The sequence below is a fragment of the Streptomyces sp. NPDC030840 genome (assembly GCF_055572015.1).
Genome location: NZ_JBVIEE010000015.1, coordinates 1 through 57,671, shown reverse-complemented (window position 1 = coordinate 57,671; position 57,671 = coordinate 1). Strand labels below are relative to the sequence as shown.

Annotated in this window: 50 protein-coding genes, 1 tRNA gene and 3 pseudogenes (1 of these 54 running past the window's edge); 29 read left to right on the top strand and 25 right to left on the bottom strand. The window is 70.3% G+C overall.

All coding sequences use genetic code 11. From position 1 onward, the window contains the following. Positions 1-491: the 5' portion of a TetR/AcrR family transcriptional regulator gene (locus ACZ49J_RS28645; RefSeq protein WP_467452841.1), read on the bottom strand. 130 nt of this gene lie to the left of the window's left edge; 491 of the gene's 621 nt are visible here — the first part of the coding sequence; it begins with the start codon at positions 489-491; the stop codon falls past the left edge of the window. 611 nt (positions 492-1,102) lie between these two features. Next, on the bottom strand, positions 1,103-2,293 hold the full coding sequence (locus ACZ49J_RS28640) for a Glu/Leu/Phe/Val dehydrogenase dimerization domain-containing protein (protein WP_467452838.1): 1,191 nt from the start codon (positions 2,291-2,293) through the stop codon (positions 1,103-1,105). Between the two features lie 141 nt (positions 2,294-2,434). On the opposite strand from ACZ49J_RS28640, the gene ACZ49J_RS28635 reads away from it, so the two are divergent. Continuing rightward, positions 2,435-3,619, top strand: a complete 1,185-nt coding sequence (locus ACZ49J_RS28635) for an MBL fold metallo-hydrolase (RefSeq protein WP_467452835.1) — start codon at positions 2,435-2,437, stop codon at positions 3,617-3,619. A 471-nt stretch (positions 3,620-4,090) separates the two neighbouring features. Continuing rightward, on the top strand, positions 4,091-5,395 hold the full coding sequence (locus tag ACZ49J_RS28630; protein WP_467452834.1) for an MFS transporter: 1,305 nt from the start codon (positions 4,091-4,093) through the stop codon (positions 5,393-5,395). On the opposite strand, the gene ACZ49J_RS28625 is transcribed toward ACZ49J_RS28630, so the two are convergent. Next, positions 5,309-6,415: a sulfotransferase family protein gene (locus tag ACZ49J_RS28625; RefSeq protein WP_467452833.1), complete on the bottom strand. Its 1,107-nt coding sequence runs from the start codon at positions 6,413-6,415 to the stop codon at positions 5,309-5,311. The genes ACZ49J_RS28630 and ACZ49J_RS28625 overlap by 87 nt on opposite strands. 580 nt (positions 6,416-6,995) lie before the next feature. Here ACZ49J_RS28625 and ACZ49J_RS28620 point away from each other — a divergent pair. The 5 genes from ACZ49J_RS28620 (at position 6,996) to ACZ49J_RS28600 (ending at position 11,171) form a co-directional block, all read left to right on the top strand. Beyond that, the gene (locus tag ACZ49J_RS28620; RefSeq protein WP_467452832.1) at positions 6,996-9,134 is read left to right on the top strand and encodes a sensor histidine kinase; all 2,139 of its coding nucleotides are present in this window, start codon (positions 6,996-6,998) and stop codon (positions 9,132-9,134) included. Between the two features lie 62 nt (positions 9,135-9,196). Next, positions 9,197-9,631 (top strand): roadblock/LC7 domain-containing protein, encoded by a 435-nt coding sequence (locus tag ACZ49J_RS28615; protein ID WP_467452831.1) that lies wholly within the window; start codon positions 9,197-9,199, stop codon positions 9,629-9,631. After that, a complete protein-coding gene (locus ACZ49J_RS28610; RefSeq protein ID WP_467452830.1) occupies positions 9,628-10,002 on the top strand; it encodes a DUF742 domain-containing protein in 375 nt (124 codons plus the stop codon). Before ACZ49J_RS28615 ends, ACZ49J_RS28610 begins: the two co-directional genes overlap by 4 nt. Then, positions 9,980-10,579 carry a GTP-binding protein gene (locus ACZ49J_RS28605; protein ID WP_467452829.1) on the top strand — a complete coding sequence of 200 codons (600 nt, stop codon included), beginning with the start codon at positions 9,980-9,982 and terminating at the stop codon, positions 10,577-10,579. The genes ACZ49J_RS28610 and ACZ49J_RS28605 overlap by 23 nt, the downstream gene beginning before the upstream one ends. Before the next feature lie 28 nt (positions 10,580-10,607). After that, a complete protein-coding gene (locus ACZ49J_RS28600; protein ID WP_467452827.1) occupies positions 10,608-11,171 on the top strand; it encodes a GAF domain-containing protein in 564 nt (187 codons plus the stop codon). A 59-nt stretch (positions 11,172-11,230) separates the two neighbouring features. Here ACZ49J_RS28600 and ACZ49J_RS28595 read toward each other — a convergent pair whose 3' ends face one another. Beyond that, positions 11,231-13,123: a DUF2264 domain-containing protein gene (locus tag ACZ49J_RS28595; protein ID WP_467452825.1), complete on the bottom strand. Its 1,893-nt coding sequence runs from the start codon at positions 13,121-13,123 to the stop codon at positions 11,231-11,233. A gap of 284 nt (positions 13,124-13,407) precedes the next feature. On the opposite strand from ACZ49J_RS28595, the gene tdh reads away from it, so the two are divergent. The 6 genes from tdh (at position 13,408) to ACZ49J_RS28565 (ending at position 18,178) form a co-directional block, all read left to right on the top strand. Continuing rightward, positions 13,408-14,436 (top strand): L-threonine 3-dehydrogenase, encoded by a 1,029-nt coding sequence (gene tdh, locus ACZ49J_RS28590; RefSeq protein WP_467452823.1) that lies wholly within the window; start codon positions 13,408-13,410, stop codon positions 14,434-14,436. 37 nt (positions 14,437-14,473) lie between these two features. Beyond that, the gene (locus ACZ49J_RS28585; RefSeq protein ID WP_467452821.1) at positions 14,474-15,676 is read left to right on the top strand and encodes a glycine C-acetyltransferase; all 1,203 of its coding nucleotides are present in this window, start codon (positions 14,474-14,476) and stop codon (positions 15,674-15,676) included. Then, complete coding sequence (locus tag ACZ49J_RS28580) at positions 15,673-16,581, top strand: LysR family transcriptional regulator (protein WP_467452819.1); 909 nt, start codon at positions 15,673-15,675, stop codon at positions 16,579-16,581. The genes ACZ49J_RS28585 and ACZ49J_RS28580 overlap by 4 nt, the downstream gene beginning before the upstream one ends. A 44-nt stretch (positions 16,582-16,625) precedes the next feature. After that, on the top strand, positions 16,626-17,204 hold the full coding sequence (locus ACZ49J_RS28575) for a helix-turn-helix domain-containing protein (RefSeq protein ID WP_467452817.1): 579 nt from the start codon (positions 16,626-16,628) through the stop codon (positions 17,202-17,204). Further along, a complete protein-coding gene (locus ACZ49J_RS28570; RefSeq protein ID WP_467452816.1) occupies positions 17,201-17,737 on the top strand; it encodes a GNAT family N-acetyltransferase in 537 nt (178 codons plus the stop codon). The genes ACZ49J_RS28575 and ACZ49J_RS28570 overlap by 4 nt, the downstream gene beginning before the upstream one ends. Before the next feature lie 81 nt (positions 17,738-17,818). Next, positions 17,819-18,178 carry an MmcQ/YjbR family DNA-binding protein gene (locus ACZ49J_RS28565; RefSeq protein WP_467452815.1) on the top strand — a complete coding sequence of 120 codons (360 nt, stop codon included), beginning with the start codon at positions 17,819-17,821 and terminating at the stop codon, positions 18,176-18,178. A 21-nt stretch (positions 18,179-18,199) separates the two neighbouring features. On the opposite strand, the gene ACZ49J_RS28560 is transcribed toward ACZ49J_RS28565, so the two are convergent. Both ACZ49J_RS28560 and ACZ49J_RS28555 read right to left on the bottom strand, forming a co-directional pair. Continuing rightward, entirely contained in the window at positions 18,200-19,123 is a 924-nt protein-coding gene (locus tag ACZ49J_RS28560; RefSeq protein WP_467452814.1) for a transketolase family protein, read from the bottom strand. 69 nt (positions 19,124-19,192) lie between these two features. Continuing rightward, positions 19,193-19,843, bottom strand: coding sequence for a transketolase (locus ACZ49J_RS28555; RefSeq protein WP_467453009.1), 651 nt, complete (start codon positions 19,841-19,843; stop codon positions 19,193-19,195). A 250-nt stretch (positions 19,844-20,093) separates the two neighbouring features. Here ACZ49J_RS28555 and ACZ49J_RS28550 point away from each other — a divergent pair. The 3 genes from ACZ49J_RS28550 to ACZ49J_RS28540 all read left to right on the top strand — a co-directional run bounded on the left by ACZ49J_RS28550 (position 20,094) and on the right by ACZ49J_RS28540 (position 21,169). Next, a tRNA-Pro gene (locus tag ACZ49J_RS28550) sits at positions 20,094-20,167 on the top strand. Positions 20,168-20,171: 4 nt separating this feature from the next. Next, the gene (locus ACZ49J_RS28545) at positions 20,172-20,747 is read left to right on the top strand and encodes a substrate-binding domain-containing protein (protein ID WP_467452813.1); all 576 of its coding nucleotides are present in this window, start codon (positions 20,172-20,174) and stop codon (positions 20,745-20,747) included. Further along, positions 20,744-21,169, top strand: a complete 426-nt coding sequence (locus ACZ49J_RS28540; protein ID WP_467452812.1) for a histidinol dehydrogenase — start codon at positions 20,744-20,746, stop codon at positions 21,167-21,169. Before ACZ49J_RS28545 ends, ACZ49J_RS28540 begins: the two co-directional genes overlap by 4 nt. Here the strand turns inward: ACZ49J_RS28540 and ACZ49J_RS28535 are convergent. The 4 genes from ACZ49J_RS28535 to ACZ49J_RS28520 all read right to left on the bottom strand — a co-directional run bounded on the left by ACZ49J_RS28535 (position 21,124) and on the right by ACZ49J_RS28520 (position 24,296). Further along, positions 21,124-21,768: a TetR/AcrR family transcriptional regulator gene (locus tag ACZ49J_RS28535; RefSeq protein WP_467452810.1), complete on the bottom strand. Its 645-nt coding sequence runs from the start codon at positions 21,766-21,768 to the stop codon at positions 21,124-21,126. The genes ACZ49J_RS28540 and ACZ49J_RS28535 overlap by 46 nt on opposite strands. A gap of 28 nt (positions 21,769-21,796) precedes the next feature. Then, positions 21,797-22,201 (bottom strand): PaaI family thioesterase, encoded by a 405-nt coding sequence (locus ACZ49J_RS28530; protein ID WP_467452809.1) that lies wholly within the window; start codon positions 22,199-22,201, stop codon positions 21,797-21,799. A gap of 191 nt (positions 22,202-22,392) precedes the next feature. Further along, the gene (locus ACZ49J_RS28525; RefSeq protein WP_467453008.1) at positions 22,393-23,742 is read right to left on the bottom strand and encodes an MFS transporter; all 1,350 of its coding nucleotides are present in this window, start codon (positions 23,740-23,742) and stop codon (positions 22,393-22,395) included. Positions 23,743-23,810: 68 nt separating this feature from the next. Next, positions 23,811-24,296, bottom strand: coding sequence for a MarR family winged helix-turn-helix transcriptional regulator (locus tag ACZ49J_RS28520; protein ID WP_467452808.1), 486 nt, complete (start codon positions 24,294-24,296; stop codon positions 23,811-23,813). 436 nt (positions 24,297-24,732) lie between these two features. On the opposite strand from ACZ49J_RS28520, the gene ACZ49J_RS28515 reads away from it, so the two are divergent. Continuing rightward, positions 24,733-25,413 (top strand): LuxR C-terminal-related transcriptional regulator, encoded by a 681-nt coding sequence (locus ACZ49J_RS28515; RefSeq protein WP_467452806.1) that lies wholly within the window; start codon positions 24,733-24,735, stop codon positions 25,411-25,413. A gap of 120 nt (positions 25,414-25,533) precedes the next feature. Here ACZ49J_RS28515 and ACZ49J_RS28510 read toward each other — a convergent pair whose 3' ends face one another. The 4 genes from ACZ49J_RS28510 to ACZ49J_RS28495 form a co-directional block, all read right to left on the bottom strand. Next, entirely contained in the window at positions 25,534-26,949 is a 1,416-nt protein-coding gene (locus ACZ49J_RS28510) for a sensor histidine kinase (protein WP_467452805.1), read from the bottom strand. Further along, positions 26,946-27,665 carry a response regulator transcription factor gene (locus ACZ49J_RS28505; RefSeq protein WP_467452804.1) on the bottom strand — a complete coding sequence of 240 codons (720 nt, stop codon included), beginning with the start codon at positions 27,663-27,665 and terminating at the stop codon, positions 26,946-26,948. Before ACZ49J_RS28505 ends, ACZ49J_RS28510 begins: the two co-directional genes overlap by 4 nt. Positions 27,666-27,768: 103 nt before the next feature. Beyond that, positions 27,769-29,967 carry an MMPL family transporter gene (locus tag ACZ49J_RS28500; protein WP_467452803.1) on the bottom strand — a complete coding sequence of 733 codons (2,199 nt, stop codon included), beginning with the start codon at positions 29,965-29,967 and terminating at the stop codon, positions 27,769-27,771. A 164-nt stretch (positions 29,968-30,131) separates the two neighbouring features. Then, entirely contained in the window at positions 30,132-31,085 is a 954-nt protein-coding gene (locus ACZ49J_RS28495) for a LysR family transcriptional regulator (RefSeq protein WP_467452802.1), read from the bottom strand. 199 nt (positions 31,086-31,284) lie between these two features. On the opposite strand from ACZ49J_RS28495, the gene ACZ49J_RS28490 reads away from it, so the two are divergent. The 7 genes from ACZ49J_RS28490 (at position 31,285) to ACZ49J_RS28460 (ending at position 39,660) form a co-directional block, all read left to right on the top strand. Next, positions 31,285-32,442: a tartrate dehydrogenase gene (locus ACZ49J_RS28490; RefSeq protein WP_467452801.1), complete on the top strand. Its 1,158-nt coding sequence runs from the start codon at positions 31,285-31,287 to the stop codon at positions 32,440-32,442. Then, positions 32,439-33,767, top strand: coding sequence for a hydantoinase B/oxoprolinase family protein (locus ACZ49J_RS28485; RefSeq protein WP_467452800.1), 1,329 nt, complete (start codon positions 32,439-32,441; stop codon positions 33,765-33,767). Before ACZ49J_RS28490 ends, ACZ49J_RS28485 begins: the two co-directional genes overlap by 4 nt. Positions 33,768-34,064: 297 nt before the next feature. Next, positions 34,065-35,339 (top strand): MFS transporter, encoded by a 1,275-nt coding sequence (locus tag ACZ49J_RS28480; protein ID WP_467452799.1) that lies wholly within the window; start codon positions 34,065-34,067, stop codon positions 35,337-35,339. A gap of 61 nt (positions 35,340-35,400) precedes the next feature. Further along, the gene (locus ACZ49J_RS28475; protein WP_467452798.1) at positions 35,401-36,387 is read left to right on the top strand and encodes a phosphoglycerate dehydrogenase; all 987 of its coding nucleotides are present in this window, start codon (positions 35,401-35,403) and stop codon (positions 36,385-36,387) included. 43 nt (positions 36,388-36,430) lie between these two features. Next, positions 36,431-37,816: an acyclic terpene utilization AtuA family protein gene (locus ACZ49J_RS28470; protein ID WP_467452797.1), complete on the top strand. Its 1,386-nt coding sequence runs from the start codon at positions 36,431-36,433 to the stop codon at positions 37,814-37,816. Further along, entirely contained in the window at positions 37,809-38,138 is a 330-nt protein-coding gene (locus ACZ49J_RS28465; RefSeq protein ID WP_467452796.1) for a DUF4387 domain-containing protein, read from the top strand. Before ACZ49J_RS28470 ends, ACZ49J_RS28465 begins: the two co-directional genes overlap by 8 nt. 67 nt (positions 38,139-38,205) lie before the next feature. Then, complete coding sequence (locus ACZ49J_RS28460) at positions 38,206-39,660, top strand: DUF6351 family protein (protein WP_467452795.1); 1,455 nt, start codon at positions 38,206-38,208, stop codon at positions 39,658-39,660. Positions 39,661-40,190: 530 nt separating this feature from the next. Here ACZ49J_RS28460 and ACZ49J_RS28455 read toward each other — a convergent pair. From ACZ49J_RS28455 to ACZ49J_RS28440, 4 genes are all read right to left on the bottom strand, one after another. Then, entirely contained in the window at positions 40,191-40,844 is a 654-nt protein-coding gene (locus ACZ49J_RS28455) for a SigE family RNA polymerase sigma factor (RefSeq protein ID WP_467452794.1), read from the bottom strand. A gap of 150 nt (positions 40,845-40,994) precedes the next feature. Continuing rightward, positions 40,995-41,414 carry a hypothetical protein gene (locus ACZ49J_RS28450; RefSeq protein ID WP_467452793.1) on the bottom strand — a complete coding sequence of 140 codons (420 nt, stop codon included), beginning with the start codon at positions 41,412-41,414 and terminating at the stop codon, positions 40,995-40,997. A gap of 382 nt (positions 41,415-41,796) precedes the next feature. Next, on the bottom strand, positions 41,797-42,990 hold the full coding sequence (locus ACZ49J_RS28445; RefSeq protein WP_467452792.1) for an ATP-binding protein: 1,194 nt from the start codon (positions 42,988-42,990) through the stop codon (positions 41,797-41,799). Continuing rightward, on the bottom strand, positions 42,981-43,643 hold the full coding sequence (locus ACZ49J_RS28440) for a response regulator transcription factor (protein ID WP_467452791.1): 663 nt from the start codon (positions 43,641-43,643) through the stop codon (positions 42,981-42,983). The genes ACZ49J_RS28445 and ACZ49J_RS28440 overlap by 10 nt, the downstream gene beginning before the upstream one ends. Positions 43,644-43,777: 134 nt before the next feature. On the opposite strand from ACZ49J_RS28440, the gene ACZ49J_RS28435 reads away from it, so the two are divergent. Genes ACZ49J_RS28435 through ACZ49J_RS28425 form a run of 3 tightly spaced genes read left to right on the top strand, consistent with a single transcriptional unit; the run spans position 43,778 to position 47,167 of the window. Further along, positions 43,778-45,049, top strand: coding sequence for an ABC transporter permease (locus ACZ49J_RS28435; RefSeq protein WP_467452790.1), 1,272 nt, complete (start codon positions 43,778-43,780; stop codon positions 45,047-45,049). A 33-nt stretch (positions 45,050-45,082) separates the two neighbouring features. After that, positions 45,083-46,453: an ABC transporter permease gene (locus ACZ49J_RS28430; protein ID WP_467452789.1), complete on the top strand. Its 1,371-nt coding sequence runs from the start codon at positions 45,083-45,085 to the stop codon at positions 46,451-46,453. Positions 46,454-46,459: 6 nt separating this feature from the next. Next, complete coding sequence (locus tag ACZ49J_RS28425; protein WP_467452787.1) at positions 46,460-47,167, top strand: ABC transporter ATP-binding protein; 708 nt, start codon at positions 46,460-46,462, stop codon at positions 47,165-47,167. Positions 47,168-47,355: 188 nt separating this feature from the next. Here the strand turns inward: ACZ49J_RS28425 and ACZ49J_RS28420 are convergent, their stop codons facing one another. The 5 genes and pseudogenes from ACZ49J_RS28420 to ACZ49J_RS28400 form a co-directional block, all read right to left on the bottom strand. Beyond that, positions 47,356-48,075, bottom strand: a complete 720-nt coding sequence (locus tag ACZ49J_RS28420; RefSeq protein ID WP_467452786.1) for a cation:proton antiporter — start codon at positions 48,073-48,075, stop codon at positions 47,356-47,358. A gap of 133 nt (positions 48,076-48,208) precedes the next feature. After that, positions 48,209-48,673 (bottom strand): annotated as a pseudogene (locus ACZ49J_RS28415) (aminotransferase class III-fold pyridoxal phosphate-dependent enzyme); the annotation flags it as partial. A 42-nt stretch (positions 48,674-48,715) separates the two neighbouring features. Next, positions 48,716-49,798: a monodechloroaminopyrrolnitrin synthase PrnB family protein gene (locus tag ACZ49J_RS28410; RefSeq protein ID WP_467452784.1), complete on the bottom strand. Its 1,083-nt coding sequence runs from the start codon at positions 49,796-49,798 to the stop codon at positions 48,716-48,718. A gap of 33 nt (positions 49,799-49,831) precedes the next feature. Then, on the bottom strand, positions 49,832-50,380 hold the full coding sequence (gene aroQ, locus ACZ49J_RS28405) for a gamma subclass chorismate mutase AroQ (RefSeq protein ID WP_467452783.1): 549 nt from the start codon (positions 50,378-50,380) through the stop codon (positions 49,832-49,834). 589 nt (positions 50,381-50,969) lie between these two features. Further along, positions 50,970-51,599: a TetR/AcrR family transcriptional regulator gene (locus ACZ49J_RS28400; RefSeq protein WP_467452782.1), complete on the bottom strand. Its 630-nt coding sequence runs from the start codon at positions 51,597-51,599 to the stop codon at positions 50,970-50,972. Positions 51,600-51,715: 116 nt separating this feature from the next. Between ACZ49J_RS28400 and ACZ49J_RS28395 the strand changes: the two genes are divergently transcribed. Continuing rightward, entirely contained in the window at positions 51,716-52,738 is a 1,023-nt protein-coding gene (locus ACZ49J_RS28395) for an aldo/keto reductase (protein WP_467452781.1), read from the top strand. Positions 52,739-52,877: 139 nt separating this feature from the next. Here ACZ49J_RS28395 and ACZ49J_RS28390 read toward each other — a convergent pair. Together ACZ49J_RS28390 and cseB are read right to left on the bottom strand one after the other, a co-directional pair. Then, positions 52,878-54,133, bottom strand: a pseudogene (locus tag ACZ49J_RS28390) (ATP-binding protein). 1 nt (position 54,134) lies between these two features. Then, a pseudogene (gene cseB, locus ACZ49J_RS28385) lies at positions 54,135-54,894 on the bottom strand (two-component system response regulator CseB). Between the two features lie 489 nt (positions 54,895-55,383). Between cseB and ACZ49J_RS28380 the strand changes: the two are divergent. Continuing rightward, complete coding sequence (locus tag ACZ49J_RS28380; protein ID WP_467452779.1) at positions 55,384-56,979, top strand: trypsin-like serine protease; 1,596 nt, start codon at positions 55,384-55,386, stop codon at positions 56,977-56,979. Positions 56,980-57,671: the final 692 nt, after the last annotated feature.

The window sequence follows — 57,671 nt, the reverse complement described above, 5'->3', positions numbered from 1 at the left end:
TCCAGCAGGGCGGTGAGGCGGAGGGCGGCGGCAGCGGGGTCGGGGCACTGGAACTCGCCGGCCGCCACGCCCTCCGCGATGACCTCGGTGATCGCGGCCTTCCACTGCCGGTCGAGGCCGCGCGTCACCTCCCGCAGCGCGGGCTCGCGCAGTGCCGCCGCCCAGCCCTCGATCCACAGCCGCCAGCCCTTGGCCTGCCCGGTCGGCGCGTACCAGCGGACGGCCGCCCGCAGGCGCCGCAGCGCGGTCGTCCGGCGGCCCAGCAGCACCCGCAGACGGGCGAGGTCGTCCTCGGCGGCGTACGTGAACGCCTCGGCCACCAGCTTCTCCTTGGTCGAGAAGTGGTAGAGCACCAGCGCGTTGCTCACCCCGAGCACCGAGGCCACGTCGGCGATGCGTACGGCCGCCACGCCCCGCGCCTCGATCTGCTCGACGGCGGCCCGCAGCAACTCCTCACGCCGCTCCGCCACGCTCAACCGCACTCTGGTCACGTCGCAACCCTAGTGCGTCGCCTCCCGAACGCACGGGCGTGCTCGTGGAGGCGGGCATGCGAGCGCGGCGACGGTCAGGAGCCCCGGCACCGCCGCGCCGCCCAGGGCACACCACAGCGGCGGCCATGGAGCGACCTGGGCGGCGAGGGCCGTACCGGCCAGGATCCGGGTGATCGCGGCCGCGGCGTGACGCCGGCCAGGTTCGTGCCGCGTCGGCCCGCCCGTTCCGCGAGGTCCGTCTGCCGTCCTTGCGCGGCCTGGAGCTCCGTCAGGTTCTTCGGCTCCTCGCGCAGGGCGGTGACCGCCGAGGGGCCGACACCGTCCTCGACGGCGGGCGGGCACCGCATGTACGCGGCGATGGCCTGCACCTGCCCGGCGACGAGGAGCCCTCAGGCCGCCTGTCGGCCGCCGGGGCCCGCCCGTGCCCATGCTCCGACACGGCTCCCCCATCTGCGCGGCATCCGTCCCCGGAACCGAGGTCCCATGCCGGACGGTGCGGGGCAGCCACGGCGAGCTGCCGGTCCGGTTCTCCTCCCTGTTCCTCTGCCGATCGGGGCAGGGCGAGGAACGACCGCGTGAGGGAGGGCGGGGAACGATCGCGCCGAGCAGGCTCAGCGGTACCAGCCGAAACGCTCCGCGATCACCGGTAGCCGGTCCGCCGCGAGAGCGTGGGCGGCCGCGCGCGGAGCCGTTCCGTCGGCCTCCGCGCGGGCCAGCACACGGTCGACGAGCCCGCGCATCGAGCGGCGGACGTGGGCGAACGCCTCCTCCGCGTCCGCCCCGATGTCCCCGAACAGCGTCCACCACCACCAGGCGTTCGTCGCGGAGTTGACCACGACGTCCGGCAGGACGGTGACTCCGCGCGCACGGAGCGGTTCCTCCGCCGAGGGCAGGACCGGCATGTTCGCGGCCTCGGCGATCCAGCGCGCCGTGATCTGCCCCTGGTTCCCGGCGTCGATCGCGTACGAGACCGCCGCGGGCACCAGCACCTCCGCGTCGGCCGACAGCCAGGCCTCACCCGCAAGCTCCCGGTCCGCGGGGCGCAGCACCGCGCGGTCGACCGTCCCGTACGGGTCGCGGGCGGCGAGCAGCGCCTCGACATCGAGCCCCTGAGGGTTGCTGATCGTGCCCTTGACGTCGGCGACGGCCACCACGCTCAGCCCCGCGCGCGTGAGGAAGCGCGCCGTGGCCCCGCCCATGGTGCCCAGTCCCTGCAACGCGACCCGTGTCCCCGAGTGCCGCACACCCGCCCGGTCGAGGGCGGTCAGCACCGACTCGGCCACCCCGCAGCCTCCGACCAGCTCGTCCAGCCCGATGCCGTCGACCTTCAGGGCGAAGGCGTCCGCGAGTCGCCGCCGGGCCTCCGCCTCGTCGTCGAGCAGCGGGTACACGGCCTGGACGGTCGAGACGAGCCCCGCCTCCGCGGCGGCCCGGTCCACCAGGCCCTGGCTGAGGCCGAGGTCCTCACCCGTGGTCCAGAAGCTCTCGACGTACGGGCGCATCGCGCGCAGGTAGCGCACCAGCAGGCCGTACGCCTCCGGATCGCGGGGGTCGCAGTCGATGCCGCCCTTCGCGCCCCCCAGGGGGATGTAGCGGCTCTCCGGGTGAGCCTCCGGGTCGTAGTGCAGCGCCTCCTTCAGGGTCATGCCCCGGGCCAGCCCCGCGACCTCCTCAAGCGTGCAGCCCGGCCGCATCCGCAGTCCGCCGCTGGCGACCGAGCGCACCAGCCGGTCCACCACGAGGAAGCCGCGGCGACCGGTGAGGTGATCGGTCCAGGTGAGCGACATGAGGGGGTCGTGCATCGGGTCTCCTCGGGGCTGCGAGCCGACGGCGGCTACTGAATTGTCGTTCAGCATGCCACTCCGCGGCCACCTGGTGGGCCCCCCGTTGTCGGAGGGGCGGACCATAATGGAATGCCTCAGTGACATCACCAGGAGGTGGCCGTGTCCGGTTTCCGTTCCACGAGCTCCGGGCTGCGCGGGCTGCGTCCCGTCGCCTTCGGCGCGGATCCGGGCGGTGCGCGCCTGGAGCGGATCCGCAGATCGCCGAATTTCGCGAACGGCGCGTTCGTGAACCCGGAGGGCACGCGCGTGCGTCCGGCGGGCGGCGCCGCGCTCGACATGGCGAAGCGCTACCTGCGCAAGGAGGAGCGCGTCCGCCGCGCGCCGACCGGCCCGGTGCCGACGCACTCCACCACCCTCGACGACCTGGCACGGCCGCCGGCGAGCGGACTGCGGATCACATGGATGGGGCACTCAAGCGTCCTCGCCGAGATCGACGGCCACCGCGTGCTCTTCGATCCCGTGTGGGGCGAGCGCTGCTCCCCGTTCGCCTTCGCCGGGCCCAAGCGGCTGCACCCCGTGCCGCTGCCGCTGGCCGCGCTCGGCCCGGTCGACGTCGTCGTCATCTCCCACGACCACTACGACCACCTCGACCTGCCCACGATCAAGTCCCTGGCCGGCACGGACACGCTGTTCGCGGTGCCCCTCGGCGTCGGCGCACACCTGGAGCGCTGGGGCGTCTCCGAGACGCGGATACGCGAGCTGGACTGGGCCGAGTCCACGGAGATCGGCGGCCTCACCCTCACGGCCACCCCGGCCCGCCACTTCTGCGGCCGCGGACTGCGCAACGCCCAGCACACGCTCTGGGCCTCCTGGGCCGTCGCGGGCGAGACGCACCGGATCTACCACAGCGGCGACACCGGGTACTTCGAGGGCTTCAAGGACATCGGCGCCGAGCACGGCCCCTTCGACGCCACGATGATCCAGATCGGCGCGTACAGCGAGTTCTGGCCGGACATCCACATGACCCCCGAGGAAGGCATGCGCGCCCACCTCGACCTTCAGGGCGGGAACCCGGCCGGGGTGATGCTGCCGATCCACTGGGCGACATTCAACCTGGCTCCCCACCCCTGGGCGGAGCCCGGCGAGTGGACGAAGGACGCCGCCGAGGGGGCCGGGCAGGCGGTGGCGTTGCCCCGGCCCGGCGAACCCTTCGAACCCGCGGGAGACCTACCGGCGCACCCCTGGTGGCGGGATGTGTCCCTGCCGCTGAACCGCACGTGGCCCGTTCCGGAGGTCACTCCGGAGGCGTCTCGTGACGACCTCGACCTCGTGGGCGAGGGCTGACTTCGCGCCACCTCGTGAGGCGCCGGCCCGGGGCGGGCGACGATGGCCGGGACACCTGGGCCGGCGTCCCTCTCACTCCGCACAGGTAACGGGGACGTCGTGCGGGTCCAGGCGCGCGTGCGGGATGCTCGTCGGCGGACGGCACCCCGCGCTGCGCACGGTCGCCCCGGCCCCCACGCTCGTGACCCGGCGCGAACAGCCGGGATCCTTCCGCCGTTTGCCCGGCGCGCAATCGCCTTTCGTGCCCTGCCCCGTGGGAGTTAGTGTTCCGCCCAGCGAGTGACTCACGAGGAGTGAAGACATGGTCGGTCGTCCGAGCACGCGTTGACATGTGAGCCCCAGCGGCCTGTCATCGCGTGCTGCCCTTGACGCGCGGCACAGCGAGCCTTCCTCTCCCGCTGCCTGAAACGGCCGGTGCGCCTGGCGTGCGCCGGTTGGCGGGTCTCGTCTTCGGTCATCCGAGGGGTCCCTGTGCCGTCCTCTTCCTCCGCCGTATCCGACTCCGGTCGGCCTGTTCCGTCAAGCCCGTGGCGGGACGGCGACTTCCGCAGGCTCTGGGTGGGCCAGACGGCCTCCCAACTGGGCGAACACGCGGGCCTTGTGGTGCTGCCGCTCTTCGCCGTCCTGACCCTCGACGCCGGTGCCGGTCAGTTGGGCGCACTGCGCGCGGTGGGGCAGGCACCGATCCTGCTGCTCTCGCTCTTCGCCGGGGCGTGGGTGGACAGGTGGCGTACCCGTACGGTGATGGTGCTGACGGACGCCGGCCGTGCCCTGGCACTGGGCGCCGCCGCCGTGGTCGGCCTCCTCGGTGGGCTCGGACTGCCCGCGCTGCTCGTGGTCGCCTTCGCCGTCGGGGCCCTGTCCGTGTTCTTCGACGTGGCGTACCAGGCGTCCCTGGTGCGGCTGGTGAAACGCGATCAGCTGGTGCGGGGCAACAGCGCGCTCGAGGGCAGTCGGTCCGCCGCGCAGATCGGCGGGCCGGCTCTCGGCGGTGCGTTGGTGTCCGCGCTGTCGGCGCCGATCGCCGCCGCCTCCAGCGCGGTGTTCTTCGCGCTGTCGTTCCTGTCGATCCGACGGATCGGCTGCCGGGAATCCGTCCCGGAACGCTCCGAACGTCCTCCTCGGGTCTGGCGGCGGATCCAGGAGGGCTTCCGCTTCGTCGCCGGTGACACCTCGTTGCGGACGGTGTGCCTCGCGTCAGCCGCCTTCCAGTTCTCCTTGGCGGCTGTGATGACCGTCTACCTGCTGTTCCTGCCGCGGGATCTGCACCTGTCGGGCACCGCCGTCGGCCTGGCACTCGCGGCGACCGGGCCGGGCGCGCTCCTGGGCTCGCTGCTGGCCGCCCGCCTGCCGGGCCGCTTCGGACACGGCGCCGTGCTCGTGTCAGCGGCAGCACTCGGCGACGGCGTGTTCCTGCTGGTGCCCGCACTGCACGGCTCCTCCACGGTGACGGTCACCGCGCTCCTTGCGGTCAACTTCGTCTTCGGGACCTTCAGCCAGCTGGTCAATGTCACGGTCATGGCCGTCCGGCAGACGGTCACTCCGGACGGGATGCAGGGACGCGTGGCCGCGACGATCAACTTCGTCGGCATGGGGCTGACCCCGCTCGGTTCGCTGCTCGGCGGCTTTCTCTCGGAAGCGTGGGGGACGCGCACCAGCCTCCTGGTGACAGCCGCGGGCATGCTGCTGTCACCGGCCCTGATGGCCCTGTCCCCACTCGCCCGCCTGGGACGGACGCTTCCCGCCCCGCCGGAGACTCCGGTCCCGCCCGCGTGAGGCACTCAGAACACGGGTGCCCGGGGCGCAGCTCTCCCTCAGCTCGACGAGTTCGGCCGCCGGCAGTCTCCGGGCGGAGCCGCGTCGGCCGGGGTCCAGTTGTGCGGACGCGGTGCGAAGCCACTCCGGGAGGGGGTCGACGCCGATGAACTCGGCCAGGCGGGTCAGCTCTTCGGCCGGATGGTCGAGGAGGTCCTCGTAGGCGAGTGTGGTGCGCTGGTCCGAGGGCAGGCGGCCGAGGAACCCGGCGCCGTCGGTGACGAGTTCGGACCACAGGGCGCCGAACGTCCGCAGAGGGATGTCCCTGTCGCGCACGAGGGCGGCGTCGAAGCGCTCGTCGAGCAGCGGTGCGAGATCCGCCGGCAGCGAGCGCACGTGCTCGTCGGTCAGGCCGGCGAAACTGTCGACGCCGGCCCGTGCCTTGATCTCGCGCAGCAGGGAGATCGCGCGGTAGCCGGGATGACGGCTCATGGACAGGGCGCAGTCCGGCCCGTCCCTGAACATGTGCACGAACCTCGCCTGCGGGAACGCGGCCCGCAACCCGGGCGCCCAGCCCGTCGAGTAACCGGAGCGCTCCACGACGGCGGTCCGTCCGAACCGCGCGCACAGCAGGCCGAACAGCGCTCGGTGGTGCTCGGCGGCGGTGCGCTCGGGCCATCGGACCACCGATGCGCGAAGCTCGTCGAGGAGCCCGTCCGGGTCGTCGGTGAGGTGAGGCAACACCATAAGGGAGAGCGCGGGTATCCCGGTGGTCTCCGCCGCGTATCTCCCGGGGCGGCGTGTGTACAGGAACTCCGGCAGCGGCAGCCCGCTGCGGATCATCCGCTCGAAGTGTGGGGCGGGCCGGAAGAGCAACTGCCAGAACTCCTCACCGGTCACCGTCCCCGCGGGGAAGGCGACATCGCCCACGGAGGCCATGAACTCGTTGAGGCTCAGTACGTCCGGGTGCGCGTTGAGGATGCGAGACAGCGCAGTCGAACCGCTGCGCCCCGTACCGATGACGAAGGTCAAGGAACGCACAGTCACCCTCCGCGGCTTCGCGACACTCGGGAACAACCCCAGCTACCGCAGTACTGCCCGGGACCGCACCATCTCCACACGGGCACGTGCGAACGGCCCTCCGGTGGCGGGCGCCCGCCGTCACCCCAATAGGTGGTTTGCCCGCCCCGGAAGGCCGACCGGTCACCACAACGGGTGACGCCCGCGACGGGATCGCAGAGGGCGCCGGGGAGCTGGAAACAGTTCCCGCCGGGTGAATTCCCCCCGTTTCCGAGGAGTGAGGGCTGCAGCGCCCTTCGGCCCTCTGTTTCCTTTCCTGACCGCTTCTGACCAGCCCTGATCGAATCATTTCCGCGTAGGGAACGGGCGTCCGAAGGTTTATCGGCCTGTCGTACGAAGGCTCATACCAGGGCGGGAAGCTTCGCGGGGGACTTTGCCAACTGCGCACCGGTCCTGACGCGTTGGCGACTACTGTGAGTTGCCGTCGGGCGACACAGGGCCGAATTCTTCGGTTCCTTCGACCGGCACGCGATGGCGCATGCCCGGGTCGCGCAGACGCGGGAGCCCCCCACGCCCCCGACGCACCAGTTCAAGGACACCGATGTCTCAGCTTCGCGCACCGACCGCCCGTGCGGACCGCCGTGAGGGCGGCCGGCACGGACGGCCGGTCGCCCGCACCACCCCCTCGCTGCCCGAGACGCCGATACGGCCACAGCTGCTGCGCCTGGCGGTCCTGCCGCCCACGGCGGTGGCGCTCAGCGCCTGCGCGGCCGTGCTCTTCACCGTCCGCTCCACCGGGGCACGCCCCAGCCCCGTCCTGTGGGCGGTGCTCGCCGGAGCCGTCGGCGTCGCTCTCGCGGGCATCGTGATCGCCGCGGTGGCCGCCGACCGAGCCGCCAGGTCCGTGGGCGAACGCCTCGGTGCCCTGCGCCGCACCAGCGCCCGCGGTGAGGCCGACCTGCGGGCCCTCGTCGAGGCGCTGCGCCGCGGCGAGGGCCCGCCCGCCCGCAAGCCGCGCGGCGAACCCGCCGCGGACGCAGACGAGTTCGAGCTGCTCGCCGAGGACCTCGCGCACGCCCAGGACGCGGCCGTCACCGCCGTCGTCCGGGCCTCCCAGCTCTCCAGCCAGGCCGGCAGCGAACAGAAGGTCGAGGTCTTCGTGAACCTCGCCCGGCGCCTGCAGTCCCTCGTGCACCGCGAGATCTCGATCCTCGACGAGCTGGAGAACGAGATCGAGGACCCCGACCTGCTCAAGGGCCTCTTCCACGTCGACCACCTCGCCACCCGCATCCGCCGTCACGCCGAGAACCTCGCCGTGCTCGGCGGCGCCGTCTCCCGCCGCCAGTGGAGCAACCCCGTCTCCATGACCGAGGTGCTGCGCTCGGCCATCGCGGAGGTCGAGCAGTACTCACGCGTCAAGCTGGTGCCGCCCATCGAGGGCACCCTGCGCGGTCACGCGGTCGCGGACGTCATCCACCTGCTGGCCGAACTCGTCGAGAACGCCACGGTGTTCTCCGCCCCTCACACCCAGGTCCTGCTGCGTGCGGAGATCGTCACCTCGGGTCTCGCCGTCGAGGTCGAGGACCGCGGTCTCGGCATGCCGGTGACCGAGCAGAGCAAGATGAACGCCCTGCTCGCCGACCCCGACCAGGTGAACGTCGCGAACCTGCTCCAGGACGGACGCATCGGCCTGTTCGTCGTCTCGCAGCTCGCCCGGCGGCACGGCATCCACGTCCGGCTCCAGAGCAACATCTACGGCGGCGTCCAGGCCGTCCTCGTCGTCCCCCAGGGGCTGCTCGGCACGGAGCCGGGCGCCTCCGGCGTCGTACCGCAGACGCAGACGCAGACGCAGACGCAGTCCCGGCCCCCATCGCAGTCCCACTACCAGCCCCAGCAACCGGTCGGCCTCGCCGGGGCCCGGCCGCCGGCCGCCGGCCCCCGGCATCCGCAGACCGCGAGCCGTTCCGCTCCGGCCCCCGGGCCCGCCCCCGCCGCCCAGGGCACCGAGCAGGCCGCACCGCGACAGCAGACGCCGACCACTCCCGGGGGCCTGGCCCGACTGCCCGTCCGCGACACCCGCCAGGAGCGGCCCACCCCGGCCGACGCACTGCCCGGAATCCGCCCCGACGACCGGCGGACTCTCCTGGACAACACGGCCGCGCCACCGGTCCCGCGCACCGGCACGGCACGCGGAACCATCGGGAAGCCGCAGCTGCCCCGGCGGCGCGCCCAGGAGCACATCGCCCCCCAGCTCCGCGGCGGCCCCGTACCCACGCCCCGCCAGGACCCGGACCACTACGTCGGCCACGACCCCGGCCTGATGGCCGCCTTCCGGCGGGGAATCGGACTCGCGGAGGCCCACCACACGGAGCCGGCCCACACGGAGTCGGCCCACACAGGCGCGGCCCCCATGGAGCCGGCCCATACGGACCCCGCCCCCATGGAGCAGACGCACACCGACACCGCGCCCCGTCCCGATGCGAGTCACATGGGCGGCGTCCACAGCGATGTGCGCCACGCGGAGCGCGCCCTGCGGGACGGCCCGCACGCGGTCACGGTGCCCTCCTTCGGCGTACGGCGCCCGGACACCGCCCCGACAGTGGTCCCGCCGTCCCTGGACCCGGCCCACCTGAGCGATGCGCGCACGGCGCACGCGCCCCCCGAGGGGCACGGGACGCGGGAGCCCGCGCCCGGACACGACCTCACCGCCCGGCACGACGGGAGCACACCCACCGGATGACGACCACCCTGCCCACCCCCTCCGCTCCCGCAGACCTTCGTACCCCAAGGAGTCGATCCACCATGGCGAGCGACGCGCCGACCGGTCACGTTTCCGATCTCGACTGGCTGATGAGCGGCCTCGTGCAGCGCGTACCGCACACCACGAGCGCGGTGCTCCTCTCCTGCGACGGGCTCGTGAAATCCGTCCACGGCCTCGATCCGGACAGCGCCGACCACATGGCCGCGCTGGCCTCCGGCCTCTACTCCCTCGGCCGCAGCGCGGGCGTCCGCTTCGGCGACGGCGGCGACGTGCGCCAGGTCGTCGTCGAACTCGACTCGACCCTGCTGTTCGTCTCCACCGCCGGCTCCGGAACCTGCCTCGCCGTCATGGCCGGACGCGAGGCCGACGCCGCCGTGCTCGGCTACGAGATGGCCATGCTCGTCAAGAGCGTCCGCCCGTACCTGATGACAGCGCCCAGGCAGCCGGCCGTCGAACCCTCGGCGATGCGGCCTTGAGCGCGACCGCGGCCGGCGACGGGCCCTGGCTCGACGACGCGGCCGGCCGGCTGGTGCGCCCCTACACGGTCAGCAACGGCCGGACCCGGCCGAGCACCGCGCTCGACCTCCTGACGCAGGTGATGGCCACCGGAACCACCCCCTTCGGCTACCTCGGCCCCGAGCACACCCAGGCACTCGACCTGTGCCGGGCACCGGTCTCGGTCGCCGAGGTGGCCGCGCACCTCAAGCTGCCGGCGGCGGTCACCAAGGTGCTCCTGTCCGACCTGGTCGACTGCGGGGCCCTCACCGAGAGGCCCCCGGCCTTCCACAACCCCACAGACCGGTCTCTTCTGGAGGCAGTGCTCGATGGACTACGACGACAGCTCTGATCCCTTCCCCACCGCGCTCAAAATCCTGGTGGCGGGCGGGTTCGGAGTCGGCAAGACGACCTTCGTCGGCGCGGTGAGCGAGATCGCGCCGCTCAGCACGGAGGAACTGCTCACCACGGCCAGCGCCGCGACCGACAGCCTCGACGGCGTCGAGAACAAGGTCGAGACGACCGTGGCCATGGACTTCGGCCGCATCACCCTCGACCAGGAACACGTGCTCTACCTCTTCGGCACCCCCGGCCAGCAGCGGTTCTGGTTCATGTGGGACGAACTCTCCGAGGGGGCGCTCGGCGCGGTCATCCTCGCCGACACCCGCCGTCTGGAGGACTGCTTCGCGGCCGTCGACTTCTTCGAGCAGCGCGGCCTCCCCTTCATCGTCGCGGTCAACGAGTTCGACGGCTCGTTCCGCTACGACCCGGAGGAGGTGCGCGCCGCCATCGACCTCGACCCCGAGATCCCGGTCGTGTGCTGCGACGCACGGATCTCCAGCTCCGGTGTGCAGACCCTGCTCACCCTGGTCCGCCACCTCCTCGCCCACACACCCGCGCACGCTCCGAGCCACGGAGCCCACACATGAGGGACGACATGAGTCGTGGAGCGCGGCCATGAGCTACGGCCCGCCCCGTCCCCACGGCCGACTGCTGCTGACTCCCGAGGACCGGGACGCCCCCGAGCGCGTACGGCGGCTGCGCCTGCTCGGCCTCGGCGCACACCCGGAGCCCGGTTTCGACCTCTTCGCGCAGCGGCTCGCGGAGATCGCCTCGACGCCGTACGCGATGGTCACCTTCATCGACGAGCACCGGCAGTTCTTCGCCGGACTGCACACGCCCGACGGCATCCTCGTCGAGGCGGAGGGTGCTGAGACCATGGTGTCCCGCCATATGCCCCGCGAGTTCGGTTTCTGTCCCCATGTGGTGGTTCGACGCAAGGCGCTGGTCCTGGACGACGTGCGCGATTATCCGCGGTTCGCCGGGAACTCGATCGTCGACGAGGTCGGCGTCCGCTCCTACCTCGGTGCCCCGCTCGTCGACCGCACGGGCATCGCCCTCGGCACGGTCTGCGTCGCCGACGTCACCCCGCGCCCGTGGGGACGGGCCGGCCTGGAGACCATCAAGGCGATGGCCGCCGAACTGGCCGAGCAGCTCGAACGCCGGGAGCCGTTCCCCTGACCCGGCTCCCGGGTAACCGGCCCCCGGGTAACCGGCTCCCGGGTAACCGGCCCCCATGGTCATCCCGCCGCGAACCGTACGGCGACGGTGTCCCCTTCGGGGAACGTGATCCGCGCCTCGTCCTCCTCCACCGCACACAGCACCGACTCCCGCAGTGCGTCCGGATGGACGGTGTCGCGGGTCAGCGCGAGCAGCGTGACGAAGATTCCGCTGCCGCTGGGCAGACCGGCGGCGCACCGCAGGTACGGGGTCGCGGAGTGCGGGCCGAACGCGTTGGCCTCCACCTCACGCGCGATGCCCGCGTCCGTGTCCCAGCCGTGGAGGGCCACCACCGCGCTGGTCAGCCCGTCCGCGGTCCGCACCAGCGCCCAGCCCGTTCCCCGTTCGGCCGACGGCCGGTTCCGGTCCGCCACCGCGTACCCGCCCTCCCGGACCGCCGCACCCGCCGGGGCGTGCACCCGGTGCACCCGGATCTCCCACGGCCCCCGCAGCACGCTCGTCGTCTCGACCGGGAACGCGCCCTCCACGCCCGGAAGTCGAGCCTCGTAGCGCGACGCAGCCGTCCGTCCGGCGCACCGCAGGGGCTGGATGCGGCGCCGGCGCGACGGAGTGCCGTCGGGCGCGAGGAGCGCCAGATGGCCGTCCACGTTGCGCTCCCGGGCGTGCGTCCCCGCCTCGGGCGCCGTCGCCGTCGAGTAGCCGAACCGGGTGGCGTGCGGATCGTCGTCGGCGGGATCCCGCGGCGAGCTGCCGTGGTTGACGAGCCGTACGATCCCGTCGTGCCGGGTGCCGTGGAGCAGCCAGCCCGGCGCCGGGAGCGCGGTGTACTGGTCGGACTCCTCGACGGGCAGCGGCTGTTCGCGCTCCCGCCACACCGCGTGGTCGGGCGGCAGCATCAGCCCGAGGAAGGCGGTGCCCGCCCAGTACGGCGATCCCGGTCCCGAGGACGCGGCGGTCGCGGGCAGGAACGTGCCGTACCAGCCGAGCGGCAGCAGCCCCCGCTCGTCGGGCACACCCCGTTCCACGAAGTGGCGTACGGCGCCCGAGGCGAGACGCCGGGTCACGCCGGGGGCCAGCGGCGTGCAGCCCGCCAGGGCACCCAGCCACACGGGGGCGGTCGCGGCGAAACGGTACGTCAGGGAGCGGCCGTGGTGCACGGGTGCGCCGTCCGCGCCGAAGAACCGCGGGTAGGAGGCGAGGAACTCGGCCAGGCGCCGGCGGTAGACCCGGCCGCGCCCGCCGTCGTCGCCGCCCGTCATCCGGGACCACAGCAGCGGATACAGGTGCAGGGACCAGGCGTTGTGGTAGTCGAACGTGCGGCCGTCGCCGTCGGCGTACCAGCCGTCGCCGACGTACCAGTCCTCCAGGCGGTCGAGGCCGGTGTCGATGTCCTCCTGCCGGAACGGTGCCCCGACGGAGGCCAGGAACTGTGAGGCGACCACCTGGAAGAGCCGTCCGTGGTCGGCCGTGGTCCGGCGGCCCACGAAGCCCCACAGCCAGTCCACGAGCTGTTCCCGGACCTCGGGGGCCAGCCGCTCCCAGATCCACGGACGGGTCTCGTGCAGCCCCACCGCGATCGCCGCGGCCTCGGCCATCTGCGGCGAGCAGTCGGTGAGTTCGGGCCATGCCTCACCGCTGTCCCGGTCCGAGCCCGATGTCAGTCCCCGCACGTAGCGTTCGGTGAGACGGGGATCGACGGCCCCGCCGGCTCCCGCGATCCGGAAGGAGGCCAGCAGGAACGAGCGGGCGAACCCTTCCAGTCCGTCGGCGACCACACCCGAGGTCGAGCCGCGGCCGGGCAGCCGGTACTGCGCGAAACCGGGTGTCGCGTACGGGAACAGCGCTTCGAGTTGCCGGTCGGCCAGCACCTCCCAGTGCTCACGGGTCCAGCCGGTGAACGGGGAAAGGACACGGTCGGTGGGCGGCAGGGCCATGTGCGGTGCTGGCAGCATGACGGGTTTTCGGCTCCTTGGCAGTGGGGGGCCTGGTCAGGGTGGCGCCTCTCAGGAGGAATACGGCGAGAAGCGGCGAGGGGATCAATACGGCGCGGACAAGATCGACAGCCGGCGACGTGTGCGGGCGGCGCGTGAAGGAAAGCTGCGGCCGCGCTTAAGAAAACCTCGATGGACCGGAGGCGGGACCGCACGGAGGATTTCCCACGAGATCCCACCCCTCTCCCCGGTCCGGGCCTCTTCGGCACGCCCTGCTCCGGGGCCTCACGCACGGGAGCCGCACAGTGAAGGCGCTGGTCAAGGAGAAGGCGGAGCCCGGTCTGTGGCTCGCGGACGTCCCGGAGCCGGAGGTCGGCCCGGCAGACGTACTGATCAAGGTCCTCAGGACCGGGATCTGCGGCACCGACCTGCACATCCGCGACTGGGACGGCTGGGCGCGGCAGACCATCAGCACCCCGCTCGTGGTCGGCCACGAGTTCGTCGGCGAGGTGGTCGGGACGGGACGCGACGTCACCGACATCAAAACCGGCGACCGGGTCAGCGGCGAGGGCCACCTCGTGTGCGGCAAGTGCCGCAACTGCCTCGCCGGGCGCCGTCATCTGTGCCGTGCCACGGTGGGGCTCGGAGTCGGGCGTGACGGAGCCTTCGCCGAGTACGTGGCGCTGCCCGCGTCCAACGTGTGGGTGCACCGGGTGCCGGTGGACCTCGACGTGGCGGCGATCTTCGACCCGTTCGGCAACGCCGTGCACACCGCGCTCTCCTTCCCCCTGGTCGGCGAGGACGTGCTGATCACCGGAGCCGGCCCGATCGGCCTGATGGCCGCCGCGGTGGCCCGGCACGCCGGGGCCCGCCACGTCGTCGTCACCGACGTGAGCGAGGAGCGGCTGGACCTCGCGCGCAAGATCGGCGCCGACCTCGCGCTGAACGTCTCGGGCTCCCGGATCGCCGACGGTCAGCGGGAGTTGGGACTGCGCGAGGGGTTCGACATCGGACTGGAGATGTCCGGCCGCCCGGAGGCGCTGCGCGACATGATCGCCAACATGACGCACGGCGGCCGGATCGCGATGCTGGGCCTGCCCGCCGAGGAGTTCCCGGTCGACTGGTCCCGGATCGTCACCTCCATGATCACGATCAAGGGCATCTACGGCCGGGAGATGTTCGAGACCTGGTACGCGATGTCGGTGCTGCTGGAGGGCGGGCTTGATCTCTCTCCCGTGATCACCGGCCGGTACGGCCACCGCGACTTCGAGGCGGCGTTCGCCGACGCGGCCGGCGGCCGCGGCGGCAAGGTCATCCTCGACTGGACCGCGTAACTCCCCCTCGCCGCACATATCTCAGGAGCCTGCCCTCATGTTCGACTCCGTACGCGACGACCTCCGCGCCACCCTCGACGAGATCCGCGCCGCGGGCCTGCACAAGCCCGAGCGCGTGATCGGCACCCCGCAGTCCGCCACCGTGAACGTCACCGCCGGCGGACGCCCCGGCGAGGTGCTCAACTTCTGCGCGAACAACTACCTGGGCCTCGCCGACCACCCCGAGGTCGTGGCCGCCGCCCACCGGGCGCTCGACCGCTGGGGCTACGGCATGGCCTCCGTGCGCTTCATCTGCGGCACGCAGGAGGTCCACAAGGAACTGGAGGCACGGCTCACGGCGTTCCTCGGCCAGGAGGACACGATCCTGTACTCCTCCTGCTTCGACGCCAACGGAGGCGTCTTCGAGACCCTGCTCGGCCCCGAGGACGCCGTCATCTCCGACGCGCTCAACCACGCCTCGATCATCGACGGCATCCGCCTGTCGAAGGCCCGCCGCCTCCGCTACGCCAACCGCGACCTGGCGGACCTGGAGGCGCGGCTGAAGGAGGCTTCCGACGCCCGGAGGCGGCTGATCGTGACCGACGGCGTGTTCTCCATGGACGGCTACGTGGCACCGCTGCGCGAGATCTGCGACCTCGCCGACCGCCATGACGCCATGGTCATGGTCGACGACTCGCACGCGGTCGGCTTCGTGGGCCCCGGCGGCCGGGGCACCCCCGAACTGCACGGGGTCATGGACAGGGTCGACATCGTCACGGGCACCCTCGGCAAGGCTCTCGGCGGCGCCTCCGGGGGGTACGTCGCCGCGCGCGCCGAGATCGTCGCCCTGCTGCGCCAGCGGTCCCGGCCGTACCTCTTCTCCAACACGCTCGCACCGGTCATCGCGGCGGCCTCGCTGAAGGTGCTCGACCTGCTGGAGTCGGCGGACGACCTGAGGGTCCGGCTCGCCGGCAACACCGCCCTGTTCCGCCGCAGGATGACCGAGGAGGGCTTCGACGTCCTCCCCGGCGACCACCCGATCGCGCCCGTCATGATCGGCGACGCGGCGGTGGCCGGACGCATGGCCGAGCTGCTCCTGGAACGCGGGGTGTACGTGATCGGCTTCTCGTACCCGGTCGTCCCCCACGGGCAGGCCCGCATCCGGGTGCAGCTGTCGGCCGCGCACTCGACCGAGGACGTGCACCGTGCGGTGGACGCGTTCGTGGCGGCGCGGGCGGAGCTGGGAGAATCGGTCGCGTGATCGAAGCGCGGCGGCTGCACATCCTCCGTGCGGTGGCCGACCACCGTACGGTGACGGCGGCTGCCGCCGCGCTGTACCTCACCCCGTCGGCCGTCTCCCAGCAGCTCACCGCCCTGGAGCAGGAGACCGGTCACCGTCTGGTCGAGCGCGGCGCGAAGGGCGTACGGCTGACGCCCGCCGGTGAGATCCTGCTCGCCCACACCAACGCCGTACTCGCCCAGCTGGAGCGTGCCGAGGCGGAGCTGGCGGCGTACGGGTCCGGTGCGGCCGGCACGGTCACCGTCGCCTCCTTCGCCACCGGCATCGTCCTCGTCGTCGCCCCGGCGCTGACCCGGCTGGCCGCCACGGCCCCGGGAATCCGCGTCCGCGTCCAGGACGCCGAGGGCGACGCCAGCCTGCCGATGGTGCTGGACCGGCAGACCGACATCGCGGTCGCCGTCGAGTACCGCGGCGCTCCGGACGCGGACGACCCGCGCCTGACCCACGTCCCGCTGTACGCGGAGCCCTTCGACGCCGTCGTACCGGTGACGCACCGCCTGGCCGACGCCGCCGAGGTCCCCCTCGCGGAGCTGGCCAAGGATCCGTGGATCGGCCCGTACCCCGGCAACCCCTGCCACGACGTGGTGGTCCTGGCCTGCGAGAGTGCCGGGTTCCAGCCCCGCCTCCAGCACTCCTCGGACGACTTCCGCGCGGTTGTCGCCCTGGCCCGCGCGGACGCCGGCGTCGCCCTCGTGCCGCGCTCGGCCCTGCACGGCATGGACCTCACCGGAGTCGTCGTACGCCCGGTCGACGGCACCGCGCCCACGCGCCGGGTCTTCGCCGCCGTGCGCCGGGGCGCGGAGGAGCATCCGCTGATCCGCCCGGTGCTGGACGCGCTGGGCGAGGCGGCGGCCCGGGCTCGGTGATGCCCTCTGGAGGGGCATCCCGAATTCGGGATAGTATCCCGACTATGGGAAATGATCGTGACGAGCCGCACGCCGTCGACATCCGGCTCGCCCGGCGGCTGGGCGAGCTGAGGACCCAGCACGGATGGTCCCTGGAGGAGCTGGCGGAACGCAGCGGAGTGAGCCGTTCGGCTCTGTCCAGGGCCGAACGCGGCGAGACCAGCCCCACGGCCGCGCAGCTGAACCGGCTCTGCGGCGTGTACGGGCGGACCATGTCCCAGCTCCTGAGCGAGGTCGAGTCCGAGCCCGTCACGGTCGTCCGGGCGGCCGAGCAGCCCGTTTGGGAGGACAGGACCTCGGGGTTCGTACGACGGTGCGTGTCGCCGCCGTATCCGGGGCTGCGGGGAGAACTGGTCGAGGGCCGGCTCGTGGCGGGCGCCGACATCGCGTACGACAGGCCCCCTGTGGCCGGACTCGAACAGCACATCTGGGTCCTGGACGGGACGCTGCGCTTCACCGCCCAGGACGTCGAGCACCACCTGGCGGCGGGGGACTGCCTGCGGCTGCGCGTGTGGGGGCCGACGCGGTTCCGGTGCCCCGGACCGGACGACGTGCGGTACGCGCTGGCGGTGGTGCTGCCGTGACGGCCGTCGTCCGGCTCGACGGAGCCGAAGTGGCGGCCTGCGCCGGGGGACTGGCCGACCTGCTGACCGATACCGTGGACGCGGGAGCCTCGATCGGCTTCCTCGCGCCCCTCACCCGCGCGGCGGCCCTCTACTGGTGGCAGGGGCGCGCGAAGGCGGTGGCCGCCGGCGCACTCGCCGTCTGGGTCGCACGGGACCAGGGCCGGGTGGTCGGGACCGTCAGCCTGGCCTTCCCCGACAAGCCCAACAGCCGCCACCGCGCCGAACTGGTCAAACTGATGGTGCACCGCGACGCCCGCGGCCGAGGTCTCGGCCGTACGCTGCTGCGCACCGCCGAACGCGCCGCCGCGGAGGCCGGCATCACGCTGCTGCACCTGGACACCGAGACCGACAGCCCGGCCGAGCGTCTGTACCGTGCGGCCGACTGGACCCCGCTCGGCGCGATCCCCGACTACGCGGCGGACCCCGCCGGCGTGCTGCGGCCGACGACGATCTACTACAAGCGGCTCGGGACGCCGGCGCACGCGGGATGATCGCCGCCGGTGACGGGCCGGTAGCTCGGACGCGGTGAGCGAGCGGGGCGATTGTCAGTGGCGCCCGCTACGGTGCGTCTCATGCCGGATGCCGAAGACGTACGACGTATCGCTCTCTCCCTGCCGGACACGGCGGAGAAGATCGCCTGGAGCATGCCCACGTTCCGGGTGGCGGGGAAGATGTTCGCCACGTTGCCCGAGGACGAGACGTCCATCGCCGTGCGGTGTCCCAAGGAGGAGAGGGACGAGCTGGTCCTGGCCGAGCCGGGCAAGTTCTGGATCGCCGACCACGAGTCGGGTTTCGCGTGGGTGCGGGTCCGCCTGGGCGCCCTGGAGGACGAGAAGGAGCTGCGCGACATCCTCGCCGACTCCTGGCGGCAGGCGGCGCCGCCACGGCTGCTCGAGGCGCATCCGGGACTGGGGCTGCCGGTGGCGGACTGAGGGCACGCGCCGGTCCGGACGTCAGACGTGGACGCGGGCCGCTCCCAGGAACCCCGTGATCCGCTCCCGCAGTGACCGGGCGTCGAGGCCGTGGGCGGACACGTGCTCCTCGACCGTCCCGTACCGCCGCAGCTCCCGGCGCCCGACCCCGAGACCCAGCACCCGGTGCGGGACGTCGGTGAGAGCGTCGTTCACGGCGCCCGCGGAGGTGCCCGCGAGGTAGGGCTCCACGAGGACGACATCCGTTCCGGCCGCCTCCGTGGCGCGACGCAGGGCGGCTGTGTCGAAGGGACGCACGGTGGTGGCGTACAGGACGGTGACGTCGAGCCCCTCCGTCGCGGCGAGGACGCCGTCGAGCAGGGGCCCGACGGCGACGACCACCCCACGGCGCCCTTCGCGGACGGTGAGGAACCGGGCTCCGTCGACGGCGAGTGCCCGCTCGTTCGACTGCACGGACAGTCGTACGTACACCTTGTCCGCCTTGTCCTCGCCCGCGCCCACAGCGTGCCGCAGCAGGGTCTCCGCCTCGTCGGGATGACCCGGGACGTGTACCGTCCAGCCGTCCAGCGTGTCCAGCAGGGCCACGTCGCCGGGCGCCATGTGGGTGAAGCCACCGGCGGGCCAGTCGAACGACGCGGCGGCGCTGACCAGCACCGCGCCCACGTCCTGGTGACCCAGATCCAGCTTGACCTGCTCGAAGGGCCGCTCCACCAGGAAGCTGGCGAAGGTGTGCACCACCGGGCGCATCCCGGTCAGCGCCAGTCCCGCACCGGCTCCGACCAGCAGCTGTTCGCGGATACCGACATTGATCACTCGGTCCGGATGCCGTCGCCGAGCCTCCTCGAACCCGTCCTTGCCGATCTCGGCGAGGACGACGGCGACCCGGGGGTCCTCGTCGAGGAGCCGGGAGACGACGGGGGCGAAGCGGTCACGCATGGTGTCCATGGGGTGCATTCCCTTCAGGTCTTCGAGGTGAGCGTGCAGGTGGTGAGCCGAGGAGAGCCGGGAGACGGCTCAGGCGAGCTTGGGCTCGACGCGGGCGACGACCACGCGGGGCCGGCCCGGATGCGGGGCCGTGAACGCGGCGTACAGTGCCTCGTGATCACGCCCGTCGACGGTCTCGGCGGACCAGCCGGCCGCCTCGAAACGCGCGGCGATGCCACCCGGCCGCGCGTGGCTGGCGGAGGCGTTGTCGACCACGACGGTGTGCAGGCGGTCGAGGCCGGCCGGTCCGGCGTAGGCGATCGCCTCGTGGTTGCTGCCCTCGTCCAGTTCGGCGTCCCCGATCAGCACCCACACGCTCGGCTCGTCGAGCCCCTGGGCCCGCAGCCCCAGCGCGGTACCGACCGCGAGAGGCAGCCCGTGCCCGAGCGACCCGCTGCCGATCTCGGCGCCCGGTACCAGGACCCGGTCCGGGTGGTGGCCGAGCGGCGAGTCGTACGAGCCGAACTCCGGCAGCCACTCGACGGGCAGGAACCCCTTGGCGGCGAGCACCGCGTAGTACGCCATGGGCCCGTGCCCCTTGGACAACAGGAACCGGTCCCGCCCCGGATCCTCCGTCCGCTCCGGTCCGGCCCGCAGCACCCGGTCGTAGAGCACCCACAGCACGTCCAGCGTGGACGTGGCCGCGGGACCGTGCTTCTCGTCGCCCGTCATCAGCCCCATCAGGCGGGGCAGGTCGGTGTACGCGTACCGCAGCCGCCCGTCCTTGTCGGCGTGCCCGGGCGTGCGTCCGTGTTCTTCTGCGCGTTCCGCTGTGATCGACATACGGTGATCGTGCAACCTCAACCAAGGTCGAGGTCAAGCCCCGCCCGGCCCCCACGGGCCACGAACAATGAGGGCGCGACCACCGGCCCGAGTGCGGTATTGTTTCTGTGCACGTCGGGCCCGGGGAAACCCCAGGTCAGGCAGGCAACGGGACGTGGCGCAGCTTGGTAGCGCACTTGACTGGGGGTCAAGGGGTCGCAGGTTCAAATCCTGTCGTCCCGACAGTGTGAAGGGTCTTCGCAGGCGGGAGCCTGCGAGGGCCTTTCTGCTTGAGCTGGGCCACCGGCGTGTGGGCATTGTCGTGGACAAGCTATTGGTCCACGGCGACGGCGGCCTTGAGTCCGGCCCAGGCGCACAGGGCGACCGAGCGCGACGCGAGGGAGCGACTGGCCGGTCTTTCAGGGCCTGGCGCGACGTCGGCTTGGACCTGCCCGAGCTGAGCATCGTGGACGCGGCGGGGATCGACGCAGCGGCTGGCGCCCGGGCGGCCCGGACCCTGTGGGAAGACGCCGAGGTGACGGCGGTCGTCGCGCTGTCCGATGTGGACGCGGCCGCCGCCGTGCGTGTGGCGCGCGACCGTGGAGTGGCGGTGCCGGACGATCTCTCGGTGATCGGTTACGACGACGCGCCCGTGGCCGCCCTGACCGACCGCTCCACGATCCACCAGCCGATCGTGGAGAAGGTCCGGCACGCCGCCGTCATGCTGGACCGCATCGCCGGGGGGCAGCCGCAGGCGGACGCTGCTGCGAACCAGGCTGGTGGAGCGGGGCTCCACGGCCGCACCACGCCTGTGAGGCCGTGACGCCCCGCCCTCCTGGCGCAGGCTCTGTGGCTCTTCAGCGCAGCTGCAGAGCCGAGTGCAGATCCTCTCTGCCGACCCGCGGGAGGCGCCGGCAGAGATGCCCAAGGGGAACCGGCCATGTGCTGTCGACCCTTGGCGCCGCCCGCTGCACCGACGGGCTGTGGGTGGGCGAGTTCCTGCAAACGGTCACCTACCAGGAGGTCCGCAACCCCGACAGCAGCGCGATGCTCGGTGAGGCACGCGGTCGCCCGTCCCGGCTGGAACGCTTCGAGGGTCATGCTCGCTCGGGTGATGTGCGCGCACCGAAGTACGGTGCGGCTCCGCTGAGTCGGGCGCCGCGGGCCGTGCAGAGGCGGAGTCCGTCTTCACACCTGGTTCAGCCCGACCGCATCACGGAGGACACCGAGGGCCGGAACGCTTGAGATGCGGTGAGAAGGGCGCCGTGCACAGCTGAGGACGCCGCCCGGGTGGCATAGCCGGCGGTGTCCGGAGGCCATGCGTCACGTTCCTGGTGGATCAGGAGACACACCGCGCCGTGCGCGCCGGCACACAGCAGCCTGGCGGTTTCGGTGGTGCTCTCCACCGGTACTCCGGCATCGACACAGGCCGCGACCTTGTCCCGGAAATAGCGGAAACACGCGTCCTCGTTCCGGCGACTGGCCTCGGTGGCCTCGCCCTCCATCACCAGTCGGTACTGGGAGGGATGGCGAAGCCCGAAGGCGATGTAGGCGACGCAGGTTTCGTAGAGCGCCGTCACCGGATCCGGGACCCCCCGGGACACTGCTTCCAACTCGACGAACAGTGAACTCCACACGCGCAGGCACGTGGCGTGGACGAGTTCCCTCTTCGAGGCGAAGTGGAGGTAGACGGCCGGCGGGGTGACTCCCGCGCGCGTCGCCACCGCGCGAATCGTAAGTGCGTCGACGCCACCGTCTTCGAGCAGCTGATCGGCGATGTCGAGAAGCTGGTCGTGGAGCAGGCCGCCCTTGCCCTTGGCGGCGCGAACGCGGGAGCCGGTCACAGAAGGGGGCCTTCGGAAGAGAGCGACATCAGGACGTCTTCGGTTTGACCGCGGTGACGACCTGGGTCACCCGGGCGCACAGTTCACCTTCGGCGTCGTGCACGTCGACCTCGATGACGGTGTTGCGACCCACGCGCAGAGGACGAGCTGTCGCGACGACGTCTGTGTGCGCCGGCCGAAGGAAGTGCGTGGTCGACTCCACGGTGGCCGGTGCGGCGCCGGCCGGACCATTGAGGGCGGCGCACACGGCGCCGCTCACATCGGCCAGTCCCATCAACGCGCCCCCATGGAGGCCACCGCCCACCGTGGAGAGCGAGAGATCGTGCGCCAGCGTGGCTCGAACGCCGGCTGCCGTCATCTCGTCGAACACGACTCCGAGCGTTTTGGCGTACGGCGCGAGCGCGTAGACGTCTTCGGCTGCGAGTGTGGGCACGGGCTGCTCCCATCTGAGTTAAGGGTGATAAGTTATCGACGTTAACTCAGTTGGTCAACCCGGGACTTGCGACCGGCCGGCCGCCTGACACGGCAAACCGGGCATCTCCCTTGCCCGGCGACCCGGCCCCGTCCTCCTCGCCTGCACGGCAGGTCCGCGTGCTCAGCACGCGCACCACTGACGTACGACGGCTACGGGGAAGTCCGCTTGCGATGCGGAAGGTCCGTGTCGCCAGGTGTGGTGCCGACGCGGCTCAGCGACCGGTCGGCTGTGCACAGGACCAGGAACACAGCGGCCACACCGATGAGCACCCAGGCCATGGAATGCAGTCCGGAACTGGTGGCGCCGTCGCGGAAGAACACTGCGCTCGCCGCCGCCGCGAACAGCGCGCCGAGGTACATGAACGTGCGCAGCAGCCCCGCGGACGAGCCCATGCGGACCGGATCGGCCTGTGCGTACAGGGCATTCTGGTTGGCCAGCCCGATCAACCCGTGAGGGATGCCGACGACCGCGCCGAGTACGACGAGCAGCCAGACCGGACTGTCGGCACGAAGGAGCAACAACGCCGCGCAGCCGAGGCATTGGAAGAGTGCTCCGGTGACGAGTTTGCCCCGCACCCGGCTATGGCGTCCCGTCAGTGCGGTGACACCGACAGCCGTCGCCGACAGCGGCAGCAGAAGCAGGCCGGCCTGCGACGCGCCGAGTCCGCGGCCCTCTTGGAGCCACTGACTGTAGCCGTAGAAGAAGGCGTACGACGTGGTGTAGGCGAGGCACTGTCGGGTGAAGGTGGCGAGCAGCGGTACGTTCCCGCCGAGGACCCGAAGATCTACGAACGGCTGGGCGATGCCGAGTTCGCGGCGGACGAACACCGCGCCCGCGGCCAGGCCGAGCACCGGCACATACCAGTGGGCGACCGCCGGATTCATCAGGAAGAGCATGAACGCGGTCAGCGATCCGGCGAACCACAGCATGCCCGGCATGTCGATGCGGGTCGCCCCGCCCGGGCGCGTCGCGCGTGGCAGCCACAGTGCGCCCAGGACAAGGCACATGAGCGACAGCGGCACGTTGATCCCGAAGATCAGGTGCCAGCCACCCGTGCCGATCAGCAGGCCGCCGAGGGCCGGGCCGACGACCGCGATGACCTGGTTGGAAATCGACAGCGCGGCGAGGACACCACTCGGGTGCTCCCGGCCGGTGCGCTCGGACTCGGAGCGCAGCAGCGACATGGACGCCGGGAAGGCCGCCGAGGTCCCGAATCCGAGGAGGACGCGGGAGGCGACCAGTACCCACAAGTTCGGAGCGAGAGTGCCGAGCAGTCCGGCGAGGCCGGCCAGCGCCGTGCCCAGCAGATAGAGCCGACGTGGACCGAACGCGTCCACAAGTCGGCCGATCACCGGCTGGCCGACGGCCGTCGCGAGGTAGAAGCCGGACACCAGCCATGCCGCCTGCGAGGGCGGCACGCCGAAGGCGCGGCCGATGGGGACCAGCGCGACCGCGAGCATCGAGGAGTTGACGGGGTTGAGGACCGAGCTCAGGATCATCGGTGCGATCAGGCGACGGTCGAAGCCGCCCTTGTCTGCCCGACGCCGTCTGCGCGCGGCGGTCCGAATCACGCCTGCGCCACCTTGTCGAGCAGCGCCATGGCGGCGATGACCGCGCGCACCTCATCCTCGGTGCCGTGCTCTTGCAGGGCCCGGGCGAGCCACGCCTGACGGGCGAGACGCTCGCCCCTGCGCCGTTCGTGCCCCCGGTCGGTGAGCGAGACGAGTTGCCGCCGCCCGTCATCCGGGTCCGGGCTGCGCGAGACGAACCCGGCCTGTTCAAGGGCGATGACGGTCTTGGCCATCGACTGAGGCCGTACGCCCTCGGCAGCGGCGAGATCACTGGCGGAGGCCGGACCGTTCCTGGCGAGGCGGCGCAGGACGGAACTCTGCGGCGGGGACGGTTCCCTGTCCCTGCCCCCGTCTCGGCCCATCTGCTCCTCGGCCGCCTCCAGGGCTCGCAGCTTGCGGCGGAGTCGGCCGAACACCACCCAGATGTCGCCGGCTGCCTGAACGGCGGCCTCACTCAAGGGCTCTTCGTCCGCTGGCGTCATGCCCTCAGAATAAATAGACAGCCCAGGCTGTCAATCTCGGTTGCGCAGGTGCCGACGCGCACATGCCAGCGGGTCGCGGCCTCGTCGACCATGCGGAGTGCTTCGGCGCGGCGTCGTGCTCCGTGGACGGTGACCACCAGTGGGGACGCAGAGGGCACCAGGGAGCAGGTCGGGCAGCAACAGCGGTTGCGGGTGGGTGAAGTCCGGCCGGACTCCGGCGGTCGGCGGCTGGAGGGGACGCGGCCGCACGCGTCGGCCCTGCCAGGACGTCCAGCCTGTTACCAGGCAACCGTCAAGGAACGCTCAGGTCAACTGCGGGCCGACCGTCAAGTGCCGTGTGAATGATGTGTCAGGTCATCCCGGAAACCAGCCAGGGCTGAGCTCTTGTGCCGGACGGGCGGTGACAGAAGGGCTGTCGAGCCGAGAAGAAGGACCCGTGAACAAGGTCATTGTCGCAGGCGGGCCGTCCCTGGTGCGGGCCGCGCTCACCAAGGTGATCGATGCCAGCGACACCATGAGGGTGGCTGGCACCGCCGCACACAGCAAGGATCTCAAAGATCTGCTCGATGTCGGCATCGACGCGGACGTCGTCGTGCTCGACCGCTCCATCCGCACCGGGCAACCGGACGACTTCCCTGCCCTGATCACCGAGATCTGTGCCGTGGCGCGGACCGTCGTCTTCGGCGCTCCCAGTGATCAGGAGGTCGATACCCAGGTGCGTGCCGGCGCCACGGGCGTTCTCGCCGCGGATGTCAGCGCGTCACAGCTCGTCGCCGCCCTGGAAACCGTGTGCCGGGGCGGGCTTGTCGTCGCCCTGGGGACGGCCCCGGCTGTCAACAAGGCGCAAGCACGGGTCACGCCCGCACTCACCAGGAATCTCTCCCCCCGGGAACGCGAGATCCTCACCATGCTGTCGAGCGGTCAGGACAGTGCCTCCATCGCCCGCGACCTCGGTCTCAGCCCCCTCACCGTGAAGACCCACATCACGCACATGCTCAGCAAGCTGGGAATCCGCCGGCGCGGGCATCTGATCGCCTTCGCCTATGAGAGCGGGCTCATCGTGCCGGGCATGACACCCACCAGTTTCATCGCCACCCGGCTGCAAGCAGCGTCGTAGTCCTGGACGGTCGGCAACTCGCAGTACGAGGAGTCGTGTCGCGCCCCCGTCCTACGCCTCCCGGGTGCCCCGCACATCTCGTCGATCAGCTCGACCTTGGCGGGCGCCGCGACGACCTCCTCACGGGCGATGGCCACGCGGGAGCCGGATGGTGACGGTGGTTCCGACTCCCACGTCCGAGTACACGTCCACCTGTCCGTGGTGCGCGTGGACGATGGCCTCCACTATGGCCAGGCCGAGACCTGAACCGCCGTAGGCGCGGCTGCGGCTGGCCTCGGCGCGCCAGAACCGCTCGAAGACACGGGGCAGGTCTTCAGGGGAGATTCCAGGGCCGTTGTCGATGACACTCAGCTGCACGGTCTCACGGCTGAGGACGACCTCGACGCGCACAGAGGTCTGAGCCGGAGTGTGCTGAACGGCGTTGCCGACGAGATTGCGCAGGACCTGTTGCAGACGGGCGGCATCGCCGATGACGGGTGCCGGCAGCGCGGGTGCCATGGCGATGTCGCGTTGGGGGTAGATGATCTGGGCGTCCTCGATGACGCCGGCGGCCAGGACTGTGAGGTCCACGTCGTCCTGCTCGACGGGTCGGCCGGCGTCCAGGCGGGCGAGCAGCGCGAGATCCTCCACGAGCAGGCGCATCCGCCCCACTTCGTTCTCGATGTGGTCGAGTGCGGTCTCCAGGCCCGAACCGGAAAGGCCGCCTTGGCGGTGCAGATCCAGCCATCCGGAGATGGTGGACAGGGGAGTGCGCAGTTCGTGGGAGGTGTCGGCGGCCAGCGAGCGAACTGTCGCCTCCGCGCGGGCCTGGGCGTCGAACGCCCGGTTGACCGCCTTGGCCAGCAGGTCGGCCTCACTGCCGTTGCGGTGGGTGGGCAGCCGTTCGGTCAGGGAGCCCGCGGCGATGGCGTCGGCGCTGCGGGCCATGCGGGCGAGCGGGCGCATGCCGAGGCGCAGAACGATGACGGACAGCCCCAGCAGGACCAGCAACGCGCCGCCGATCAAAGCCAGTTGCCGTCTGATGAGCGCGTCGGTGGTGGCGTCGTCGACGGAGGTGTCGATGGTGAGGATGACGGCAGCCGGTGCCACGGTGCCCTCGGCGGGCCCGCGGTCGATGATCAGGCCGGGACTGGGGATGCGTACGGCACTGAGGTCGCCGCCCTCCAGGGTGACCACACGTCCCGTCGGTGCCGTCGCGCTGAGCGCGGCCACCTGGTCGGCGGCCCGGGACGCCGAGCCGGTGCTCAGCAGGACGCTGTTGTCCTCGTCGACGGCCACCGTGCCCAGGGGCGAACCGAGAAGGGCGCCGAGCTGGTCGCCATTGGCGGTCTGCGGTCCCCGGCCGATGACCCGGGTCAAACGCTCGGCGTTGGCCTTGAGGGTGTCCTGGTTGCGCTTGTCCAGGAAGTCTTCCAGGAGAAGGGCGCTGATGACGGCGCTGGCGACCAGGCCCACGACCAGGAGAGCGGCCAGCCCGGCGAGCAGGCGCAGGCGGACGCTGGAGGAGGCCCAGGGAAGACGGCCGCGGAGTCTCACGTGTCGTCCTGTTCTCGGAGGGTGTAGCCGACGCCGCGGACGGTGCGCAGCAGCGGCGTACGGCCATGGTCGATCTTGCGTCGGAGGTTGGAGATGAAACGCTCGACGACTACGGAGTCACCGCCGAAGTCGTACTGCCACACGGCCTCGAGGATCTGGGCGCGGGAGAGAACCTGCCCCTGGTGGCTCAACATGTAGTGCAGCAGGCGGTATTCGGTGGGGGAGAGTTCGATGATCTCGCCGGCCCGGCGGACCTCGTGGCGTGGGTCGTCGAGCGTGAGGTCGCCACAACGCAGGCGTGTTTCCTCGGTGGTTGGGGTTCCGTTGCGGGCGCGGCGCAGCAGTGCCTGCAGGCGGGCGCCGACCTCGACGACGCTGAAGGGTTTGGTGACGTAGTCGTCGCCGCCCAGACGTAATCCCCGTACCCGGTCTTCGACGGCGTCGCGGGCGGTGAGGAAGAGGACGGGTACCTCGATGGCGCGGGAGCGCAGCAGTTGGAGGATTTCGAAGCCGTCGGCGCCGGGGAGCATCACGTCGAGGACGATGACGTCCGGGGGGCGGCGGGCGACGTGGTCGAGGGCTTCGCTCAGGTCGCCCGCCGTTTCGACTTCGAATCCGGCGAACTGCAGTGCCGAGATCAGCAGGCGCCTGATACCGGGATCATCGTCGATCACGAGGACGCGGTCGGCGGTGGCCGGCGTGTTGGTGGCGTTCATATGTGCTCCTGGTGGCGACAGCGGCCGCCCGGCGTGTGCCGTTGCCGCCGGTGCGGCGGACTGGGTGGGTGCCCCGGTAGCGGCTCTGCTGATCATGGTTGCGTCACAGGCTTACGGGGGTGGATTCCTTGGCAGGGGCGTGCGGGGCCGCCGGCTGGTGGGCGTGGAAGTTCTCGCCCTCGACGTCGAGATGGGGCAGCACGCGGTCGAGGCGTCGCGGCAGCCACCAGGCACGGTCCCCGAGGAGAGCCAGGGTCGCCGGCACGAGGGTCATACGGACCAGGAAGGCGTCGACCATGACTCCGAAGGCCAGGGCGAAGGCGATCGGCATGATATCGGCGTCGTGGGAGAACAGGAAACTGACGAACACCGCGATCATGATGAGCGCCGCAGAAGTTACCACACGGGCGGCGTTGCGGGCTCCGTTGAGGATGGCCGTGCGGGCGTCGCGGTGGCGGTTGTAGTCCTCGCGCATGGCGGAGACGAGGAACACCTCGTAGTCCATGGCAAGCCCGAAGAGCACGGACATCACGATGATGGGCACGAAGCTGGCCACCGGACCCTCGCTGGGCACGCCCAGCGGGCCGGCCAGCCATCCCCACTGGAAGACCGCGACGGTGGCTCCGAAGGCGGCACCCACGGACAGCAGGAACCCGATGGTCGCCTTGACCGGGATGGCGACCGACCGGAACGCGATCATCAGCAGGAGCAGCGAGAGGCCGACGACCACGATCACGAAGGGCACGAGTGCGCCGCTGAGCTTGTCGGAGACGTCGATGCTGACGGCGGTCATACCGGTGACGGCCACATAGGAGTCACTGGACTGTGCCAACGGCTGCATCTGGGTGCGCAGTCGGGCCACGAGGTCGCTGGTCTCCTCGGACCGCGGTCCGGTGTCGGGAACGATCTGGATCCGTGCCGCCGTCTCGTCCTCGGCCATGTCGACACCGCTGACGCCCGCGATGCCCCGGACTCCTCGCAGCTCGTCCTCGACGGCGGCGGCCGTGGAGCCGACGGTGGCCGGGTCGTCGTTCTCGACGAGCACGACGAGGGGGCCGTTGGCGCCGGGACCGAAGGCGTCACTGATCACGTCGTAGGCCTGGCGGCTGGAGTTGCTGGTGGCGCTGGAACCCTCGTCGGTGAGCGCCAGCTTCAGCTCCATGCCGGGAACGGCCAGGGCGATCAGCGCGACCGTGCCCAGGATCAGGTTGCGTACGGGGTGGCGCAGGACGCCCTGGGTCCAGCGCACACCCATCGTGGCCGTCCGGCCGCTGTGCGCCGTCTGCCGCATGGCGCGCTTGCGTCCCATGGGCAGGAACCCGCGGCGCCGGGCCGCGGACCGGGGTGCCTTGGGCGTGAGCCGGTGACCGGCCATCCCCATCAGCGCGGGCAGCAGGGTCACCGCCGTGATGACGGCTACCGCGACCGCTCCGGCGGACGCCAGACCCATGGACGTCAGCATCGGCACACCGGCCACCGCAAGACCGGACAGCGCGATGAGGACCGTGGCCCCGGCGAAGATCACTGCGCTGCCCGCGGTGGCGGTGGCCGTGGCGATGGACTCCCGCACCGGCATGCCGGTGCCGAGCTGGGCGCGGTGGCGGGAGACGATGAACAGGGCGTAGTCGATGCCGACGGCGAGCCCCAGCATGATCGCCAAGGTGGGCGCGTTGTCGGAGACGTCGAACGCCGTGGCCAGACCGATCATCGCGGCCATCGTGCCGACGATCCCGAGCACCGCGGTGACCAGCGGCAGACCCGCCGCCAGCAGCGACCCGAAGGTGATCACCAGGATGACCAGGGCCACACCCAGCCCGACCAGCTCACTGGGCCCCACGGGCGGATGCGAGGACTCATACGGCTCACCGCCGTAGATGGTCCTCAGCCCCGCCTGCTGGGCCTTGTCGCCCGCGGCCTTCACCGCGTCCAACGTGCCCTCCGGCACGTCGTCCTCCTCCTTGGTGGTGAAGGTGACCTCAGCCACCGCGGTGCGTCCGTCCTCGGACACGGTGCCGCTCTCGGACGGGTCACTGACCTCGCTCACCCCGGAGACCCGGCCGGTGGCCTCCAGCGTGGCCTCCAGGGACTCACGCAGATCCGCGTCGGTCACCTTGCGGCCGGCCGGCGCCTGGAACACGATCTGCGCCGACTGCACATCCGGCTCGGGGAAGTGCCGTTCCATCCTCGTCAGCGCCGTCTGGGCCGGTGAGCCCGGAATCGAGCTGCTGTCCGCGAAGGAGCCGGCGAAGGAGACCCCCAGACCGACCACCGCACCGAGGGCCAGGAGCCACCCGATCAACATCCTTGGCCACCGGTGAGCAGCCCACGCGCCCAGTCGGTACAAGAGCGTAGCCATCAATGATTCCCTCACTGTTCGGAAGACGACCCGCCACATCCTTCTCAGTGGACTTGACGACCGCCTCACGGCGAACTTGAGGGCTTCTTGACGGTTCGATTCCGGCACCGTCAGGTACGCCGGTCACCAGGCAGGGCGCCGCCGGCGCTCCGCGTGACCGCGGACTCGTCCTTGGCATGTTCCAGGCGCAGCGGGAGCCGCGCGGCGAGGTAGTCGATGAGTGCGCTGACACGTCGCGGGACATGGCCGTCCTCTTCCAGGAGGGCATAGATGTCGGCGGCCGGTGTCGACAGGTGCGGCAGGACCCGGACGAGCTCGCCGCGATCCAGATGCGGCCTGACGTGCCACTCCGAGCGCATGATCACGCCACGGCCCGCCAGTGCCCAGCCGGTCACCACGTCACCGTCATTGCTCGACAGGCTGCCGTGCACCCGCACGTGCCGGGGACGGTCCGCGTCCCCGAAGCGCCAGAGCGCGAAATCGCTCTCGTTCTCCCGCAGCACGATGCAGTTGTGGTGGGCCAGATCCTCGATGCCGGCCGGCGTGCCGTGCTCGGCGAGGTAGGACGGCGCCGCGCAGGGCACGCGCCGGTTCTTGGCGAGACGCCGCATGCGCAGCGAGGAGTCCGGCGGCATGCCCACGTGGACGGCCACGTCGAACTCACGCTGGTGGGGCCGTAGAGGCAGCGCGGACGTCTGCATCCGGACGTGCAGTTCCGGGTGGGCCGCGGCGAACTCGCCGAGCAGCGGCGCGATATGCGCGCGGCCGAGACCGAGCGTGGCTTCGACGACCAGGGACCCGCGCAACCCCCCGGCTGTGTCGGTGATCGTGTCCTCCAGCTCGCGTACCTGGTCGAGGATCGCCTCGACGCGCGCCGCGTACAGCTCGCCTTCCGAAGTCAGCACCAGTCGGCGGGCGCCGCGCTGAACGAGCCGGACATCCAGGCGGCGCTCCAGCGCGCTGAGGCGCTTGCTGACGACGGGCAGAGAGCAACCGAGTTCTCGCGACGCGGCCGTCAGCGTGTCGCTCGACGCGACCACGTGGAAGAACTGCAGGTCGTCCACGGCTGAACGGCTCTTGGACCAGGGGCGACCAGACCGCCGAGAGCTTTCCATGGGGGAAAACGTACCTTGCCGGTTACGGGCTTGTAACGGGTGTCACCGCTGGCCAAGGTAGGACCCAGTCGCGCCGTGACCGGGACGCCTCTGCACAGAGTGCGCGTCAACGGCCTTGCGCATCGATCCGTGGACTGGGAGTGAATTCGTGCCGCAGAGTTATCGCATCGCAGCGATTCCGGGCGACGGGATCGGCCGCGAGGTCGTCCCGGAGGGTCTGAGGTGCCTGCGGGCCGCCGCCGAGGTGCACGGGTTCGAACTCGACGTCACCGAGTTCGACTTCGCCAGCGCCGACTACTGGCTGAACCACGGCACGATGCTGCCCGGGAACTGGCGGGACGTACTCGGCGAGTTCGACGCGATCTTCTTCGGCGCGGTCGGATGGCCGGAGGTGGTTCCGGACCATGTCTCGCTGTGGGGCAGCCTGCTCCAGATGCGGCGAGGCTTCGACCAGTACGTCAATCTGCGCCCCGTCCGGCTGCTGCGCGGCGTACGCACTCCGTTACGCGACCACCAGCCGGGCGACATCGACTTCTACGTCGTGCGGGAGAACACCGAGGGCGAGTACTCCAGCATCGGAGGCCGGATCTTCGAGGGCACCGATCGCGAGACGGTGGTCCAGGAGACGGTCATGACACGGACCGGGGTCGACAGGGTCCTGCGCTACGCCTTCGAACTCGCCTCGTCCCGCCCGAGCAAGCACCTGACCTGGGCGACGAAGAGCAACGGGATCTCGATCTCCATGCCCTACTGGGACGAGCGCGCGACCGAGATGGCCGCCCGGTACCCCGACGTGACCGCCGACAAGGACCACATCGACATCCTGACCGCGAAGTTCGTCCTCCAGCCCGACCGGTACGACGTGGTCGTCGCCAGCAACCTGTTCGGCGACATCCTCTCGGACCTCGGCCCGGCCTGCACCGGAACCATCGGCATCGCCCCCAGCGCCAACATCAACCCCGACCGCTCCTTCCCCAGCCTCTTCGAGCCGGTGCACGGGTCGGCGCCGGACATCGCCGGTCTCGGTGTCGCCAACCCGGTCGGCCAGATCTGGAGCGGCGCCATGATGCTCACCCACCTCGGCGAACACGAGGCGGCCGCGCACGTCGTGGCCGCCATTGAGAGCGTTCTGGACGAGCAGCCCGATGTGGTCACCCCCGACCTCGGGGGCACGGGGACCACGGTGGGGCTGGGCAAGGCCATCGCGGCCCGGATCGCCGCGGGGCCGCTCATCGGCCACGGTGGGGGAGCGGCGGCTGGTGACTCGGCCGGTCGCGCGGTCGGAGAAGGGGGCGCGGCGTCATGATCGGATCTGTCTCCGACCCGGTCGGCCTCGAAGTGCGCTGGGACCGGCTTGCCGCCGCCACCGACGAGGCGGCCTCCACGATGCCGCGCACGGCCTTCTCCGCGCTCATCCGGGAGCCGAACGACTTGACTGTCGTCCTGATGGACCGCGCGGGCCGGACGATGGCCGAGTCGCGGGCGGGCATCCACCCCTTCGCCGCCCTGATGAGTTCGCTGACCGCGCTGGTCCTCGAACGGTTCCCGGCGGACGAGTGGCAGGACGGCGACAGCGTCATCACGAACGATCCGTGGATCGCCACGAGGCACCTGCCCGACATCGCCATGATCTCCCCGGTCTTCCACCGAGGACGGCTCGTCGCGTTCGCGGGCACCGTGGCGCACTCACCGGACATCGGTGGCACACCCCCGATGAGCGCGACCGAGCTGCTCTTCGAGGGCATCCTGATTCCTCCGCTGCGCCTGTTCCGGGCCGGACGGGTCGAGCAGGGGGTCAAGGACCTGCTGCCGGCCAACTTACGACTGGCGGACCAGGTGTGGGGTGACCTGGAGGTGCAGGCCGCGGCGCACGCCGTGTGCCGCCGACGCGCCCAGGAGTTCCTCACCGACTTCCGTGAGCCGGACTTGGATGCGTTCGCGGACCAGGTCCACGCGGTGAGCGACGTCGCCCAGTTCAAGCCCGGTTCGGGGCCGCCGTTGCGACTGACCGTCGTCGACATGATCGAGATCGGTTCGGGAGGCGGCTCGATCGCGGCGCCCGACGCACTCGGGCTGCTCAAGGTGGGGCCGCGCAGCGCCGGTTCGGTGCCCGGCCCCGTCGCCTACGGGTGCGGGGGCGAGCGGCCCACCGTGGCGGACGCCGACCTCCTGCTCGGCCAAACGCTCCAACCCGGAGACCCAGAGCTCGTGCGGGTCCGCCGCTCGGCCGACACGCGTTACCTCGGCCAGGGCTTCGAGATCGAGGTCAGCGTGCCCGAGCAGGACCTTGGCCCAGCCGGTGTCGGACGCATCCGGACCGCCTTCGAGTCCACGTACCGCGCCGTGTTCGGTCGTTCCCCCGACGGGGCCGTGGAGGTCGTGAACTGGCGGCTTTCGATGCGACTGCCGGTCATGAGTTGTCGACGGAGGGCAGCCGTGCGCGAGAAGGCGGGGCAAGCCGCGGTGTCCGGTCGGTGTACTTCCCAGGACACGGGCTGCTCGAAGCCACCGTATGGAACCGCTACGAGCTCACGCCGGGAACCGAGTTGGCAGGTCCGGCGATCTTCGAGGAACGCGAATCGTCCTGCTCCTTCGGGCCGGACTGCCGGATCCGGGGTACCGACGACCTGACCCTCATGGTCGAGGTCGACCGGGTCGCCCGGCCGACCCCGTAGAGGGCAGTGCCGAGCAGCCGCCGAATGCGGGGACGCTCGGCGGCCAGTCCGACGAGTGGCTGTCTCACCCGCGGCGAGAAACGGACTGACGCCGCTCACACAGAATGCACATGTTTCGCACGCCACGGGCCCGCTCGACAACGAGGAAGCGGTCCCGGGCGTGTTGGGGGAGAACTGTCTCTCCCCCCACGCCAACACCGATGGCCTATCCAGTAGCTGCCCAACATGGTGGCGGCGCGAAGGGACGACCCTCATGACGACCGTGTCAGCAGGGCAGCGCACACGTACCCGGCGCATCACGTTCCTGGTCGCTCTCGCGGTCTTCGCGCAGGAGTCGACCTGGAACTTCTACGAGTCGCAGGTTCCGCCGCTCCTGCGGGAGCATCTCACCAGCGCGGCCGTAGTGGGCCTGCTGATGGGCATGGACAACCTGCTGGGCATCTTCATCCAGCCGTGGATCGGCAACCGGTCCGACCGGACGAGGACCTCCTGGGGCCGGCGCATGCCCTACCTGGTGGTCGGGATGCCGATCGCCGCCGCGCTGTTCATCCTCATCCCGCACAGCGCGGCGTCCCTGCCGCTGTTGATCGTGGTGCTGTTCTCGTACGCGCTCGTCGCCAACACCTTCAAGCCGATCGCCGAGGCGCTGGTTCCGGACTTCATCGCACCCGAGCGCCGAAGCCGGGCCAACGCCGCAGTCAAGACCGCCTCAAGTATCACGGCCATCGTCGCCGCGCTCATCAGCATCTTCCTGGTCGACGACCATCTGAGCCTCGCGTTCGCGATCCCCGCGATCATCATGCTGATCTCGATCGGGGTGCTCGCGGCCACCGTGCGAGACAACCGGTCCCCGGCCTACCAGGCAGCGGTGGCTGAGAGCGCTCAGGAGCACAGTGCAGAGCGCACCGGGCCACGGGTCCGGGACACCTTCGTCGAGATCCTCAAGGACACCGATCGCAGCCGGCTCCTGCTGCTCCTCGCGATTCTCGTCTTCGGCAGCGCATGGGCCGCGTCCCGGTCGCTGATCACGCCGTACGGCATGGAAGCTCTGGACATGTCACGGGGAGCCGCCGGCGGTCTCACCCTGCCCAGCGGTATCGCCTTCATCCTGGCGGCCTACCCGGCAGCCGTGCTCGCCGAGCGCTACGGACGGGTCCGGGTCATGGCCGTGGGCATGTCGGTCTTCGCCGGCGCCATGGTGCTGGGGACGCTCATCCGGACTCCGATGGGCGCCACCGTGGCCCTGTGCATCGCGGCGGCCGGTGCGGCCTGCTTCTTGGTCAACGCGGTGGTCGTCCTGTGGAACCTCGCACCCTCGGCACGGGTCTACGGGACCTACGCCGGTATGTACACCGTCGGCTGGGCCGGTGGCGGTTTTCTGGGCCCGGCGGTGGTCGGCGGGATGGTCGACATCACCGGCTGGCCGCTGATGCTCATGGACATCGCCGTAGTCGCCTCGCTGTCGATCATCGTCGTGGCCAGGATCAGTGTGCTTCAGCGGCGCACCGGCCTGACCCTCGCCAAGTAACCAGCCCATCACCGCAGCGCGGCGCGCGCCCAGCGCCGGACGCAGCCAGAGACGAGGAACCGTGCCCCGCATTCTGATCACCACGGACTACCTACGGCCCGACGACGAGGTCGATCACTATCTCCGGGCGCACGGCCACACGACGGTACACGCCCCGCTGGTCGGCCGGCGCGGTCCCGAGCAACTCGTCGCCGCCCTCGACGGGATCGACGCGGCGCTCGTCGGCCATGACCCTCTGACCGCCCAGGTCCTCTCCGAAGCTCCCCGCCTGCGCGCCCTCGTGCGCACCGGCGTCGGCTACGACTCGATCGACGTCGTCGCCGCGGGCAGGCTCGGCATCACGGTGAGCAACCTGCCGGGAATCAACGCGAACGCCGTGGCCGAGTACACCCTCGGTCTGCTGCTGGCGGCCGCGCGGCGACTGGTGCAGAGCGCGCTGGGCGTCGCTGCCGGCGGGTGGCCGAGGGAGGACGGTCACGAGTTGCGTGGGTCGACGCTCGGCCTGATCGGATACGGGGCGGCGGCGCGAGCCGTGGTGCCGCTGGCGCGGGCCTTCGGCATGGAGGTGCTCTGCACGACCGGTGTGCCGGAGGACCAACGGCTGGACCCGGCGGTGCGGTTCGTCGCGCTCCCCGAGCTGCTGACGGCGTCCGACTACGTATCGGTGCACACCGCGCTGACGGACCGCACACGCGGTCTCCTGGACGCCGCCGCCTTCCGGCGGATGAAGTCGACGGCGGTACTGGTCAACACCGCGCGGGGAGCCGTCGTCGACGAACAGGCCCTCGCCGACGCCGTGCGCACCGGCGAGATCGCCGCGGCGGCCCTCGACGTGGTGAGCGAGGAGCCGCTCCCGGCCGACAGCCCCCTGCGGGACGTCGAGGGAATCGTCGTCTACTCCCACCTCGCTGGCCAGACCGCCGAAGCCCGTGCCGCCGCGGGCCTTGAGGGGGCGGCCGAGGTGGTGGCCGCCCTGGCGGGCCGCCCCCGGTTCGTGGTGAACGCCCACCTGCTGCCCCACACCCCCGCTGCCCGGACTGACGGGTGAGACCCACCCGCCACATGCCCGGTACCAACAAGGAAAGAGGAACATGGAAAACGAACGGGTCGACCAGGTCAAGGTCCTGGCACCGACCGGCATGCTGGGAGCCGGCTTCCCCGAGGCCACGATCGAGCGCGGTCTGGCACTGGGCGCCGACGTCATCTCCGTCGACGGGGGCAGCACCGACTCCGGTCCCTACTATCTCGGCGCGTCGCAGCCCAAGACCACCCGCGCGGCGGTCGCCCGTGACCTGCGCATGCTGCTCAAGGCCGCGGCAGGCGCCGGTATCCCGCTGATCGTGGGCTCGTGCGGCACCAGCGGAACCGACTCCGGTGTGGACTGGGTCGCCGGCATCGTCGCCGACATCCTGGCGGCCGAGGGACTCCGGCTGCGGGTGGCGCGCATCTACAGCGAGCAGGCGGCCGGCGCGCTCCTGAAGTGCCTGGACGAGGGCCGGATCCATGCCCTGCCTCCGCTGGGCGAACTGGAGCCGAAGACGTTGCGGAGCTGCACACACATCGTGGGCGCGATGGGGCACGAGCCGATCGTCGCCGCGCTCGAGGCCGGTGCGCAGGTCGTGCTCGCCGGCCGCGCCACGGATACCGCCATCGCCGCCGCCTATCCGCTGATGAAGGGGATGCCGGCCGGGCCGACCTGGCACGCTGCCAAGATCATCGAGTGCGGCGGGCAGTGCACCAGCAATCCGCGCGCGGGTGGGGTGCTGGCCACCATCGACGCCGACGGCTTCACCATCGAGCCGCTCGATCCGACGGTCGCCTGCACACCGGTCCTGGTCGCCGCCCACATGCTCTACGAGACGGTGGACCCGTTCCAGATGCGCGAGCCGGACGGCACCCTGGACGTCCGTGAGGCCGTCTACACCGCCCTGGACGACCGCACAGTGCGGGTCGAGGGTTCGCGGTTCCATGTCGCCGACCAGCACACCATCAAGCTCGAAGGCGCCCGGATCACCGGCTACGAGACGATGTCGTTCAGCGCGATCCGGGATCCGCACATCCTCGCGAACATCGAGGACTGGGCCGATCTCATGCGCACGATGATCAGGCAGCGGGTGGAGCAGACGACCGGCCTCGGCGACGACAAGTACACCTTCGACCTGCGCCTCTACGGGCACAACGCCATCCTCGGGGATCTGGATCCGGCAGCGGGTCCGCCTCGGGAGGTGGGAGTCATGCTCCTCGTCAACGCACCGGACCAGCAAACCGCCACCGCCGTCGCGAAGATCGCCAACCCCTTGATGCTTCACCTGCCGACGGCCGACATGGACTACCTGCCGAGCCTGGCGTTCGCCACCTCACCGGCCGAGGTCGAGCGCGGTCCGGCGTACGAGTTCGTGCTCAACCACGTCGTCGACACCATCACCCCGACCGACATGTTCCGCACCGAGTTCGAGGAGGCCTCCCACCATGGCTGAGACCGCCCCCACCACCCTGGGCGACCTGGCGTACGAGGTCCGGTCCAAGAACGCCGGGCCGTTCTGGGTCACCATGGAGCTGTTCATGCGTGACGCGGACGGCTATCGCATCGCCGCCGACGAGACGTTCCTCAACGAGGGCACGATCGCCCGGCTCTACGGACTCGACGAGGCCGACGTGCGGATGTTCCGCATCCCGTCGCTGAACGTCGTCAAGATCTCCTTCCCGCGTCCCGTCAGCCAGGCGTCGCTGCGTGACCGTGACGTCCACTCCGGTCAGCATCACGTGCCGCTGGCGGTTCTGCCCGTGCCCGCCATCTGAACCCCGAACGCGCCTGTCGGACGCGGTTCTTCACCAGCCCCCCACCAGCACCTGAAGGAGCAGTTCCTTGACCACACCTGCCGCGCCCGAACGCAGTCCCCGTTCCCGGTCCCGCGGACGCCGTTTCGCCACGCTGACGGCACTGCTCGCGGCCGCGGTCGTGGGCACGCTCGGCGCCGCACCCGCCGCCCCGGCCGACACCACGCGCCCCACCCCCGCCACCTGCCCGGGCCACCTGGAGGAGAAGGCCAACTGCTACACCGGCCGGGACACCAACGGCGCGTACTACACGATGGCCGTCCCCAAGCACTGGAACGGCTCCCTCGTCGTCCACGCCCACGGCGGTCCCGACTTCTCCTACGACGAGTCCACCACCACCGAGGACCTGGAACGCTGGGCGGTGATGGTCGACGAGGGCTATGCCTGGGCGGGCTCCTCGTACCGGCGCGGCGGCTACGGGGTCAGGATGGCCGCCGCCGACACGGAGAACGTACGCCGCCTGTTCGTCAGCCACTTCGGCCACCCCGACCGCACCTACCTGCATGGCCAGTCCTGGGGCGGCAATGTCGCCGCCAAGGTCACCGAGACCTACGGCGGGAAGCGCGGCGCTTACGACGGAGTCCTGCTGACCAACGGCTTCCTTGCAGGCGGCTCGCGTGGCTACGACACGCGCGTTGACCTGCGGACGGTCTACCAGTACTACTGCCGCAACCTGCCCCGTCCCACCGAACCGCAGTACCCGCTGTGGCAGGGACTGCCCGCGGACTCCCCGATGACACCCGACGAGGTCCACGGCCGGCTCCAGGAGTGCACCGGCATCGACTCCGACCCGGCCGACCGGACCGCGAAGCAGCAGCGCAACCTCGACGACATCCTGGCCGTCACCCGCATCCCGGAAAACTCCCTGGCCACGAACATGCAGTACGCGGCCTTCCTCGTCCGGGACATCGTGTCCAACCGGCTCGACGGCCGTAACCCGTTCAGCAACCGCGGGGTCCGCTACGACGGTTCGCACGACGACAAGGCGCTCAACGCGGGCGTGGCGCGCTTCTCGGCCGACCCCACCGCGCGCCGCGACCTCTCCTACGACAGCGACCTCACCGGACGGATCGCACTCCCGGTCCTCACGCTGCACGCCATCGACGACCCACAGGTCTTCGTCGAGCACGAGGCGGCCTATCGCGCCACGGTCCAGGCCGCCGGCCGAAGCGAGAACCTCGTCCAGACCTTCACGAGGGAGAGCGATCACAGCGCGCTCAGCAACTCCGAGTACGCCAACTCCCTGGCGGCTCTGGACACATGGGCACGCACCGGCCGGAAGCCCACCCCCACCTCGATCGCGCGCTCGTGCGGCGCGTTCGACACCACCTACGGTGGTGGCTGCTTCTACGACCCGGCATTCCGCCCCGCCCCGTTCGCCACCCAGGTCCGCCCCCGGCCCGGCGGCCTCCACTGGCCCGCCATGTCCGCCGCGCAGGAACGGGCGTGGAGCCGTATCGAGGGCGTGGGCATCGCACCCTGAAGCCGCTCGGCGGTCCCGGATTCCCCTCCCGCAGCCGAGCCCGGCCCGATGACGCCTTCACTCCGCGCAGAACCGCCCCAACGACCCTTCAATGTCCGGTCGTGATGGATGGGGAAGCCGGGTCAGGTGCTTCCCCTGTGGTGGCCCCCGTGGGATCTGGAACCGGTCTTGCGGGGGAAGCCGGGGCCGGGGACATGGGCGGGTTCACCGAATGCGGGGGAGTGCCGGCCGGGCGGGCCGGGCTGTCCGAGGAGCCGCTCGTGACAGCGAACAAGGCGCACGCGGCAGCCGCCGCCAGACCCAGCAACACGATGGCGGTCCGGCGCACAGGAAGGGACCACCGCCTGGGCCTGACGGGCAGGCGGGCAGGTCGCAGGTGTCCCAAGTCGACGGTGTCGGCCCGGGCGGCGAGAGCCTCGCGCAGCCGCTCCTCGATCGCCTCGTGGCCGATCTGGCTGCGGCTCATCGCCGGATCTCTGGAAGGTGCCGGCGGCGGGAAGGACGAGAGAGCGGCTGAGAGGGGTGGTCGGTCATCGAGGTATCTCCTCCAGTTGTCTGCCGAGGGCGTCCAGAGCCCGGCTGGCGGTCGACTTGACCGTCCCGCGGGAGACGCCGAGGGTGTCGGCGATCTGCGCTTCGGTGAGGTCCGACCAGTAGCGCAACACCAGCACCTCGCGTTGCCGACGGGTGAGACGCCGCAACGCGTCGATCACTTCCTGATGAGTCTCGGCGAGGAGCACGCTGTGGTCGGCGGACGGGAGCTGGCGTTCACGCTCAGGGATGTGGGCGCGTGCCGTACGGCGTCGACGCAGAACGGAGCGAGCCCCGTTGACCACACTGGTTCGCAGGTACGCCTCGGGGTCGTCCAGGTTCGCGAGCCGACGGCCGTGGCGGCGCAGGAGCGCGGTGAAGGCGTCCTGCACCACGTCCTCCGCCGTGGGAAGGTCGTCCACCAGAAGCAGTGCCAGTCGTACCAGCGCCAGCCGACGGTGGTGGTAGAGCTCGCTGAATCCGTGCTCATCCCCGGCTGTGGCCGTGCTGGGGGACAGCGAGTTGGACTGCCTCCTCCCACCGTCGTTCTGACGTGTCAGTGAACGAGGAGCGAGTCCACGCTGTACCAGCCTGCGTATGCTCTGCCACCAGGTGACCGACGGTGCGGCGGTGGGGATCGTCGCTGTTCTCACGTGTCTCCTGGACGTCGCGGTACCGGTCTGTCCACCCGGACGCCGGGTGGACAGACCGTGCTGCCGGGCCTGAGCCGGGCAGCGTCGTGCCTTCACGTGGTGCCGCCGACCGGACTGGAGCCGGTCAGCGAGCCGAAACGCTGGAGAGCCTCAGTGGGCCGGAGTCGCGGGCTGCTGCACCGGCTGGGCGGGCTTGGCGTCGTGCGGGACGTCCGTCTCCGAACCGGGGGTGTGGGGCTGGGCGGGCTTGGCGTCGTGCGGGACGTCCGTCTCCGAACCGGGCACGTGGGGCTGGGCCGGCTTGGCGTCCGTCGGAACGTCCGTCTCCGAGGTGAGGGCGGGCGTCTCCGAGCCGGACACGTAGGGCTTGGCGTGCTTCCCGGTGGAGGTGGACGTCACGGGAGAGGTGGAGTGCGCCTTCTCGGCATCGGTGGTACCCGGCGCGGTGGTGTCGGCGTGGGCCGTGAAGGCTCCGCCGAGGGCCAGCGCGGTGCCCACGACTGAGACGCCGAGCGCGGCGCGAACCCGGCCCGGACGGGAGCTGCGGACAGCGGCGTGACGTACTGACATTCTGGGTCCTCGAATCATCGGTCTCGATTGGGCTGACCGTCCGTCATGGATGGCATGCCATGCGGCGGCCCTCTGCTGGAGGCGCATCCACTCCGACAGACGTCCGAAGGCCTTCGGGGTTGCGGGTCGGGTGAGACTGATGCGTGGGACATTCAGTGATCTGGGTCACTGAGCCCCGGTCCGGGCGGCCGAGGAGACCGGCGAAGCCGACCTCATCCCTTCCGCCGAGCCATCGAAGCCGGCGTGGGAGCGGTCATGTTCGCGCCCGGACGGCCCGGGCAGACACGCGCCGCAATTGGCGTGCGGTCCAATCCGAGCGAGTGCGGCCCACCATCACTCGTCGCCCGTCTCGCCGAGCACGACGTGCAACGCGACACCGTACTCAGGGAAATTCCAGGCGGATCGTGAGTCCGCCGGTGGGACGGGGTTCGGCAGTCAGGGTCGCGTGATGTGACGCCGCGATGGAGGCGGCGATGGACAGGCCGAGCCCGTGGCCGGTAGCGGCCGTCCGGTCGGGGGCGAGTCGACGGAAGGGCTCGAAGAGGTCCGACACCCGGTCGGAGGGGACGTGTGGGCCGGTGTTGGCCACGGTCACGATGCGCCCTTCGACGCGGACGCCGACGTCGCCGCCTGGGTGGTTGTACTGCACGGCGTTGCGGATGACGTTGGTGAGCAGGTGTCGCAGGAGGACGGGGTCACCGCGGACGGTGAGGGGGGTGTCGGCCGCGACGCGGATGCCCACCTGTCGCTGTTCTGCCTGTGGGGCGAGTTGAGCGGTGACGAGCCGCGTGGTGAGGGCCAGGTCGACGCTCTCGGCCACGGCCAGGCCGCGGTCGCTGCGGGCCAGAAGCAGCAGCGCGTCGATGAGTTGCTCGGCTTCGCGGTTGGTGGACAGCAGGTCGTCGCGGACTTGGGTGAGGTGGTCGGGGAGCGGGTCCGCGAGACCGACTTGCAGGGTGGTCCGCTGCGCGGCGAGGGGCGTCTTGAGTTCGTGGGAGGCGTTGGCGACGAAACGGCGCTGACTGTCGAACGACTTCTCCAGCCGGTCGAGCACGGCGTCGAAGGTGTCGGCGAGGCGGTGCAGCTCGTCGTCGGGGCCGGTGAGGGCCAGGCGCTGGTGCAGGTTCTGCTCGCTGATGCGGCGCGCGGTCTCGGTCATCGAGGCGACCGGGCGCAGAGCCCTCCCGGCCAGCCACCAGCCGGCCAGTCCGGCGAGGAGGGCCAGGACGATGAGGCCGACGGCGGACCAGAGGACCATCTGGCGCAGGGCGGTGTCCTGCACGGCCTGGATGGTCTGGTCGATCTTCTGGACCCGGGCCGTGTCGGGTTGCGCCGCGGGCGGTGTCGGTCCGGGCTCGGCGGGGCGGGCGGGCGGAAGGGGGGTGACGTCGCCGGCAGACGTGCCCGTGTAGCTGACTGCGAGGCCTTGGACCTGCTGGGCCGTTCCGTGGCGGGCCAGCAGGACGACGAAGGCGAGCAGGGCCACGCCGGTGAGCAGGAACAGGGCGAAGATGGCCGCGGCGAGACGGGCGCGGAAGGGCAGCCGGGCGATGAGCGCGCGGGCATTCAGTCGCACAGCCGGTATCCCTGTCCCGTGTCGGCGGTGATGACGCCGGGGTCGCCGAGCTTGCCGCGCAGCCGGCTGACGGTGGCACGGACCGCGCTGGTCTGCGGGGTGAGATGCTCGTCCCACAGGGTGCGAACGATCTCGTCGTGCGCGACGGGCGCTCCCTGCGCCTCGACCAGCAGTTGGAGGACCGCGAACTCTTTGGGCGTCAGGGCCAGCGGGCGGCCGTCGATGGACACCTCGCGCCGGGACGGAGCCATGATGATGCCGCCATGCCGCAGGACGGACGGCGGCGGCGTCGGGGTCCGGCGGCTCAGGGCCCGTACGCGGGCTACCAGTTCGCTGAAGTCGAAGGGCTTGGGCAGGTAGTCGTCGGCGCCGAGAGTGGTCAGGCCGTAGACGCGGTCAGTGATGTCGCCCGCCGCGGTGAGCATGAGGATCCGCGGGGGATCGTCGAGTTCCCGCAGGCGCCTGCACACCTCGTCCCCGCTCATGACCGGCAGGTCGCGGTCGAGGATCAGGACGTCGTACGCCGTCACGAGACACATCCGCTCGGCGGCGTCGCCGGTGTGGGTGACGTCGACCGCCATCGCCTCGCGGCGCAGGCCGACAGCGATGGTGCGGGCGAGCACGCCATGGTCCTCGGCTACCAGAACTCTCATGGCCCCATGAAACCAAGGCAGCGTTTGCGGTCGTGTAAGGACGCCGTCGTCGGAGCCGGTGCAGCTGTGGACCGCCCTTATGCCGCTGTAACGCGTTTATCGTCCTGCAAAGGACCACCTGCTCCACTGGCCGCATGAACTTCGTCAAGCGGGCCGGCATGAGCCTGCGCGTCAGGAAATCCCGCACCGCCGCCCTGCTCGGCATCTTCGTCGTGATCTGCTCCCTGCTCCTCGGTGGGTTCCTGCTGGAGGCGGCCGCCGCGCGCGAGGAGGCCGAAGCGCAGCGCACGATCGGCGTCGACGTGACGATCGAAGGCAAGCGGCTGACTCCGGCCCTGGCGGACCGGCTCGGCTCCACGCCGCCGGTGACGCGGTACAACCCGCTGTTCCCGCTGACCGCCAGCGCGCACGGTTTCGACCCGCTCGTCTCCCCGGTGCCGAAGCCGCGCGCAGACCGGGGCAGCGAGAAGGAAGGGGGGCCGCTGGCGGTGCGAGGCGTGCGGGACCTGGGCATGCTGCTGCCCTTCTCGTACGGATCAACGAAGATCACCTCCGGGCGTGGGATCGTCCCGCAGGACGCCGTCCGCCGTGTCGCGGTGATCGAGGAGCGCCTGGCCGCGAAGAACGGTCTCAGGGTCGGCGACGTGGTCCAGGTGCGGTCCGCCGATGGCAAGGCCAACGTCTCGGTGGAGGTACTCGGCGTGTTCCAGGACCCCAGGCAGGACCCGTCGCAGTGGACACCCTCGAACGAACTGCCCGGCAACACCCTCTACGTGCCGGTGCCCATCGTGGAGAGGCTCGGCAGCGGTGCCGCCGATCTCGACGAAGTGGTCTTCAAGATCGGTTCACCCGAGCAGGCCGAGCGTCTGCACGCTGAGGCGAAGAGGCTGCTCGGTACCGGAGACTTCGACTTCCGCGTGAACGACAAGCCGTACCGGGACCAGGTCCGCCCCATTCAGCGGGTCGGCGCCTTCGCCGGCCTGATCGTCTGGGTCATCGCCGTGGCCGGCGCACTGACCCTCGGCCTGATCGTGATGCTGCAGATCCGGGAGCGGCGCCACGAGCTCGGAGTACTGCTGTCGATGGGCGAGAAGAAGTGGAAGCTCGTCCTTCAGCACGTTGTGGAGGCCGCGGTGGTGTGCCTGCCCGCAGTCGCCGCCGCTGCGCTGGCGGGGCATATCGCCGGTCCGTCCTTGGGCGATGCCCTGCTCGACCGCTCGCGGGAGAACACCGTGGCGGCGGGCGTGCCCGATGCGGAGGTTGCCCCTCCCACCGTGCGCGTCGAGCCCACCGACATAGGGAAAGTCGCCGGCCTCGGCCTCGGCATCTGCCTGGCCTCCACGGTCATCCCGGGAATCGGAATTCTCCGCCTGCACCCCCGCTCCATCCTCGCCGACAGCGCATAGCCCCCTGCCGGCACGAACCAGAAAGTCCACTTCATGAATTTCGTCAAACGTGCAGGTCTCAGCCTGTGGGCCCGTAGGGGCCGGACGCTGATCACCTTCGCCACGTTCCTGGTCGTCTCCCTCATGGTGCTGGCCGGCGTACTGATCAACGCGGCGACCGCCCGGGCCGAGCTGGACGCCAAGCGGTCGGTAGGCGCGGAGGTCGGTCTCGGCATGGATCCGAAGGCTCAGGGAAGCCTCGGTCAGGCACCGACGATCGACTCCGCAGTGGTCGAAAGGATCGGCGAGCTCCCCCAGGTCCAGAAGTACACCTACTCCATGTGGGACCGGGTGCTCCTCAAGGGAGACGCCGGACTCGTCACCGACGGCGTGGAGGGCTCCATGGGGCCCGGCGGCACCGCGGGTATCGGCCTCCTTGACTCCTCGCTGCTTGCCGACTTCCGCAGCGGCAAGTTCAGGCTTCTCTCCGGAAAGCACCTGACTGCCGCCGACAAGGACAGGAAGCGGATCCTGATCGAGGAGCGCCTGGCCGAGAAGAACAGCCTCAAGACGGGCGACAGGGTGACCCTGACGGGAAACGACGAGAAGACGACGGGGGACTTCACCGTGGCCGGCATCTTCCGCGACCCGCGCCCTGGCACCGAGCTGGAACCTGAGCACTACGTCAACCCGGCCAACATGATCTACGGCACGGTCGGTGGCTTCGCCACCCTCAGCGCCCCCGGTAGCGGGGCCCAGATCACCCGGGCCACCTTCCTCCTGACGGACCCCGGTGACCAGGAGGCGTTCAGGGAGGAGGCTGAAGCGATTGCCGGCTCCGCGCTGGAGGGCCTCAAGCTCGACGTCAACGACAAGGCCGTGCAGCAGATGACGGGACCGCTCAAGAGCATCAGCTCCACCGCCACCCTCGCCATGTGGCTGATCGGCCTCGCGGGCGCCGCCGTCCTCGCACTCCTGGTCAACCTCGCCGTCAGGCAGCGCCGCACGGAGTACGGCGTGCTGTTGTCCCTGGGTGAGAAGAAGTGGAAGCTCATCACCCAGCAGGCCTTGGAGATCACCGCCGTGGCCGCTCTGTCCATCGTGCTCGCCTCACTGTTCGCTCCGCGGCTGACGCAGAGCGCCGGTCAGTCGCTGCTCGGCAGAGAAGCCACCTCGGCCCAGCGGGAGATCGACTCCTGGCAGCCGCCCGCTCCCGGCAGCACCGGTCTCGGCGAGGGCATCGACCCCAACGACCAGCCGGTCGAGAACGCCGACCCCATCGACAAGATCACCGTGGTGCTCAAGCCCGCGGACCTCGCCACCGTCGGTGGCGTCGGACTCGGGATCGGCCTGCTCGCCACCGCGATCCCGGCAGCCTCCGTGCTCCGCCTCAGCCCCCGCTCCATCCTCACGAACGGCAAGTGACCCGCCATGACCAATGCCACCGCGAGCCCGTCCGTCCTCCGCCTCAACCGGATCAGCCACGCCTACTCGGATCAGCGTCGCAGGACCACGATCCTTCGGGACATCGACTACTCCTTCGAACGCGGCACGTTCTACACGATCCTGGGCCCCTCCGGCAGCGGCAAGACCACTTTGCTCAGCCTCGCCAGCGGCCTCGACACCCCTACAAGCGGGACCGTCACCTTCGAAGACCGGGACCTCCAGGAACTGGGCCTGGGTCGCTATCGCAACAAGCACGCCGCCACGATCTTCCAGCAGTACAACCTCCTCACCTACATGACCGCCCTGCAGAACGTCATCTGCGCCATGGAGATCACCGGCGCCAAGCCCGCCCAGGGCAGCCGCAAGGCCCGCGCCCTTCAGCTGCTGGACCACGTCGGCCTCGACAAGTCGATAGCCACCCGCAACGTCATGAAGCTGTCCGGCGGCCAGCAGCAGCGCGTCGCCATCGCCCGCGCACTGGCCTGCGACGTCGACATCCTCTTCGCCGACGAACCCACCGGAAACCTCGACGAGGACACCTCCCAGGGCATCATCGACACCTTCCGCGACCTCGCCCACGAACAGAACAAGTGCGTGATCGTCGTCACCCACTCCCAGCAACTGGCCACCCAGTCCGACCGGGTACTCACCCTCCGCAAGGGGAAGCTGACCGAGCAGGTGAACCAGCGATGAGGACACACGCCGCGGCGGCCACGCCCGCTCCGCTCCTCGCCCAGGTTGTGTTCACCGGGTCCTTACAGCGCGGTCCTGTTCGCCGAGATGGCACCGGCCACCCTTGCCGAGCCGTTCGAACCACAAGGGAGGCTGAAGGAGATGCGTGTTCGTCTCCACCTGCGTGCACGCGCTCGGCCCCCGGCCCGTCAACGGACGTGGCTTGTGTCCGGCACCGACGGCCGACCCCGCGATGAGGACGTGGCCGGGTCTCCGCCAGGCCCATACCTGAGCCACTGGAGGGCCGGTGCCGTGAGGGCCGTGGTGATCAGCGCCATCAGGACCAGCTGGGTGAACAACTCCGGCCCGATGACCCCGAGTTCCAGCCCTTCGTTGAGGACGACCAGCTCCGTCAGTCCTCGGCAGTTCAGCAGCGCGCCGATGGACAGGGCCTCTCGCCAGGGCCGGCCCAACGTCCGGGCCGCGCCGGTCACACCGCCCCACTTGCCGAGCGTCGCGACGGCGAGGACCGCCCCCGCCCACAACCACTGCGCCGGGTCGGCGGCCAGCATCTCGATGTCCGTGCGCAGTCCCGTGTGGACGAAGTACAGCGGCAGCAGCAGAGGCACGGCGACGCCGCGCAGCCGGGCGGCCGCCAGCTCGACGCACCGGGCGCGCCGCGGGGAGACGACGCCGAACAGCAAGGCACCGAACAGCGCGTGCACCCCGATCGCGTCGGTGGCCAGGGCGGACAGGCTGAGCCCGCTGAACACGAGGACCAAGGACGCCCCGTCGCCGGTCTTCCGGGCCCGCTCCGCCCATCTGGCGAGCAGGGGCCGCACGGCGTAGAGCATGACGACGGCGAAGGCCACGGCCAGCCCAGCCGTGGCCACCGCGTCCAGTGCGGAGCCCGAGGTGGCGAGGGCCACCACCACGGTTGTTGAAGTCCGCGATCACAGTCGCATCGAGGGCGGCGTCGAGGATGCCGGCCGACAGCGGATCACGGCCGAAAGCCAGGTCGGGCCGCGATACCAAGTTGCGTGCCACTGCGTCGTACCAACCGTGGAAAGTGCCCTGGAACTTCACCAGCAGCGGTCGGCCAGTGGCGGCCCGGGCCAGTCGGATCGCATGGGAAATGGCCTCGCTACCGCTCATCACGGACACGGTCTGCTCGGCGGACGGTATGGCTTCGACGACAAGGCAGGCCATCTCCACTTCGAGTTCGGTCACACCGAGCCCGACTTGGTCCACGCCACTGATCGCGCAGACGACCGCCTGGTTCACGGCCGGGTGGTTGTGCCCCAGCAGCACAGCGCCGAATCCCGCGTGGTAATCAAGATAACGTTGTCCGTCCGCATCGAACACATAGGCGCCGTCGGCCTTGGTGAAGGCATACGGCCTGCCGATCGACCGCCCAAACGTGTTCACCCCGCCAGGAATGAATCGCAACGCTGCCTCTTTCAGTGCCCATCCGCGGGAATAAGTCGCGTCGGCGCCGGCAGCGGCCTGTTCTGTGGTATTCCGCATGAGCTGCCAATCCCCTCATGGAGGTGCCTGAATCGGTCTTCTTCAGTCGCCCTTCGCCGGGCTCAACCTCACGTCGACGAGACTTTGGCTTCGTCGCGTGAGGCCAAGGATCTGCTGAAGGAGATCGATGGTGCCGCCGCCGCTTCCCGCCTCGTAAGCGCAGGTGTCAGCGCTGTAGGTCATACGGGCGAAGGACAGGTGTTTGCCGCGGAAGCGAATGAGAGTGCGCATCACCGTTCCGAATGCATCGATCGATTCTGAGAACCGATCGGACATGCCGGGGCGGCTGACTGTGGGCGCTGCGCTGAGCCTGCTCAAGAAAGAGGGAGCATTTTCCCATTCGAGTGCCAACGCTCGCCACTGGGGGAGTGTGTAGAGAGTGGAATCATGCCGGAACTCGGCATGGTCGTCCACGCTGTGGTCGGATGCCCATAGCGCGAGGTCGATCAGGAACAGCGGGACGTGCGAGGCAGCGGGACCAAGGTATTTCTGTTCGCCGACCCTGATTTCCTGGAAGTAGGGCCGCAGAACTTCTGCGAAGAATTGAGGAGCTACTTTGCTCATGACCCGTCCGATCGATGTGTCGAACGAATCGAGCGCCATGGCGAGAGCGTTCAGCAACCCCGGCGTTTCCGCACTGTGGGGTTCGGCATCGGACAAGTGCCGGCAGAGGACCACTGCGTCGGCGAGGTGTGACAACGTCATCCGTGTCGCGTCACGCAGAAAGTTCTCCTGACTCTCACCGGTGTAGGTGCGGAGTCGTATGCCTTCAGGATTCCACTCGGTGTAGTGGAACACTGTGTCGCGCGGGATCATGTCCGTGCGTCGGCCCAACATCAGCAGAACCGGTTCGAGCTCCGGCAGAACCTCAACCGGTTCAGTGCCGTGGCGCTTCAGGGATCCCAGAAACAGTCCGATGTCGCGCATCATGGCCGAAGCCTCGTCGACCGGCAGATCAGACAGTCGTTCACCGGACGGAATGAGATCAGACAGCGTTCGTACGATCGCTCTGACATCCGCTCGGGCGTTCATCGACGGTAACGCGCGCAGTGCGTGATCGGCGTTCAGCGGATCCAGTGAGGCGATGCGTGTTGGTGAGTACTCGTTACTCATCTCGTTGCTCACGTCGCTTGATGCGGTGAGGCGACCATTGGTGGATCACACGCATACCGGCTCGATCGCTCCCCGCAAGGCGCGGCCGTGCAACCGGTCGAGCCCGTATCGGCGGTTGACCTCCTCTCTGGCGAGGATCAGCGAGGCCTTGCAGCGCAGAGTGGAACTGCGCAGTTTCTCCGTGCCGGCCAGCTGGTCGATGAACTCGACAGTGATCCGATCCAGGGCTGGGCGCACCTCGGTGCTCAGATCGGGACGCTCGGTCGGCGCCAATTCCGGGTGCTCCGTCCAGAGGTCGTGGAGTCCCTGCTGCACGAACTTGCTCATCTCGATCTGCACCCGGAAGAAGTCCACGGTCTCTTCCGGGTCGATCCCGGCGTCGGCGGCGAGTTCGGCGGCCTGGTCCAATACCTGCTGTTCCCGTACCGGATCTTCAATCGGCACGGTCGTGCCGAACTTGGCGGCGGCCACCTTGTCAGCGAGCAGGATTCGCTCGGCAGCGAGATCGACCAACGAGGTAAGCCCTCCCCGCGGTAATACGCGCGAAGGGGCTGCTGTTGCTGATGTCGTGCTGACTGACAGCAGCCCGGTCATGACCAGGACTGTGAGACCGGCACGCAGAGATGGGGAGGAAGAGGCTTTCGTCGACACTCGGACTTCCTTTTCCGTACGGTATTCGATGGCGATGGTTGCAGGATTGCCATGCGAGGCTGCTACTTCACCCCGTGACCAAAGCGCTACAGCGATACACCCGATGCTGCGACAGCGCGGAGAGTGGTGTGACGGGGCAAGTATCAGTGAATTCGGTGTTTCAAGGCGAGGTTGGGGTCAGGCTATAGGAGCTCACCGGTCAGTCGGAAGCGTATGGGGCTTGCGCTCGGGAATCGTCAAGGAACCGTCAAGTAAATGGGTACCTGTGCAAGGGCTTCAGGAACTGTGGGCACCGGGCTCGGCCGCGGACTGGCTGTCGAAAGGAACATGGTCCGCCGGCCGGAAGGGCGGTGCCGAACGCGGTGCGATCAGCGGCATCAGCCGCTGGTCACGCTGTCGAAGGGCTGGCATCGAACGTTGCTTGCGGCGGACGGGTCAGTCGCGAAGTTCATGGGGATGCCTACGTGTTGCTGACGCTTCCAACATCACCCCGCATCCAGCGAGCAAGGGGCTGCCGGGCGATGCCGTCTCCTCAGCGGGCATCTGCGTCTGTTGACGGTGAGCCAGACGAAACGTTCTGGCGCGGGGTGCGCAGCCCATCGATGAGCAGAGCGACCATGCGTTGGTTGTACTCGGGTCCTTGGCCGGGTACGGGCATGCACAGGTTGGCGATGGCGTACAGCAGGTCATCGGCGCTGACGTCGTCGCGGACTGCTCCGGCGGCTGCCGCGGCATCCAGCAGTTCCGTGAGGGCGGGGCCGACCTTCTCCAGGAAGTAGCCGGGCAGGGCCTCGTAGGCCGGATCGCCCGAATGCAGGGCGGGGGCCAGTCCTCGCTTGGTCCCCAGGAGCTCGGTGTACTGGCGCAGCCATTCGGCGAGCGCCTCTCCCGGCTCGTGGGTGGCGCTGAGTCGCGGTCCCGCCGCGGCGCACGCGTCGATCCCGCTCTCCACCACCGCCTTGACCAGGTCCGAGCGCAGCGGGAAGTGCCGGTAGAGCGTCCCGACGCCGACGCCGGCCAGGTCGGTGATCTCCTTGGCGGGTGCGTTGACGCCGGACGTGTCGAAGACGGTCCTCGCGGCCTTGAGCAGGGCCTCGACATTGCGCTGTGCGTCCGCGCGCGTGCGGCGGGGCGCCGCGGGCGGCGCTGCCTTCTCGGTCATGATCCCTCCAGTTGCGTAACCGGAAAGCCTTTCCGTATAGTTCCGGAAAAGCTTTCCGCTTAGCTGCAGGGTAGGGCATCCCACCGGTGCTCTTCCACAATCCAGGGAGGGACCCCATGCAGTACCGCACGCTGGGCCGCACCGGCATCAAGGTCAGCCCGTACGCCCTCGGCACGCTGATGTTCGCCTCGGTCGTCAACAAAGCGGGCCACGACGACTCGATCCGCGTCATCCACAAGGCACTGGACGCCGGCATCAACCTCGTCGACACCGCCGACGCCTACGGCGACGCGGAGGAGGTCGTCGGCAAGGCGCTCAAGGGGCGCCGCGACAGTGTCGTGCTGGCCACCAAGGTGAGCCGCCCGATGGGCGAGGACCCCAACCAGCAGGGCGCCTCCCGGCGCTGGATAGTGACCGCGGTGGAGAACTCGCTGCGTCGCCTGCAGACCGACCACATCGACCTCTACCAGATCCATCGCGTCGACCCCACGACTGACGTCGAGGAAACCCTTTCCGCGCTCACCGACCTGATCCGCAGCGGAAAGGTCCGCGCCATCGGCTCCTCCACCACCCCGGCCTCCGACATCGTCGAGGCACAGTGGGTCGCGGAACGCCGGAACCTGGAGCGCTTCCGCGCCGAGCAACCGCCCTACTCCATCCTCAACCGCGGTATCGAGCGCGAGGTCCTGCCCGTCGCCCAGCGGTACGGCATGGGCACCCTGGTGTGGGGCCCGCTCGCTCAGGGGCTGCTTACCGGCCGCGTGCGCAAGGACCAGGAGAACACCCTGATCCGCGCGGGCTTCGTCAAGCACCTCAACGACGAGCGCCGCATTGACGTCGTCGAACAACTCATCCCCCTCGCCAGGGAAGCGGGTATGCCGCTGACCCACCTGGCCACGGCGTTCACCATCGCCCACCCCGGCGTCACCAGCGCCATCATCGGGCCGCGCACGATGGATCACCTCGATGACCTCCTCGCCGGCCTTGACGTCGTCCTCGGCGACGACCTCCTGGACCGGATCGACAAGATCGTCCCACCGGGCACCGACATCGGCACGCTCGACCAGACCTACCTGCCTCCCGCCCTGGAAACCGCGAGCCTGCGTCGCCGCCCTCTCTGCGAGCGCGCGGCTGCCTGACGCTCCGCGTTGCTGCCGGTGACCTCGCGGTACACCGACGGCTTCGACCGCTCCGTCCCCGCCTTCCGCGATCGCTTGGCCCGCCAGCCGTTGTGTATCAACGCGGTTGTTTCGCACCACCGTCGTGCGCCATGGTCGCTCAGTCGGCAGTCGGCAACCGCAGGGTGGCGACGGCTCCCCCCTCCAAGGCGTTGGCGAAGGACAGCTCTGCCCCGATGACCTGGGCCTGGCCGAGGGCGATGGTCAGTCCCAGGCCGTGGCCTGTGCCACGCTCGCTCGTCCCTGTGCGGAACCGCTGGGGCCCGTCCGCCAGCAGTTCGTGAGGGAAGCCCGGACCGTGGTCCCGCACGGTCACACCGGCCCCGGCCACCGTGACCTCGACAGGCGGACGGCCGTGCCGGTGGGCGTTGACGACCAGGTTGGACACGATCCGGTCCAACCGTCGTGGATCGGTCACCACCGGCTGGACGGCGGCTCTGGACAGCCGCACCTCCAAGCCGGTACGGGCCACCACCTCGGTGACCACTTCGGCCCAGGGCACCGGCCGCAGCTCGGCTCGCTCGGCCCCCGCGTCGAGCCGGGAGATCTCCAGCAGGTCCTCTACCAGGGCCCGCAACACCGCCACCCGGTCCTGAACCAGTTCGGTGACCTCCCCCGGTGGCAGGAGTCCACTCGCGGTGACCAGGCCCATCAGCGGGGTACGCAGTTCATGGGCGACGTCGGCGGTGAAACGCTGCTCGGCCAGCAGCCGCTCACTCAGGCTGTCGACCATGGAGTCCACGGTGGCCGAGATCGCGGCGATCTCGTCCCCACCCGGCCGGGTCGCGGTCCTGGAGGACAGATCACCGGCCGCCACCTGTCGCGCGGTGCGGGCCACCCGCCGCAGCCGGCGGTTGGGCAGCTCAGCGGCCAGAGCCGACAGCGGCACCACCACGGCCAGCGCGACCAGGGAGTACTTCCACATGTGCCGGTCCAGGGCGCGGCGGGTGAGCAGGTCGGCGGTCATGTCGGCTTCCATCGCCACCGGGCCGCCGCGGTAGGTCATGGCCGCCCACATCGCTGGATGGTCGCCGGGGCTGTCCCCGTCGTACCAGGTCGCCGCTTCGTGGCCGAGGACCCGCTGGTTCTCCAGGCGGTCCAGGAGCTGTTCGGGTATGGCCTCAGGCTGCGTGATCAGCCCTTCCTGCGGGACGCCGTCCCTTTCGTAGCCCTGCAGCGCCTGGGAGAGCTGTGTCATCGCTCTGGCCCCGCCGTCGTTCATCGACCGCTCCAGGGTGCTGCGGTGGACCAGTACTCCCACCGTCAGCGCGACGGCACAGCGCAGGTCACCGTGACGAGCAGGGCGATCTTCCAGCGCAGGGAGCGCCAGTTGACCAGATCGCGCACGATATCCATGTCAGGGCCGCAGCTTGTAGCCGAACCCGCGGACGGTCTCGATCCGCTCGGGTCCGATCTTCTTGCGCAGCCGCAGTACGCACAGGTCGACCACCCGACTGTCCCCGTCCCAGCCGTAGTCCCACACGTTGCGCAGCAGCGTCTGGCGGTCCAGCACGATGCCGGGATGGGCGGCGAACTCCAGCAGCAGCCGCAGCTCGGTCGGGGTCAGCGCCACCGGTTCGGCCGCCCGGAAGACCTCAAGTCCCGCCGGGTCGATGGCCAGGTCCCCGAAGCGCAGCCGCGCAGGCTGCCGGCGCGCGTCGGGGCGGGGCGCCGCCGCGGACTCGGTGGTGGATGCGGCCGGGTCCCCGGGCAGCGCGGCCGGGGCGAACGTGGCCCGTCGCAGCAGCGAGCGGATCCGGGCCACCAGCACGGAGGTATCCACCGGCTTGACGACGTAGTCGTCGGCGCCCGCCTCCAGGCCGGACACCACGTCCAGTGCGTCGCCCCGGGCGGACATCATCAGGACCGGGGCCGTGCTGGTTTCCCGGATCCGCCGACACAGCCCGATACCGTCCAGGTCGGGCAGCATCACGTCCAGCAGCAGGTCATGCCCAGCGCCCCGGAACAGCTCCAGACCTGTGAGCCCGTCCCCGGCCGTGGTGACCTGGTAGCCGTAGCTCCAGCGCCATGGCGAGCGACCTGCGGATCACCTCGTCGTCCTCAACCAGGAGGACCGCGACGGGCACCGGAAGCCCTGCTGCGGCGGCTGAACGCATCATTGTCACCCATCCATGCGAAGGGCTGAAGGTCTCGTCGTGCCTTCAGGAACTGCCGACGGCCACGGGGCACCCGGCCCGGACAGCCCTGGACGGCTGCTGAGGCGTCACGAGAAGGCGTGGCCGCTGGTCTCGTGCGCCACTGCAACATAGCCCCCGAAGTCGGCGTTCTGGCCTGCCGGTTGTCGTGGGTGCGGTGGACCGCTTCGCGGCGTCCTCCTTGGTCCGCGCCCCTTTTGAACAGCCCGGTATCAAGTAGGGCACCCGATGAAGCACTCCTGTGTCTGCACCGGGGCGCGGGCATCGCGCGGACCGTGCGCCAGGACTGATACACAGCCGAGGGGTTGTCGAGGCCTGCCTGATACGCGGACGAGTCCGGCCGGAAGACTGCTGCGTCCAAGATCGAGGCCGGAGGGCGCGGCCGGGTGCTGTCGCTCCACGCGAGCCCGCCGGAGCGGGAACCGGCGGCGGATGAGAGGAGATTCTCGCGTGCGCAAGTGCATGAGTCTGAGGGTGGCTGCCGCCCTGACGACGGGCGTCGCGCTGACCGCGGCCTTGATGGCTGCCCCGTCGGCACAGGCCATCGTGGGGGGAAGCGAGTCGACCCGGGCCTACTCGTTCATGGGTTCGTTCCAGCCTTCCTATCCGGCGCCGCCGCGTCCGGACGGGCATGGTTGCGGGGTGATGGTCCTCGCCCCGCAATGGGTTCTGACCGCCAGTCACTGTGCCGGCAAGAACCCGACGAACGCGAAGGTGGGTGTCCCACGGGGCTGGAAGGTCCGGGTTGGGTCCCTGGACACCACGTCCGGAGGCGAGGTCGCCGAAGTCGACCGTTATTACCGGCTGGCGACCAGCCGCGACGAGGGAGGTTTCTGGGGCAGGGACGTGGCGTTGATGCACTTACGGACCCCAGTTCGGGCGAAGCCGGTGCAGATCGCGTCGGCCACACCGCCGGACAGCACGCCCGTTCGCATCATGGGGTGGGGCATGACCTGCGACGACGGCGACAACGCAGCGTGTTTCCCTACCCGGTTGCGGGAGGCTGACACCGTGGTGCAGCCGATCTCGGCGTGTCCGTCGGCCGCGCCGAGCGGTGAGTTGTGCGTGGGTGACGCCGACGGCCGCGTCGCCGCGTCGAACATGGACTCCGGTGGGCCGGCGCTGGTTCGCCAGGGTGACCGGTGGGCCGTGGCCGGTGTGGTCAGCGGCCCCGACGAAAGCGGCAAGACGCTGTACACCGATGTCACCCGGTACACCGGTTGGATCAACGGCATCATCACCGGCACCGACGTGCCCCCCGATGACCGGATCCCGAACGTGGAAGGGGCCACGGATCTGGGCAACTGCGTGGGTTCAGTGATCAGCACTCCGGCCTCCCGACCGCGGGACCGGGCGTTGTTGCTGACAAACGGTCACTGTGTACAGGGACAGCTGCCCGCGCCCGGCACCGCGCTGGTGGACCAGCCGGCCGACCGTGAGGTGCCGATCGCCGACCCTCAGGGCTATCCCCGGTCGATCGCTCATGCGGATCGGTTGGTGTACGCGACGATGACCGGCACCGACATCGCGCTCTACCGCCTGGACAAGACTTACGCGCAGCTGAAGGCTGAGCATGCGAAGGTCTTCCGGCTCACTTCCACCCCCGTGCGCGCGGGCGATCCGCTGACCTTGGCCTACAGCAGTGGCCGGCTTGCCTGCACTGCCGAGGCCGTGGTCGCGCACCTGCGGGAGGGCGGCTACCAGCAGGACGACTCGATCCGCTACGCCGCCGACCGGGACTGCGTCCCCTGGCACGGCACTTCCGGTTCGGCGCTGCTGGCACCCGATGCCACCACGATCGTGGGCATCCACAACACCCATAACGAGGCCGGTGAGCAGTGCACCAACAACAATCCCTGTGAGGTGAACCAGGACGGAGCCGTGACCTCCGTGCAGGGCCGTGGTTACGGCCAGCAGGTTCACATGCTCGGGGCCTGCCTGACGGCGGGATCGGAACTGGACCTGTCCCGGCGGGGGTGCACCCTCACCGGTGCGCCGTCCCGACCTGATCACCACGGCAGCCCTTCTGGCGGTCGCGAGCGGTAGCGAGCTTCGGTGTGCGTGATCATCACCGACGCCGCAGAGAGCAACCGGCCTGGCTGCGTACGCCGCCGTGAACCGTTCGGCGGCGTCCTGCCGGGGCGACGTCGGTCGGACGGCGGCTCGCGGCGCTGTGGGTGGCCGGTTGCGCAGTGGACCACATACATGCTTCGGCTCGCCCGGCTCTCGGCAGAGGCGCGTCGAAGCACGTCTGAGAGGTCGTTTTCATCTGTAGTGCGGCGCTATCTCCGGTACTGCGTCCACTGATGATCTGGTGCTGGTGGGTCAGCCGGGTTGGAGTTGCTGGCAGAGGCGCGTGATGTGACAGACGGGGCAGAAGGCGGCCTGCGCCTGTCTCATTCCAGGACGCTCGCATCTGTTCCGTGCTTCAGTCCGGCAGACCGCACGCCTGGGCGCACGCCCCCGACCGGCGGTACGTCCAGGGCATGGCCGACCGTCATGCGTATCCGAGTGATCTGTCTGCCCTTCCCGGACCAGAACGAGGCCCCTGGTCGAAGCCCTGGCGGATCTTCGGCAGTTGAGCCCGAATCCGAGATCCCCGACAGAGTCATGTGAGGAACGCAGGAAGCCCCGTCGGGGCAGGGCGGATTCCAGGGGTCGTTGCAACACGTGGTTGGTTGATCAGGCCGCGAGCAGTTTATGCAGGCGCTCGGCTGGGGTTTCCCAGTCGAGTGTTT

Bases quoted from the DNA above. Each gene is read 5' to 3' on its own strand.
- ACZ49J_RS28640 (WP_467452838.1), bottom strand. From the start codon at position 2,293: ATGCACGACCCCCTCATGTCGCTCACCTGGACCGATCACCTCACCGGT.
- ACZ49J_RS28620 (WP_467452832.1), top strand. From the start codon at position 6,996: ATGTCTCAGCTTCGCGCACCGACCGCCCGTGCGGACCGCCGTGAGGGC.
- ACZ49J_RS28615 (WP_467452831.1), top strand. From the start codon at position 9,197: ATGGCGAGCGACGCGCCGACCGGTCACGTTTCCGATCTCGACTGGCTG.
- ACZ49J_RS28605 (WP_467452829.1), top strand. From the start codon at position 9,980: ATGGACTACGACGACAGCTCTGATCCCTTCCCCACCGCGCTCAAAATC.
- ACZ49J_RS28600 (WP_467452827.1), top strand. From the start codon at position 10,608: ATGAGCTACGGCCCGCCCCGTCCCCACGGCCGACTGCTGCTGACTCCC.
- ACZ49J_RS28595 (WP_467452825.1), bottom strand. From the start codon at position 13,123: ATGCTGCCAGCACCGCACATGGCCCTGCCGCCCACCGACCGTGTCCTT.
- ACZ49J_RS28585 (WP_467452821.1), top strand. From the start codon at position 14,474: ATGTTCGACTCCGTACGCGACGACCTCCGCGCCACCCTCGACGAGATC.
- ACZ49J_RS28575 (WP_467452817.1), top strand. From the start codon at position 16,626: ATGGGAAATGATCGTGACGAGCCGCACGCCGTCGACATCCGGCTCGCC.
- ACZ49J_RS28565 (WP_467452815.1), top strand. From the start codon at position 17,819: ATGCCGGATGCCGAAGACGTACGACGTATCGCTCTCTCCCTGCCGGAC.
- ACZ49J_RS28560 (WP_467452814.1), bottom strand. From the start codon at position 19,123: ATGGACACCATGCGTGACCGCTTCGCCCCCGTCGTCTCCCGGCTCCTC.
- ACZ49J_RS28555 (WP_467453009.1), bottom strand. From the start codon at position 19,843: ATGGGGCTGATGACGGGCGACGAGAAGCACGGTCCCGCGGCCACGTCC.
- ACZ49J_RS28525 (WP_467453008.1), bottom strand. From the start codon at position 23,742: ATGATCCTGAGCTCGGTCCTCAACCCCGTCAACTCCTCGATGCTCGCG.
- ACZ49J_RS28520 (WP_467452808.1), bottom strand. From the start codon at position 24,296: ATGACGCCAGCGGACGAAGAGCCCTTGAGTGAGGCCGCCGTTCAGGCA.
- ACZ49J_RS28505 (WP_467452804.1), bottom strand. From the start codon at position 27,665: ATGAACGCCACCAACACGCCGGCCACCGCCGACCGCGTCCTCGTGATC.
- ACZ49J_RS28500 (WP_467452803.1), bottom strand. From the start codon at position 29,967: ATGTTGATCGGGTGGCTCCTGGCCCTCGGTGCGGTGGTCGGTCTGGGG.
- ACZ49J_RS28485 (WP_467452800.1), top strand. From the start codon at position 32,439: ATGATCGGATCTGTCTCCGACCCGGTCGGCCTCGAAGTGCGCTGGGAC.
- ACZ49J_RS28480 (WP_467452799.1), top strand. From the start codon at position 34,065: ATGACGACCGTGTCAGCAGGGCAGCGCACACGTACCCGGCGCATCACG.
- ACZ49J_RS28470 (WP_467452797.1), top strand. From the start codon at position 36,431: ATGGAAAACGAACGGGTCGACCAGGTCAAGGTCCTGGCACCGACCGGC.
- ACZ49J_RS28465 (WP_467452796.1), top strand. From the start codon at position 37,809: ATGGCTGAGACCGCCCCCACCACCCTGGGCGACCTGGCGTACGAGGTC.
- ACZ49J_RS28450 (WP_467452793.1), bottom strand. From the start codon at position 41,414: ATGTCAGTACGTCACGCCGCTGTCCGCAGCTCCCGTCCGGGCCGGGTT.
- ACZ49J_RS28440 (WP_467452791.1), bottom strand. From the start codon at position 43,643: ATGAGAGTTCTGGTAGCCGAGGACCATGGCGTGCTCGCCCGCACCATC.
- ACZ49J_RS28435 (WP_467452790.1), top strand. From the start codon at position 43,778: ATGAACTTCGTCAAGCGGGCCGGCATGAGCCTGCGCGTCAGGAAATCC.
- ACZ49J_RS28430 (WP_467452789.1), top strand. From the start codon at position 45,083: ATGAATTTCGTCAAACGTGCAGGTCTCAGCCTGTGGGCCCGTAGGGGC.
- ACZ49J_RS28425 (WP_467452787.1), top strand. From the start codon at position 46,460: ATGACCAATGCCACCGCGAGCCCGTCCGTCCTCCGCCTCAACCGGATC.
- aroQ (WP_467452783.1), bottom strand. From the start codon at position 50,380: ATGACCGGGCTGCTGTCAGTCAGCACGACATCAGCAACAGCAGCCCCT.
- ACZ49J_RS28400 (WP_467452782.1), bottom strand. From the start codon at position 51,599: ATGACCGAGAAGGCAGCGCCGCCCGCGGCGCCCCGCCGCACGCGCGCG.
- ACZ49J_RS28395 (WP_467452781.1), top strand. From the start codon at position 51,716: ATGCAGTACCGCACGCTGGGCCGCACCGGCATCAAGGTCAGCCCGTAC.